The 56,157-nt window shown below is 72.5% G+C and carries 55 protein-coding genes and 2 pseudogenes (2 of these 57 only partly in view); 26 read left to right on the top strand and 31 right to left on the bottom strand.

The genetic code is table 11. The features are described 5' to 3' along the window. From rsmH to mraZ, 3 genes are all read right to left on the bottom strand, one after another. Window positions 1-508, bottom strand: the 5' portion of a protein-coding gene (gene rsmH / locus ACXJKB_RS03550; protein WP_300045351.1) for a 16S rRNA (cytosine(1402)-N(4))-methyltransferase RsmH. Its footprint begins 470 nt before the window's first position; only the first 508 of its 978 coding nucleotides appear in the window; the start codon lies at window positions 506-508; the stop codon falls past the left edge of the window. A 4-nt stretch (window positions 509-512) separates the two neighbouring features. Continuing rightward, a complete protein-coding gene (locus tag ACXJKB_RS03545; RefSeq protein ID WP_268112445.1) occupies window positions 513-674 on the bottom strand; it encodes a hypothetical protein in 162 nt (53 codons plus the stop codon). A gap of 248 nt (window positions 675-922) precedes the next feature. Continuing rightward, entirely contained in the window at window positions 923-1,351 is a 429-nt protein-coding gene (gene mraZ, locus ACXJKB_RS03540; RefSeq protein ID WP_457185622.1) for a division/cell wall cluster transcriptional repressor MraZ, read from the bottom strand. Window positions 1,352-1,737: 386 nt separating this feature from the next. Here mraZ and ACXJKB_RS03535 point away from each other — a divergent pair, with 386 nt between their 5' ends. Genes ACXJKB_RS03535 through ACXJKB_RS03525 form a run of 3 tightly spaced genes read left to right on the top strand, consistent with a single transcriptional unit; the run spans window position 1,738 to window position 6,372 of the window. After that, window positions 1,738-2,745, top strand: coding sequence for an AAA family ATPase (locus ACXJKB_RS03535; RefSeq protein WP_457185470.1), 1,008 nt, complete (start codon window positions 1,738-1,740; stop codon window positions 2,743-2,745). Further along, window positions 2,738-4,009, top strand: a complete 1,272-nt coding sequence (locus ACXJKB_RS03530; RefSeq protein WP_457185468.1) for a DUF58 domain-containing protein — start codon at window positions 2,738-2,740, stop codon at window positions 4,007-4,009. The genes ACXJKB_RS03535 and ACXJKB_RS03530 overlap by 8 nt, the downstream gene beginning before the upstream one ends. Then, entirely contained in the window at window positions 4,006-6,372 is a 2,367-nt protein-coding gene (locus ACXJKB_RS03525; protein WP_457185466.1) for a transglutaminase family protein, read from the top strand. The genes ACXJKB_RS03530 and ACXJKB_RS03525 overlap by 4 nt, the downstream gene beginning before the upstream one ends. A gap of 276 nt (window positions 6,373-6,648) precedes the next feature. Here the strand turns inward: ACXJKB_RS03525 and ACXJKB_RS03520 are convergent, their stop codons facing one another. From ACXJKB_RS03520 to ACXJKB_RS03490, 7 genes are all read right to left on the bottom strand, one after another. Then, window positions 6,649-7,086, bottom strand: a complete 438-nt coding sequence (locus tag ACXJKB_RS03520; RefSeq protein ID WP_300045362.1) for a DUF3040 domain-containing protein — start codon at window positions 7,084-7,086, stop codon at window positions 6,649-6,651. 93 nt (window positions 7,087-7,179) lie between these two features. Further along, entirely contained in the window at window positions 7,180-8,349 is a 1,170-nt protein-coding gene (gene dinB, locus ACXJKB_RS03515; RefSeq protein ID WP_457185464.1) for a DNA polymerase IV, read from the bottom strand. 24 nt (window positions 8,350-8,373) lie between these two features. Continuing rightward, on the bottom strand, window positions 8,374-9,153 hold the full coding sequence (locus tag ACXJKB_RS03510; RefSeq protein WP_457185462.1) for a methyltransferase domain-containing protein: 780 nt from the start codon (window positions 9,151-9,153) through the stop codon (window positions 8,374-8,376). An 85-nt stretch (window positions 9,154-9,238) separates the two neighbouring features. Next, window positions 9,239-13,150: a DNA polymerase III subunit alpha gene (locus tag ACXJKB_RS03505; protein WP_457185460.1), complete on the bottom strand. Its 3,912-nt coding sequence runs from the start codon at window positions 13,148-13,150 to the stop codon at window positions 9,239-9,241. 12 nt (window positions 13,151-13,162) lie between these two features. Beyond that, the gene (locus tag ACXJKB_RS03500; RefSeq protein ID WP_457185458.1) at window positions 13,163-13,594 is read right to left on the bottom strand and encodes an SAV_6107 family HEPN domain-containing protein; all 432 of its coding nucleotides are present in this window, start codon (window positions 13,592-13,594) and stop codon (window positions 13,163-13,165) included. Window positions 13,595-13,603: 9 nt separating this feature from the next. Then, on the bottom strand, window positions 13,604-13,966 hold the full coding sequence (locus ACXJKB_RS03495) for a DUF6504 family protein (RefSeq protein WP_457185456.1): 363 nt from the start codon (window positions 13,964-13,966) through the stop codon (window positions 13,604-13,606). 223 nt (window positions 13,967-14,189) lie between these two features. Further along, on the bottom strand, window positions 14,190-14,657 hold the full coding sequence (locus ACXJKB_RS03490) for a hypothetical protein (protein WP_457185454.1): 468 nt from the start codon (window positions 14,655-14,657) through the stop codon (window positions 14,190-14,192). A gap of 48 nt (window positions 14,658-14,705) precedes the next feature. On the opposite strand from ACXJKB_RS03490, the gene ACXJKB_RS03485 reads away from it, so the two are divergent. From ACXJKB_RS03485 to ACXJKB_RS03475, 3 genes are read left to right on the top strand one after another with little or no spacing between them, the layout of a single operon-like run. Further along, entirely contained in the window at window positions 14,706-15,179 is a 474-nt protein-coding gene (locus ACXJKB_RS03485; RefSeq protein ID WP_457185452.1) for a YbaK/EbsC family protein, read from the top strand. A gap of 13 nt (window positions 15,180-15,192) precedes the next feature. Further along, entirely contained in the window at window positions 15,193-15,783 is a 591-nt protein-coding gene (locus tag ACXJKB_RS03480) for a DUF4126 domain-containing protein (protein WP_457185450.1), read from the top strand. A 20-nt stretch (window positions 15,784-15,803) separates the two neighbouring features. After that, window positions 15,804-17,114 carry a phytoene desaturase family protein gene (locus tag ACXJKB_RS03475; protein ID WP_457185448.1) on the top strand — a complete coding sequence of 437 codons (1,311 nt, stop codon included), beginning with the start codon at window positions 15,804-15,806 and terminating at the stop codon, window positions 17,112-17,114. Here ACXJKB_RS03475 and ACXJKB_RS03470 read toward each other — a convergent pair. Next, complete coding sequence (locus tag ACXJKB_RS03470) at window positions 17,108-17,716, bottom strand: SIMPL domain-containing protein (protein WP_457185446.1); 609 nt, start codon at window positions 17,714-17,716, stop codon at window positions 17,108-17,110. The two genes, ACXJKB_RS03475 and ACXJKB_RS03470, sit on opposite strands and share 7 nt — an antisense overlap. A gap of 5 nt (window positions 17,717-17,721) precedes the next feature. After that, window positions 17,722-18,612 (bottom strand): methylenetetrahydrofolate reductase [NAD(P)H], encoded by an 891-nt coding sequence (gene metF, locus ACXJKB_RS03465; protein ID WP_457185444.1) that lies wholly within the window; start codon window positions 18,610-18,612, stop codon window positions 17,722-17,724. Window positions 18,613-18,675: 63 nt separating this feature from the next. Between metF and ACXJKB_RS03460 the strand changes: the two genes are divergently transcribed. Continuing rightward, a complete protein-coding gene (locus tag ACXJKB_RS03460; RefSeq protein ID WP_457185442.1) occupies window positions 18,676-19,740 on the top strand; it encodes a polyprenyl synthetase family protein in 1,065 nt (354 codons plus the stop codon). Window positions 19,741-19,749: 9 nt separating this feature from the next. On the opposite strand, the gene ACXJKB_RS03455 is transcribed toward ACXJKB_RS03460, so the two are convergent. From ACXJKB_RS03455 to ACXJKB_RS03445, 3 genes are all read right to left on the bottom strand, one after another. Further along, on the bottom strand, window positions 19,750-20,184 hold the full coding sequence (locus ACXJKB_RS03455; protein WP_457185440.1) for a barstar family protein: 435 nt from the start codon (window positions 20,182-20,184) through the stop codon (window positions 19,750-19,752). Between the two features lie 84 nt (window positions 20,185-20,268). Beyond that, window positions 20,269-20,754 (bottom strand): ribonuclease domain-containing protein, encoded by a 486-nt coding sequence (locus ACXJKB_RS03450; RefSeq protein WP_457185438.1) that lies wholly within the window; start codon window positions 20,752-20,754, stop codon window positions 20,269-20,271. Beyond that, on the bottom strand, window positions 20,754-21,125 hold the full coding sequence (locus ACXJKB_RS03445) for an Rv2175c family DNA-binding protein (RefSeq protein WP_457185436.1): 372 nt from the start codon (window positions 21,123-21,125) through the stop codon (window positions 20,754-20,756). The genes ACXJKB_RS03450 and ACXJKB_RS03445 overlap by 1 nt, the downstream gene beginning before the upstream one ends. A 92-nt stretch (window positions 21,126-21,217) precedes the next feature. On the opposite strand from ACXJKB_RS03445, the gene ACXJKB_RS03440 reads away from it, so the two are divergent. From ACXJKB_RS03440 to ACXJKB_RS03415, 6 genes and pseudogenes are all read left to right on the top strand, one after another. Then, window positions 21,218-22,018, top strand: a complete 801-nt coding sequence (locus ACXJKB_RS03440) for a glycoside hydrolase family 16 protein (RefSeq protein ID WP_457185434.1) — start codon at window positions 21,218-21,220, stop codon at window positions 22,016-22,018. A gap of 175 nt (window positions 22,019-22,193) precedes the next feature. After that, window positions 22,194-22,958, top strand: coding sequence for a transglycosylase SLT domain-containing protein (locus ACXJKB_RS03435; protein ID WP_457185431.1), 765 nt, complete (start codon window positions 22,194-22,196; stop codon window positions 22,956-22,958). Between the two features lie 149 nt (window positions 22,959-23,107). Continuing rightward, a pseudogene (locus ACXJKB_RS03430) lies at window positions 23,108-24,040 on the top strand (protein kinase domain-containing protein); the annotation flags it as partial. Between the two features lie 240 nt (window positions 24,041-24,280). Next, complete coding sequence (locus ACXJKB_RS03425; protein ID WP_457185620.1) at window positions 24,281-25,294, top strand: PASTA domain-containing protein; 1,014 nt, start codon at window positions 24,281-24,283, stop codon at window positions 25,292-25,294. 17 nt (window positions 25,295-25,311) lie between these two features. Beyond that, entirely contained in the window at window positions 25,312-26,211 is a 900-nt protein-coding gene (locus tag ACXJKB_RS03420) for a DMT family transporter (RefSeq protein ID WP_457185429.1), read from the top strand. Window positions 26,212-26,268: 57 nt separating this feature from the next. Further along, window positions 26,269-27,435, top strand: a complete 1,167-nt coding sequence (locus tag ACXJKB_RS03415; RefSeq protein ID WP_457185427.1) for an NADase-type glycan-binding domain-containing protein — start codon at window positions 26,269-26,271, stop codon at window positions 27,433-27,435. Here ACXJKB_RS03415 and ACXJKB_RS03410 read toward each other — a convergent pair. The 4 genes from ACXJKB_RS03410 to ACXJKB_RS03395 all read right to left on the bottom strand — a co-directional run bounded on the left by ACXJKB_RS03410 (window position 27,413) and on the right by ACXJKB_RS03395 (window position 32,767). Further along, on the bottom strand, window positions 27,413-28,414 hold the full coding sequence (locus ACXJKB_RS03410) for a threonine aldolase family protein (protein WP_457185425.1): 1,002 nt from the start codon (window positions 28,412-28,414) through the stop codon (window positions 27,413-27,415). The genes ACXJKB_RS03415 and ACXJKB_RS03410 overlap by 23 nt on opposite strands. 45 nt (window positions 28,415-28,459) lie before the next feature. Continuing rightward, window positions 28,460-29,797 carry a class II 3-deoxy-7-phosphoheptulonate synthase gene (locus ACXJKB_RS03405; protein WP_457185423.1) on the bottom strand — a complete coding sequence of 446 codons (1,338 nt, stop codon included), beginning with the start codon at window positions 29,795-29,797 and terminating at the stop codon, window positions 28,460-28,462. Between the two features lie 88 nt (window positions 29,798-29,885). Continuing rightward, window positions 29,886-31,256: a metallophosphoesterase gene (locus ACXJKB_RS03400; RefSeq protein WP_457185421.1), complete on the bottom strand. Its 1,371-nt coding sequence runs from the start codon at window positions 31,254-31,256 to the stop codon at window positions 29,886-29,888. A gap of 65 nt (window positions 31,257-31,321) precedes the next feature. Beyond that, the gene (locus tag ACXJKB_RS03395; RefSeq protein WP_457185419.1) at window positions 31,322-32,767 is read right to left on the bottom strand and encodes an APC family permease; all 1,446 of its coding nucleotides are present in this window, start codon (window positions 32,765-32,767) and stop codon (window positions 31,322-31,324) included. Window positions 32,768-32,964: 197 nt separating this feature from the next. On the opposite strand from ACXJKB_RS03395, the gene ACXJKB_RS03390 reads away from it, so the two are divergent. After that, on the top strand, window positions 32,965-34,173 hold the full coding sequence (locus tag ACXJKB_RS03390) for a pyrophosphate--fructose-6-phosphate 1-phosphotransferase (RefSeq protein ID WP_457185417.1): 1,209 nt from the start codon (window positions 32,965-32,967) through the stop codon (window positions 34,171-34,173). A 4-nt stretch (window positions 34,174-34,177) separates the two neighbouring features. On the opposite strand, the gene ACXJKB_RS03385 is transcribed toward ACXJKB_RS03390, so the two are convergent. Continuing rightward, window positions 34,178-35,425 carry an MFS transporter gene (locus ACXJKB_RS03385; RefSeq protein ID WP_457185415.1) on the bottom strand — a complete coding sequence of 416 codons (1,248 nt, stop codon included), beginning with the start codon at window positions 35,423-35,425 and terminating at the stop codon, window positions 34,178-34,180. Window positions 35,426-35,579: 154 nt separating this feature from the next. On the opposite strand from ACXJKB_RS03385, the gene ACXJKB_RS03380 reads away from it, so the two are divergent. Beyond that, the gene (locus ACXJKB_RS03380) at window positions 35,580-36,419 is read left to right on the top strand and encodes a DUF1028 domain-containing protein (RefSeq protein ID WP_457185413.1); all 840 of its coding nucleotides are present in this window, start codon (window positions 35,580-35,582) and stop codon (window positions 36,417-36,419) included. Then, window positions 36,416-37,885 (top strand): glycerol kinase GlpK, encoded by a 1,470-nt coding sequence (gene glpK / locus ACXJKB_RS03375; protein WP_457185411.1) that lies wholly within the window; start codon window positions 36,416-36,418, stop codon window positions 37,883-37,885. Before ACXJKB_RS03380 ends, glpK begins: the two co-directional genes overlap by 4 nt. 1 nt (window position 37,886) lies before the next feature. Here the strand turns inward: glpK and ACXJKB_RS03370 are convergent, their stop codons facing one another. Together ACXJKB_RS03370 and ACXJKB_RS03365 are read right to left on the bottom strand one after the other, a co-directional pair. After that, window positions 37,887-38,786, bottom strand: coding sequence for a hypothetical protein (locus ACXJKB_RS03370; RefSeq protein WP_457185409.1), 900 nt, complete (start codon window positions 38,784-38,786; stop codon window positions 37,887-37,889). A 9-nt stretch (window positions 38,787-38,795) separates the two neighbouring features. Continuing rightward, the gene (locus ACXJKB_RS03365; protein WP_457185407.1) at window positions 38,796-39,251 is read right to left on the bottom strand and encodes a GNAT family N-acetyltransferase; all 456 of its coding nucleotides are present in this window, start codon (window positions 39,249-39,251) and stop codon (window positions 38,796-38,798) included. A 137-nt stretch (window positions 39,252-39,388) separates the two neighbouring features. On the opposite strand from ACXJKB_RS03365, the gene ACXJKB_RS03360 reads away from it, so the two are divergent. From ACXJKB_RS03360 to ACXJKB_RS03350, 3 genes are all read left to right on the top strand, one after another. Next, the gene (locus tag ACXJKB_RS03360) at window positions 39,389-40,261 is read left to right on the top strand and encodes a DUF4397 domain-containing protein (RefSeq protein WP_457185405.1); all 873 of its coding nucleotides are present in this window, start codon (window positions 39,389-39,391) and stop codon (window positions 40,259-40,261) included. Beyond that, the gene (locus ACXJKB_RS03355; RefSeq protein WP_457185403.1) at window positions 40,258-40,914 is read left to right on the top strand and encodes a class F sortase; all 657 of its coding nucleotides are present in this window, start codon (window positions 40,258-40,260) and stop codon (window positions 40,912-40,914) included. The genes ACXJKB_RS03360 and ACXJKB_RS03355 overlap by 4 nt, the downstream gene beginning before the upstream one ends. 362 nt (window positions 40,915-41,276) lie before the next feature. Continuing rightward, on the top strand, window positions 41,277-41,900 hold the full coding sequence (locus ACXJKB_RS03350) for a hypothetical protein (RefSeq protein WP_457185401.1): 624 nt from the start codon (window positions 41,277-41,279) through the stop codon (window positions 41,898-41,900). A gap of 9 nt (window positions 41,901-41,909) precedes the next feature. Here the strand turns inward: ACXJKB_RS03350 and ACXJKB_RS03345 are convergent, their stop codons facing one another. Genes ACXJKB_RS03345 through ACXJKB_RS03325 form a run of 5 tightly spaced genes read right to left on the bottom strand, consistent with a single transcriptional unit; the run spans window position 41,910 to window position 45,842 of the window. Next, window positions 41,910-42,554, bottom strand: coding sequence for a response regulator (locus ACXJKB_RS03345; RefSeq protein ID WP_457185399.1), 645 nt, complete (start codon window positions 42,552-42,554; stop codon window positions 41,910-41,912). Window positions 42,555-42,590: 36 nt separating this feature from the next. Beyond that, a complete protein-coding gene (locus ACXJKB_RS03340; RefSeq protein ID WP_457185397.1) occupies window positions 42,591-43,097 on the bottom strand; it encodes a flavin reductase family protein in 507 nt (168 codons plus the stop codon). Window positions 43,098-43,101: 4 nt separating this feature from the next. Further along, complete coding sequence (gene macS / locus ACXJKB_RS03335) at window positions 43,102-44,256, bottom strand: MacS family sensor histidine kinase (protein ID WP_457185618.1); 1,155 nt, start codon at window positions 44,254-44,256, stop codon at window positions 43,102-43,104. Continuing rightward, on the bottom strand, window positions 44,253-45,020 hold the full coding sequence (locus tag ACXJKB_RS03330) for a lysophospholipid acyltransferase family protein (RefSeq protein ID WP_457185395.1): 768 nt from the start codon (window positions 45,018-45,020) through the stop codon (window positions 44,253-44,255). Before ACXJKB_RS03330 ends, macS begins: the two co-directional genes overlap by 4 nt. A 9-nt stretch (window positions 45,021-45,029) precedes the next feature. Further along, complete coding sequence (locus tag ACXJKB_RS03325; protein WP_457185393.1) at window positions 45,030-45,842, bottom strand: alpha/beta hydrolase; 813 nt, start codon at window positions 45,840-45,842, stop codon at window positions 45,030-45,032. A 113-nt stretch (window positions 45,843-45,955) separates the two neighbouring features. Here ACXJKB_RS03325 and ACXJKB_RS03320 point away from each other — a divergent pair, with 113 nt between their 5' ends. Continuing rightward, window positions 45,956-46,438, top strand: a complete 483-nt coding sequence (locus tag ACXJKB_RS03320; RefSeq protein ID WP_457185391.1) for a hypothetical protein — start codon at window positions 45,956-45,958, stop codon at window positions 46,436-46,438. Window positions 46,439-46,477: 39 nt separating this feature from the next. Then, window positions 46,478-47,701 carry an ornithine cyclodeaminase family domain gene (locus ACXJKB_RS03315; RefSeq protein ID WP_457185389.1) on the top strand — a complete coding sequence of 408 codons (1,224 nt, stop codon included), beginning with the start codon at window positions 46,478-46,480 and terminating at the stop codon, window positions 47,699-47,701. On the opposite strand, the pseudogene ACXJKB_RS03310 reads toward ACXJKB_RS03315, so the two are convergent. From ACXJKB_RS03310 to ACXJKB_RS03295, 4 genes and pseudogenes are all read right to left on the bottom strand, one after another. Then, a pseudogene (locus ACXJKB_RS03310) lies at window positions 47,601-48,658 on the bottom strand (ROK family protein). The gene ACXJKB_RS03315 and the pseudogene ACXJKB_RS03310 sit on opposite strands and share 101 nt — an antisense overlap. Beyond that, window positions 48,655-49,038, bottom strand: a complete 384-nt coding sequence (locus ACXJKB_RS03305; protein ID WP_457185387.1) for a hypothetical protein — start codon at window positions 49,036-49,038, stop codon at window positions 48,655-48,657. The pseudogene ACXJKB_RS03310 and the gene ACXJKB_RS03305 overlap by 4 nt, the downstream one beginning before the upstream one ends. Beyond that, the gene (locus ACXJKB_RS03300) at window positions 49,035-50,222 is read right to left on the bottom strand and encodes an ArsA family ATPase (RefSeq protein ID WP_457185385.1); all 1,188 of its coding nucleotides are present in this window, start codon (window positions 50,220-50,222) and stop codon (window positions 49,035-49,037) included. Before ACXJKB_RS03300 ends, ACXJKB_RS03305 begins: the two co-directional genes overlap by 4 nt. Before the next feature lie 14 nt (window positions 50,223-50,236). Next, window positions 50,237-50,674, bottom strand: coding sequence for an SRPBCC family protein (locus ACXJKB_RS03295; protein ID WP_457185383.1), 438 nt, complete (start codon window positions 50,672-50,674; stop codon window positions 50,237-50,239). Between the two features lie 117 nt (window positions 50,675-50,791). Between ACXJKB_RS03295 and ACXJKB_RS03290 the strand changes: the two genes are divergently transcribed. The 5 genes from ACXJKB_RS03290 to ACXJKB_RS03270 all read left to right on the top strand — a co-directional run. Further along, the gene (locus ACXJKB_RS03290; RefSeq protein WP_457185381.1) at window positions 50,792-52,588 is read left to right on the top strand and encodes an AMP-dependent synthetase/ligase; all 1,797 of its coding nucleotides are present in this window, start codon (window positions 50,792-50,794) and stop codon (window positions 52,586-52,588) included. A gap of 176 nt (window positions 52,589-52,764) precedes the next feature. After that, window positions 52,765-53,199, top strand: coding sequence for a TadE/TadG family type IV pilus assembly protein (locus ACXJKB_RS03285; protein ID WP_457185379.1), 435 nt, complete (start codon window positions 52,765-52,767; stop codon window positions 53,197-53,199). Then, window positions 53,196-54,884: a TadE/TadG family type IV pilus assembly protein gene (locus tag ACXJKB_RS03280; RefSeq protein WP_457185377.1), complete on the top strand. Its 1,689-nt coding sequence runs from the start codon at window positions 53,196-53,198 to the stop codon at window positions 54,882-54,884. Before ACXJKB_RS03285 ends, ACXJKB_RS03280 begins: the two co-directional genes overlap by 4 nt. A 68-nt stretch (window positions 54,885-54,952) precedes the next feature. Continuing rightward, entirely contained in the window at window positions 54,953-55,735 is a 783-nt protein-coding gene (gene cpaB / locus ACXJKB_RS03275) for a Flp pilus assembly protein CpaB (RefSeq protein ID WP_457185375.1), read from the top strand. Between the two features lie 77 nt (window positions 55,736-55,812). Beyond that, a protein-coding gene (locus ACXJKB_RS03270; RefSeq protein ID WP_457185373.1) for an AAA family ATPase crosses the window boundary here: on the top strand, window positions 55,813-56,157 show its start. 837 nt of this gene lie beyond the right edge of the window; 345 of the gene's 1,182 nt are visible here — the first part of the coding sequence; the start codon lies at window positions 55,813-55,815; its stop codon lies off the right edge, out of view.

Genomic DNA, 56,157 nt, shown 5'->3' with positions numbered 1-56,157 from the left:
CGCGGGCGATCCTGCTGGCGAACTTCTCCTCGCCGTACTCCCGCAGGATGCGGGTCAGCTCCTGGGCCGTGGCGGTGTTGAGCAGCTCGGCCGCGGTCCGTCCGGTCGTCGGGTCCATCCGCATGTCGAGCGGTGCGTCCTCGGAGTAGGCGAAGCCGCGCTCGCGGACGTCGAGCTGCATGGAGGAGACGCCGAGGTCGAAGAAGACGGCGTCGACGTGGTCGAGGCCGAGCGAGCCGACCACCTCGGGAAGCTCGTCGTACACCGCGTGCACGGCGGTGAAGCGGTCACCGTGCGCCGCGAGCCGCTCGCTCGACATCTGCAGGGCGGCCGGGTCGCGGTCGATGCCGATGACCCGGGCGTTCGGGAGGCGCTCGAGGACGGCCTCGCTGTGGCCACCGAGGCCGAGCGTGCAGTCGACGTAGACCGAGCCGGGGGCCTCGAGCGCAGGCGCCAGCAGGGCGACGACCCGGTCGAGGAGCACCGGGGCGTGGCGGGGAGTCGTCATCTGCTCAGCCCTGGGAGCCCAGGTGGGTCAGCAGGAGCAGGGCCAGCGCCAGGCCGCAGGCCGTGGCGGCCGAGAACGCGATCAGGGCGGCCGCCTCGCGCGCCTGGTCGCGCACCCGCAGCGGCGGTGCCGCTGCCGTGCGTCCCACGGGCTGGGTGGTGCTCATGGTCTCGACCCCACTGGTGTGCTGCGGATGTGCTGGCTGGTGCTGCTGGTTGGCGGTGCGGCTGACACTCCCCGTCGTGTGGCACGGGGCGAGCCGCCGCACCAGGTCCCTGCCCGCTCCTCTTCCCCTCTCGGGGTGGGTGCCCTCTGGTGCCGGGGAAGTGCCCCAGATGGCCACGCGAGGAGCGGGCTCGAGACCTGGTGATACGGGTCGCGATGTCAGCTGTGGAGTTGTCGGGCGGTGCTGGCTCAGATGCCGGGGAAGACCTCGTCGCTGAGCTCGGAGAACTTCTGCTCCTGCTCCTCGGAGTAGGTCGCCCACGAGGTCGGGTCCCAGATCTCGATCCGGTTCATCGACCCGATGACGACGCACTCCTTGCGGAGCGAGGCGTACTCCCGCAGCGGTGCCGGGATGTTGATGCGTCCCTGCTTGTCCGGCACCTCCTGGCTGGCGGCGGCGAACAGCATGCGGACGTAGTCACGGGTGTTCTTCTGCGTGACCGGCGCCTCGCGGAGCCGGTCGGTGAGCTTCTCGAAGTCGGCCAGGGACCAGACGGTGAGGCAGCGCTCCTGACCTCTGGTCACCACGAGTCCCTCCGTCAGCTCGTCCCTGAACTTCGCCGGGAGGAAGAGCCGGCCCTTCTCGTCGAGCTTGGGCGTGTAGGTGCCGAAGAACATCCGGTACCTCCCCTGCTCGGCGGGCAGATCGACCCTGTCCCCCACTTCGCACCACAGTACTCCACTTCGCTCCACCGTCAACCAGATCACGCGTGTTTCACGCACGAATTTCGGGCTTTCGTGGGCTTGCCGGCGCGGTCGGCGCGAACCGCTCCAGCACTCGATCAGGCGTGGAGGAGCGCCGATCCACGCTCAGGAGGGGTCGCCGGCGGGCCAGGTGGAGCGCCGGTGGGGAGATCGGGCCGCCAGTGGTGGGGCGAAGTGGGGGAACCTGGGTAGCCCGGGTGGGTGACGCCCGCGACGAGGAGCCGCGTGGGTGGGGCCGGACGGGTATGTTGCGCGCACCACATACCGTGGGGACGAGCACGTACGAGGGGACGGACAACGTGACGACTGGGTTTTCCGAGCAGGCGCCCGACCTGGACACCGTTCGGCGGGTCACCGGCGCCGTGCGCCAGAACATCGAGCGCGTCATCGCGGGCAAGCCCGACGTCGTCAACGCCGCCCTGGTCGTCCTCCTCGCCGAAGGTCACCTCCTCATCGAGGACGTGCCCGGCGTCGGCAAGACCCAGCTCAGCAAGGCGCTGGCCCGCAGCATCGACTGCTCGGTGGCGCGCATCCAGTTCACCCCGGACCTGCTGCCCTCCGACGTCACCGGCGTCTCGATCTTCAACCAGGACACCCGCCAGTTCGAGTTCCGGCCCGGCGGTGTGTTCGCCAACATCGTGGTCGGCGACGAGATCAACCGGGCCTCCCCCAAGACCCAGTCAGCCCTGCTCGAGGCCATGGAGGAGCGCCAGGTCACCGTCGACAACGCGACCTACATGCTCGAGAAGCCGTTCATGGTGATCGCAACGCAGAACCCCATCGAGATGGAGGGCACGTACGCCCTGCCGGAGGCGCAGCGCGACCGCTTCATGGCGCGCGTCTCGGTCGGCTACCCCGTGGAGGCCGCGGAGATCGCGATGCTCGAGGGGCACACCGCCCACAACCCGCTCGACGACCTCGAGCCGGTCACCGACGCCGGGGAGATCCGCAAGGTGATCGAGATCGTCGGCCGGGTCCACGTGTCCACCGCGGTGCACCGCTACGCCGTGGCCCTCACCACCGCGACCCGCGTCAGCAACGACCTGCACCTCGGCGCGTCACCGCGCGCGACGCTCCACCTGGTGCGGGCAGCCAAGGCAGTCGCCGCCACGCAGGGACGCGACTACGTCCTCCCCGACGACATCCACGGCATCACGTCCCCGGTCCTCGCCCACCGACTGCTCCCCAACGTCGAGGCGACGATGAGCGGCCGCACCACCGCCGCGATCCTGTCCGCGATCGTCGAGTCCGTGCCCGTCCCCTCGGCGTCCGACTCGACCTCGGTCCCACGCGGCAGCCGTGCGTGAGGCACTCGCTGCTCTGACCGTCCGCGGACGGGCGTTCCTCGCGGCTGGCATCACCACCGTCGTGGCCGCGATCGTGGTCGGACACTCCTCGGTCGTACGCATCGGCGTGCTGGTCGCGGTGCTGCCGCTGCTCACCGCCTGGTGGGTCGGCCGGTCTCGCTACCGCCTGTCGCTGGTCCGCACGGTCACGCCCCAGCTCGTCGTCGCCGGGCAGTCCGCGACCGTCGAGCTCACCGTCTCCAACGAGTCGCGCACGCCCACGGGCGTGCTGCTGCTGGAGGAACGACTGCCCTACGTCCTCGGCACCCGCCCGCGCTTCGTCCTCGAGGGTCTCGGGCACGGCTGGCGCCGGCACGCGACGTACCAGGTGCGCTCGGAGCTGCGCGGACAGTTCGAGATCGGTCCGATGTCGGTGCGGGTGACCGACCCGTTCGGCTTCGTCGAGCTCGGCCGGACGTTCCACGCCACGGCGCGGCTCACCGTCACACCGCGCACGACGCCCCTGCCCAGCATCCCGCTCGGTGGCGCCTGGACCGGGTCGGGCGACAACCGTCCCCGGGCCTTCGCCACCGGCAGCGCGGAGGACGTCACGGTCCGGGAGTACCGGCGCGGCGATGACCTGCGGCGCGTCCACTGGCGCAGCTCGGCCCGCGTGGGTGAGCTGATGGTGCGCCGCGAGGAGCAGCCGTGGCAGTCGCGCGCGACCGTGTTCCTCGACAACCGCGGCATCGCCCATCGCGGACAGGGAGCGGCCAGCTCGCTCGAGGGCGCCGTGTCCGCGGCCGCGTCGATCGCCATCCACCTCGCCCACCACGGCTACACCGTCCGCCTGGTCACCGCGTCGGGCGACAGCCGCGAGACCGAGTGGCACTCCCACAGCGCAGAGGCCAGCACCATCCCGCTCCTCGAGGCGCTCGCCGTCGTGCAGCTCGACCACTCCCCCGCGCCCGACACCCAGTGGCTGGCCGAGCCCGGGCACGGCGGTCTCACCATCGGGGTCTTCGGCGGACTGGGCGACCCCGACCTGCCGTTCCTCCGCCGCCTGCAGCACCACGCCTCGTCGAGCCTGGCGATCGCGCTCGACGTGGACGCGTGGGCTCCGCACCTGCCCGTCCAGCCCGGCCCCGCCGCGGCCGCCCACCTCACCTCGACCGGGTGGCGCTCGATCAGCCTCGGCCCGCGTGACCGCCTCGACACCGCCTGGCAGGAGCTCGGCCTGATGCAGAGCCGGGCCACGGCATCACCGTCAGGAGTCGGTCGATGAGGGCCTCGTGGAGCACGCTCCCCCACCAGCTGCGCATCGCCGGCATCGCACTCCTGGCCTCCTGGACGACCGTGCTCTCGTGGCGCGTCCTGACCGAGGACTTCGGCGAGGTCGCGATCCCGCTGCTCCTCATCGGGGTCGTCCTGGCCGGTGCGGGCGCCCTGGCTCGTTGGAGCCGGCTCCCGGGACTCGCGATCGTCGCCGGCCAGCTCGTGCTCGGCGGCCTCCTCGTGCTCGGCACCACCACCGGGTCACCCATCCCGACCCCGAGCAACGTCGACACCTTCATGGCCGCGCTGTCAGACGCGCTCGAGACGTCGCGCAGCTACGCCGCGCCCGTGCAGTCCGGCGTCCCGCCGGTGCACCCGTTGCTCCTCATCGGTGGCACGCTCGTCGTGCTGCTGGTCGACCTGATCGCCTGCACCATGCGGCGGGCCCCGGTCGCCGGCCTCGTGCTGCTCGCCGCCTACACCCTGCCGGTCGCGGTCACCGGAGACGCGGTGTCGTGGTGGCTCTTCGCCGTGATCGCCGGCCTGTTTCTCACCCTGGTCTTCATCCAGCACAGCGACCACGTCACCAGCTGGGGCCGCGCGCCCGACGGCGAGAAGGGCTCCTTCTCGGTCCGCACCGGCGCGATCGGCAACACGGCGCTGGCGCTCGGCGCGACCGCCATCGCGCTCGCGGTCGTCGTGCCCGTCGCCGTGCCGACGATGAGCATGAGCGTCTTCGAGGGCAACGGACCCGGCACCCGCGAGGTCGAGGTGCAGGACCCGATGGTCGACCTGCGCCGTGACCTGCGCCGCGGCGAGGACATCCCGCTGCTGTGGGTCACCACGCTCGGACCGAGGCCGACCTACCTCCGCATCTCGGTCCTCTCCCGGTTCAGCGGCTCGCAGTGGACTCCCGGGGATCGCGAGATCCCCGAGTCGCAGGCCGCGACCGGCGCGCTCCCCCCGCTCGACGGCGTGGCCCTCGACGTGCCGCGCCGCGAGTTCAAGTACGACGTACGCGTCGGGCCGGACTTCGCGTCGACGTGGCTGCCCACCGCGGCGCAGACGACGCGGATCGCGGCCGGCAACGACTGGCGCTACGACCTCGACACCCGCGACGTCATCGCCGCCCGCGAGGGCATCACGACGGCCGACAGCACCTACGACTACACGGGTGTCCAGCTCGAGTACGACGCCGACCGGATGAACTCCGCGGTGTCCGGTGCCGGATCGGTGGCCGGGATCTTCACCGAGGTGCCGAGCACGCTCAACAACGAGATCCGCCGGCTGGCGGCGAGCATCACTGCGGACGCACCCACCCGCTTCCAGAAGGCGCAGGTGCTGCAGCAGTGGTTCCGCGAGGACGGCGGCTTCCGCTACGACCTCAGCGAGGTCCCGTCAGCGGGCGACGGCAGCGCGGACCTCCTCGCGTTCCTCAACGACCGGGTCGGCTACTGCGAGCAGTTCGCGGCGTCGATGGCGATCATGGCGCGCATCATCGGCATCCCGAGCCGGGTGGCGGTCGGCTTCCTCGAGCCCGAGCGCGCCACCAACGGCTCGTGGGAGTTCTCCTCGCGCGACCTGCACGCCTGGCCCGAGCTCTACTTCCCGGGATCGGGCTGGGTGCGCTTCGAGCCCACCCCCCAGGCCCGCACCAGCCAGCCGCCGGACTACACCGAGGCGCAGTTCGCCGAGGTCACCGAGACGCCCACGCCGAGCGCCGCCCGCCCCAGTGAGGACCTGCCCGAGCGCGGCGCGGATGCCGCCGCCGACGCGGCCTCCGACGACAGCAGCGCCTCGTCGATCCCCTGGGTCCCGATCGTCGCCGGCCTGCTCGGCCTGGCGGTGGTGGGTCTCCTGCTGCTCACGCCCCGGCTGGTCCGTACGGCGCGGCGCCGCCGCCGCCTCGACGGGGACGTCGAGGACCTCTGGCTCGAGCTCCGAGACGTCGCCATCGACCTGGGCCATGCCTGGCCGGTGGGCCGGTCGCCCCGACGCGCCGGCGAGTGGCTCGGCCACCTGCTGGCAACGCCCGTCCACGACGGCTCGCGACCCGACCGCCCGCGACGCGGTCGCGACCAGGCCCCCGAGGCGGCTCAGGCCCTCGACCGGCTCGTCTCGGCTCTCGAGCGCAGCCGCTACGCCCGCGACCCCGAGACCTTCACCGCCGACCACCTCGCCGGCGACCTCGTCCTCGTCGAGGAGTCCCTCGTCGCCGGGGTGACGTCGCGTGAGGCGCGTCGCGCGGAGTGGTGGCCGACCTCCGTCGTGGGACGCCGCAGGTCGTGGCGCCCGCGCACCCGCGCGGGCCGGGCCTCGACCACGACCCCGGACCACGAGTCGACCCGGACGGTCGACGAGCTGGTCGGCTGAGCAGACCAGCGGCCTGCCGTCGTACGCGGCGAGTCCCCGACGACACGCCCGTGGGCGGTGCGCCACCCACATTCGGCTCGCCCGGAACGTGGCTCAACCACCGCCCGTGCGGCGATTCCTCGGCGACACGCCCGTGGGCGGTGCGCCACCCACATTCGGCTCGCTCGGAACGTGGCTCAGCCACCGCCCGTACGGCGATTCCCGGCGGTGCGCCGCCCACCTGCGGACGCACGAACGCCCGGTCCGAGGACCGGGCGATGGGGTGCGATCAGGTGGTCAGAGGCCGCGCTCGCGGCGACGGCGCCACCGCTCCTCCATGCGCTCCATGAAGTGGCCCCCGGAGCGCTGGCGGCTGGGGCGGTGCGGGCGACCGCCGTCGACGACGCCGAACCCGGTGCGGCCCGAGGCGCGAACCTTGGGCGTCGCGCGACCGGGACTGCGCGCGGAGGTGAGGGCCAGGATGGCGCCGGCGAGCATCACCACGAAGCCGAGGACGCCGGTGATCGTCTGGAGGACGGCGGTCAGGTCGAGCAGGACCGCGACGATGAGGAGGCCGATGCCGACGACGAGGATCGCCCCGCCGAGGATCATCCGGCGGCGTGCCGCTCGTTGGAAGGAGGTGCCGCGCAAGGTCGAGGCGAGCTTGGGGTCCTCTTCGACGAGGGCGCGCTCCATCTGCTCGAGCATTCGCAGTTCTTCTTCGGAGAGCTCCACGTTTCCTCCTCACCTCTGGGGCAAGTCTAGGCACCCGCCACCACCTACGGTAGGCGTCCCCGGAAAATTCACCCCCGGGGAAGGAGCAGGACGTCACACCAGGCTCGCCGGACGGACTGCCGCCGCCCCGAACCGCCGTGTCGCGCGGTCCACTGCACGGTCGGCCTCGGCCCATCCGTGCTCCGGCTCGCCTAGGACGAGCTGCCGGTGGACCGTCGCCCGCGGCACCAGTCCCTCCACCCGTACGCCGACCAGTCGCAGGCGCGCACGCTGGAGACCGAGCGCGTCGTAGAGACGGGTCACCGCGCGGTGCACCTCGACGGTGACGTCGGTGGCCTCCGGCATCGTGCGCGAACGGGTGATGGTGGTGAAGTCGGCGAACCGCACCTTGAGGGTGACGGTGCGGCCGGCCACTCCCGCCGCGCGCATGCGTCCGGCGACGCGGGCCGAGAGGCGCAGCAGCTCGCGGACGATCACGTCGCGGTCGTCGGTGTCGCGTGCGAAGGTCTCGTCGGCCCCCATGGACCGCTCGGGCTCGTGCGGACCCGCCGTCGGGGTGAGGTCGCTGCGGTCGGTGCCCCACGCCAGGTGGTGGAGCTGGCGACCGAGGTGGTCGCCGACCGCACGCTGGAGGGTTTGGAGCGGGGTGTGGGCGACGTCGCCGACCGTGACCAGGCCGAAGCGGTTCAGGAGTGCCTGCGTCTTCTCCCCCACGCCGTAGAGCTCGCCGACCTCGAGGGGATGCAGGAACGACGTGACCTCCGCCGGAGGCACCACCACCACGCCGTCGGGCTTCGCACGCCGGCTCGCCACCTTGGCCACCGACACCGACGCCGCCACCCCGACGGAGCAGGTGATGCCCTGCTCGTCGTGGATCGTCGCGCGCAGGTGCTCGGCGATCTCGGCGGGGGTGCCGAGGCGTCGCGTCGACCCCCTCACGTCGAGGAACGCCTCGTCGAGCGACATCGCCTCCACCACCGGGGTGACGTCGCGGAACGTCTCCATCACCGAGGCAGAGACGCTGGTGAAGGTGGAGTAGTCGGGCGGGAGCACCACGACGTGCGGGCAGAGGCGGCGGACACGGGTCATCGGCAGCGCCGACCGGATGCCGTAGCGGCGGGCGACGTAGTTGGCGGCCAGCACCACGCCTCGACCGCTGCCGCCCACCACGACCGGTTGGTCGACCAGGTCAGGGCGCTCGCGGAGCGCGACGGAGGCGTAGAACGCGTCCATGTCGACGTGGAGCAGCGGGGTCTCGGTCATCGCCCGCCCCCGTCGGGGCGACGGTCAGCGGCGCGCGACCACGTGGAGCTGGGCAGCGAGCGGGAGGTACTCGGGGCGGGTGGCCACGGCCTTCTCGAGCTCGACCAGCGCCGCCGTGGCGCCGGGCTCGAGGTCGAGGAGGCTGCCCGGCACCAGGTCGGCGAAGACCCGGACGGCGTGGACCCACTCGGGGTGCAGATCAGCGCCGGCCAGGAGGTCGACGACCTCGTCGTGGGTGAGCCGGCGCCCGCCGCGCCCGAACGAGCCGCCGGACGCGGGACCGGCCGAGCCGTCGGGCGCGTCCTCGAGGAGCTCGCGGGCGGCCTGGAAGTGGCCGGCCATGGYGCGCGCCACGACGGCGGCGTGCCGCTGGGCGACGAGCAGGCTGAGGTGGCCGCCGGGACGCAGCACGTCGGCGATCGAGGCGAGGGAGGCCGCGGGGTCGTCGACCATCTCGAGGACGCCGTGGCACAGGACCAGGTCGGCCTCGTCGGCGAGGTCAGGCAGGTCGGACAGGTCGCCCTGCTGACCCGTGACCCGGTCGGCGACGCCGGCCTCGCGAGCGCGCCGGTCGAGGGAGGCGAGGGCGTCGGGGCTGGGGTCGATGACCTGCACGGTGTGGCCCAGCTCGGCGAGCGGGACGGCGAACCCGCCGGTGCCTCCGCCGATGTCGACGATGCGGGCCTGCCGCCCGTCGGTCGCGTCGCCGGACTCGAGGAGGCGGCGTACGCCCTCCCAGACCACGCCGGTGCGGACGGACTGGCGGCGCTCGCTGGCAGAGGAGCTCGCGGTCGGCTGGGCCATGGACGCAACCCTAGTGGCTCGGCGTGCGGGGCCCCGCTGCGGCCGCACGCGCAGAACGGGCGGCGTGTCGTAGCGCCGGCGCCGTTCATCCGGGGCTCCCGGGACTGCGGTGCCAGAGGGTGCGGGACGGGGCCTGGTCTCCGACCCGGGGCTCGGCGCCGGGGGCCGCCCCGAGCTTGCGCCCGACGTCGCGGGCGGGGTCACCGGCCGGCGCGACGTCGGCGTAGGGCGAGAGCCGGAAGCCGCTGGAGTGGACGAGGGCCCGCCGCTCGGCGGGTTCGCCCGCGCCCTCCTCGATGGGGTCGGGTCGTCGGGACAGCTCGGCGCGCACCTGCTCGAGCGCCTCGTCTGTGGTGCGGGCACGTTGCCAGAGGGCGTGCAGCGCGGGGAGGTCCCAGGCACCGGTGGCACGCAGCGAGACGCCCCGGCGGCCGGTGCGCCGCAGCTCGCCGCGCACGAGCAGCAACCAGGAAGAGAACACGGTCGCGGCGTAGGGCCCCTGGGCGTCCTCGAAGAAGGTCGCGTCGACCGGGCCGGTGCCGTCGTCGAGGGTCAGGAACACCACGCGCCGCCCCGACCTGATCGGCGGCGTCTGGGTCGCGACCTTCACCCCCGCCACGAGCAGCTCGGACCGGCTGCGCCGGCGGAGCAGGTCGCGGCTGCGGGTCACCTCGAGCGCATCGAGGAGCGAGGCGTAGGGCGTGACCGCGTGCTGGCTGACGTCGAGGCCCAGGATCTCCAGCTCGGCGCGCATCCGCTCCCACGTGGTCATCTCCGGCAACCCGGTCGCCCGCTCCCCCGGCCGGCCCGGCTCGTCACCGAGCTCCAGCGTGAGCTGGACCGACGCGGCCTCGATCACCGGCCGCGTCGCCCGCGACTGCGCGGAGGCACGCGCCCAGACGCCGGCCTCGGCCAGCGCGTGCCGCTCCGTCGACCCTGAGCCGTCCCGCACCGCGGGGTCGGTGCTGTTGCGGGCAGCGGCGTCGGTCGCAGCAGTGGCAGCCGTCGACGGCGCGCTCCGCCTGGTCAGGCCCCGACCGCGCGCCCGCGAGGCCCGGTCGACCAGACGCGCWTGGAGGTCGAGCTCGGCGACCTGCAGCAGCAGGTCGCGCCGCGTGATCCGACCGCGCCGGTCGAGGGCCTGCTCGCCCGTCGCGATGCCGTAGACCCCGTCGAACCCGCCGGCCAGCACCAGCCGCTCGAGGGTCGGCCGGGAGACCCGGGCTCGGTGGAAGAAGTCCGACAGCGAGGCGTAGCGGCCGCCCCCGCGTGCCTCGACGATGCGGGCCACCTCGGCGGCGCTGATGCCCTTGACGTCGGTGAGGGAGAGCCGGATCGCATGGCTCCGGGGTCCGTCGGCGTCGTCGTCGGCGCGCTCCACGACGTAGGCCGATGCGCTGGCGTTGACGTCGAGCCCCCGTACGCCGACCCCGACCTGGCGGGCGTCGTCGAGGATCAGGCGCTTGGGGTACATGCCCGGGTCGTGGGTCAGCACCCCGGCGAGGAAGTGCGCCGGCCAGTGGGCCTTGAGCCACGCCGACTGGTAGGTCGGCAGGGCGAACGCGGCGGCGTGGGCCTTGCAGAAGCCGAACGACGCGAACGCCTCGAGGACCGTCCAGATGCGCTCGACCAGCGCGAGGTCGTAGCCCTGGCCCAGGGCGCGCGGGAGGAACCACGTCCTCGTGGCGGCCATCCCGTCGGTGCTCCCGAGTGCACGGCGCTTCTCGTCGGCCTCGGCGTAGGAGACACCGCCGAACGTCGCGATGATCTCGATCACCTGCTCGTGGAAGACCACCACTCCGCGGGTGCCCTCGAGGATCGGGCGCAGGTCGTCGTGGAGGTAGTGGACGTCCCGCCACCCGTGCTTGGCCTCGAGGTAGGGCGTGATCATGTCGCTCTTGACCGGGCCGGGGCGGAACAGCGAGATGTCGGTGATGATGTCGTCGAAGGTCTCGATGCCGGACTTGCCGACGAGCTCGCGCTGTCCGGGTGACTCGATCTGGAAGACGCCCAGGGTCTTGGCGCTGCTGATGAGGTCGTAGGTCGTGGCGTCGTCGAACGGCACCTGCGCCTCGTCGTCGAGGTCGACGTGCACCCCGTCGACGCGGCGCACCTCGGCGACCGCGTGGGCCATCGCCGACTGCATCCGGATGCCGATCACGTCGAGCTTGAGCAGGCCGAGCTCCTCGACGTCGTCCTTGTCGAACTGGCTCATCGGGAACCCGGCGTGGGACGCCTCGACGGGTGTGCGGTCGAGCAGCGTCACGTCAGAGAGCAGCACCCCGCAGGGATGCATCGCGATGTGGCGCGGCAGCCCGTCGAGCCGCTCGACCAGTCCGAAGAAGCGGTCGAGTGCGCCGTCACCGAGCCCGCTGGCCCGCAGCTCGGGCAGGTCGCGGAGCGCCGAGCGGGCGTCGCGGGCACGGACGTGGGGGAACGCCTTGGCGATCGCGTCCACCTCCCCCGGCGGCATGCCGAGGGCGGCGCCGACGTCACGGACCGCGTGGCGGACCCGGTAGGTGTCCATCATCGAGACGGTGACGCACCGCTCGCCGCCGAAGCGGTCGAGGATCGCGCGGTAGACCTCCTCGCGCCGGGCGGACTCCACATCGACGTCGATGTCGGGCAGCGAGGCACGCAGGGGCGACAGGAACCGCTCCATCAGCAGGCCGTGGCGGATCGGGTCGACCCCGGAGATGCCGAGCAGGTAATTGACGAGGCTGCCGGCGCCGGACCCGCGCGCGGCACGACGGACGCCCATCTCACCGATCAGGTCGGTGACGTCGGCGACGGTCAGGAAGTAGGACGCGTAGCCCAGGGTCCGGATGGTCTCGAGCTCGTCGTCGAGCCGCTTCCAGACCCGCATCCTCGGGCCGGTGCCGTAGCGCCAGCCGATCGCCGCCTCGCAGCGGGCGCGCAGCAGCGCGTCTGCCGTGCGGTGCGGGCCCGCGTCGGGGAGCTCGAGCTCCGGGAAGTGCACCTCGCCGATGCCGAGGTCGGTTCGCGGGTCGAGCGCGCACCGGTCGGCGACCGCCCGCGTGCGGGCGAGCAACCGCCTCGCCTCCTGCTCGCTGTCGCCCAGCCCGGCGAGGCGGCAGATCTCGTCGGCCACCTCGTGCATCTGCTTGCCGGACTTGAGGAACCCCTCGGCGTTGCCGCGAGCGCCGTCGGGACCGACGTCGCGCAGCCCGGCCGAGCCCAAGGGCACCAGTCGGCGGGCCGCGTCGAGCACGTCGACCGTCGGCGCGTCGAGCCGGTCGGTGTAGCGCACCGCGTTGGTCAGCACCGTCGTGAGGCCGGCGCGGCGGGCGAGACCGGCCATCCGCGCGGCGTGGGCCGACGTGCCCGGCCCCCAGGCGCCCCCGCGTCGGCCGAGCCGGTGGGACACCAGCTCGACGACCAGGTTGGGGCGGGGCACCACCTCGAGCCACGGCGCCAGCACCGTCGGGCCGAGGTCGTCGCGGCGCCGGGTGGCGACCGCGCCCAGCTCCGAGGACGGCCCGAGCAGCACGAGCACGTCACCGCCCGCGAGGTGGGGGGCCAGCAGGTCGAGCGTTGCGACGGGTCGCCCGCGCTCCCCGGACAGGTGGACCGAGGACACCATCCGGCACAGGGACGCCCAGCCTGCCCGGCCCATGGCCAGGAAGGTGACGCGGGCGCCGCCCCCCTGCTGCGGTGACCTGTCGCGGGACACGCCCCCGCGCGCCGGCGTACGACGTCGGGGCGGGCGCCCACCTCCCCCGGTCGACGCGCCCCCGGTCGCCATGTCGGTGGTCGGGGCGACCGCGAGGTCGACCCCGAGCACCGGCCGGATGCCGGCCCGGCGGGCGGCGCCCACGAACTTCACCGCGCCGTAGGTGCCGTCACGATCGGTGAGGGCAAGGGTGTCCATGCCGTGCTCGACCGCCCGCTGGACGAGCACGTGGGGGTGGGACGCGCCGTATCGCAGGGAGAACCCGGAGGCGACGTGGAGGTGGACGAACGGGTCTGACGACACCTCGCCCCGCCCTCAGGCGACGCTGGCGTGCGGGACCAGGCCGAGCGCCTGCTCGACCACGGCGAGGAACCGGTCGGCGTCGCGCAACAGGTCGTCGGCCTCCCGCTCGGTCACGGCCCGGGTGGACCCGGCCTCGGCGGCGGCGCGCTTGCCGGCACCGGCGGCGAAGAAGCTCGCCCACTCGGTCAGCTCGGGGGCCACCTCGGCGAGCAGGACCCACGCGTTCTTCTGCCGGCGGCCCCGCGGGGCCGGGCGGGCCCGGGCCGCGAGCAGGGCGGCCGCGGCGCAGAGCGCCGCGACGTGGGCGCAGGCGTAGCGGGTCGGCACGTCGCGCGCCGTGATGGAGTCGCGCAGCGACGTCGCGGACCGCTCGAGGTAGGAGTGCGAGGTGGCGGGGAGCATGTGGGGTCCGACGGAGGGCCCGGGGCTGGTCGTCGAGGTCATCGCCGGCCCTCAGTCCAGGCACCCGACGAGCTGCCAGCGCCCGTCGGTCCAGTCGAAGGAGAGGTCGAAGACGCCGTAGGACTGCTGGTCGCCCGACTGCTGCCGCCCGCCCTGGATCCCGCGGCCGGCCTCCACCCGCCACAGCTCGCGCTCGGCGACGAGGTCGGTGATCGTCCTCGACTCCGCGCCGTCGGACCCGCCGTCGGACCCGCCGTCGGACCCGCCGTCGGACGCGCCCTGCCACCAGGGACCGGTCTCCACCCAGTGCGCGACGACTGCGCGCACCTTCCACAACCTGCCCCGCCACAGGAACTGGTCGGGGTCCTCGGCCTCGCCTCGTCGCACCTCGACGGGGTCGTCGTACTGCCTCATCGCGCCTCCTCGCACATCCGTCGACCCCGGGGCCGACCCGGGGGACGGTGGGGGTCGAGGTCACCGCCACCCGGGTCGCATCGAACACATGTTCGAACAACGAGAACGGTACTACCCCCCACCGACAGCCCGTCAAGGGCTGACGCGACTCCCGAGGACGAAGCCGAGGACGGAGCCCGAGGACGACGGGAGTGGACCGCGCGGCGGACGCGCCGAGCGGACGTCAGACCCGACGCAGGTAGGCCGTCGTCTCGCGCTGCCAGAGGAAGAACGACAGCACCAGGCCCTCGACGATCACCAGGGCCGACAGCACCACGAAGATGACCGGGAGGTTGTTGTCGAGGCCGACCACGCCGACCAGCACGCCGACGCCGGCGGTGGCGGTGAGGACCGGGCGGGTCCAGCCGTAGCCGCCGACGAAGAAGGAGCCGAGCACGAGCACCAGCAGGGCGAAGCCGACGAACGCGACGACCGAGAGGGCGACGAACCCCGGCACGATGGGGCTGTCGCGCAGCAGCTCGATGCCGCCCTGGGAGAGGATCTCCTGCGCCGACGGGTTGCCCTTGGCCCAGCCGAGGATGACGTCGTCGCGCATCAGCCAGATCAGCAGCGTGATCACGCCGGACGTGGCCACGATCAGTCCGAGCACTCGCATGCTGTTGACCACGGATCCCGGCAGGTCGCGCGCCATCTTGAAGTCCCCCTGAGGATCGTCGTCGTTCGTCGCTAGGCTCGCATCATGTCGACCGAGCACGCATCGATCACCTCATTTCGAGGCGACCTCACCCGGCGCGGCGGCGCCGGTGACGTGGTCATCCTGCCCGACAGCGCCCACACTGCGGCACTCGCCGCGGCGGCGCTCGGGTGCGAGGTCGGCGCCATCGCCAACAGCCTGCTCTTCGACGGTGACGGCGAGCCCGTCCTCATCCTCACCTCCGGTGCCCACCGCGTCGACACGGCGTCGGTCGCCGACCGCATCGGCGTGACCCGGCTCAAGCGTGCCAACCCCGACTTCGTGCGCCGCCACACCGGTCAGGTGATCGGCGGCGTCTCCCCCATCGACCACCCGGCGCCGATCCGCACCTGGATCGACCCGTGGCTGCGTCGGCACGACGTCGTGTGGGCTGCGGCCGGCCACCCCGCCGCGGTGTTCTCGACGTCGTACGACGAGCTGGTGACCATGACCGGCGCGGTCGAGGTCGAGGTGGACTGATGGGGACCCGCTGATGGACGCCCTGGCCCTCACCTTCTCCAGCGGGTGGGCGAGCGGCATCAACGCCTACCTCGTCGTGCTGGTGCTGGGCATCGCCGACCGGGTCGGCTCCTACGCCGACATCCCAGACGCCCTCGGCCGGTGGGACGTGCTGGCCGCGGCCGGCTTCATGTTCGCGATGGAGTTCGTCGCCGACAAGATCCCCTACATCGACTCGACCTGGGACGCCATCTCCACCGCGATCCGGCCGACCGTCGGCGCGGTCATCGGCGTGCTGCTCGCCGGCGACGCCGCCTCGCTGGACCAGGCCGTGCTCGGCGTCGTCGGCGGGGGCACGGCACTCCTGAGCCACCTGGCGAAGGCGGGCGGCCGGCTGGCCATCAACTCCTCCCCCGAGCCGGTGACCAACATCGGGGCCAGCCTCACCGAGGACGCCGCCGTGCTCGGGGTGGTGTGGTTCTCGCTCGAGCACCCGCAGGCAGCCGCCGCGATCGCCGGTGTCCTGCTCCTCACCGGCCTGGGCCTGCTGCTGGTCCTCACCCGGCTGGTGCGCCGCGGCTGGCGACGCTGGAAGAACAAGGAACCCGTCGAGCGGGCGATTTAGCGGACGCCTAGGGTTCCCCCGTGGCTCGTGTGGTGGTGGTCGGAGGTGGCTTCAGCGGCATGGCGGCCGCTGCCCGGCTGGCCAAGCTGGGCCACGCGGTCACGATCCTCGAGCGCGCCGAGCACCTCGGGGGCGCGCTGACCACGGTCGAGCGCGACGGCTTCGCGTGGGACGCCGGGCCGACCACGACGCTCCTGCCGGCGGTCGTGCGCGACCTGTTCCGGAAGTCGGGCCGCCCGCTCGAGCGCGAGCTCGACCTCCAGCCGCTCGACCTGGTCCGCGAGCACCGCTTCGCCGACGGCTCGACGGTGCGGCTCCCCGGCGGCTCGCGAGCCGGCCAGCTCGCGGCCGTCGAGTCCCTCGGCGCGGGCCTCGGCCGGCAGTGGGTCGACCACGTGGCGTCGTACGGCGAGCTGTGGGAGCTGCTGCGCAAGGAGTGGTACGAGCGGCCCTACGACCCCGACGTCGCGCCACGCGAGCTCGTGGCGATGCTCGACCGGCGCGAGTCGCTGCACAAGCGGCTTCGTCGGTCGCTCGACGACGAGCGGCTGCGGCTGCTCGCCGGCCACCGGGTCGTGATGGACGGCCACGACCTGCGCCGGGCGCCCGTGCTCGCCGGCGTCGACGTCTACCTCGAGCAGCGCTTCGGGTCGTGGACCGTCCCCGGCGGGCTCGCCGCCCTCGGCGTGGCGATGGCCGACCGCCTCGCGCTGCGGGGCGTCACCGTGCTGACCGGCACTCCGGCGATCGACCTCGTCGTGCGCGACGGCCGGGTCGCGGCGGTCCGGACCGCGGTCGGCGAGGTCGACGCCGACCACGTGGTCGTCGCGATCGACCCGCGGCGGCTGCCCGCCCTCGCGTCGTACGTCCGGCGCACGATGCCTGCCTTCCCGCCGGTCGTGTGCCACGTGGGGCTCGAGGGCGAGGTGCCCGACCTGCCCCACGAGGTGGTGCTCCACGGAGACCCGCTGCTGGTGGTGCGCACGGGTGGCCGGGCGCCGGACGGTGCGGCGGCATGGACGGTGCTGGCACGCGGCCTCATCGCGGAGGACGTCCTGACGGCGCTGGCGCGCCACGGCCTCGACGTCCGCAGTCAGGTCGTCGCCCGCGTCGACCGCACGCCTGCCGACCTCGTCGAGGCGTGGGGCGGCTCGCCGCACGGCGTGCAGTGGCAGGGTCCCCGCACGGCCCGCGCGCGGCTTGGCCCGCGGACGCCGATCGCCGGCGTGCTGGCCGCCGGGGCGCACGCCACCACCGGGTCGGGCCTGCCGTTCACCGGACTCAGTGCCGCGCTGGTCGCCGAGATGGTCGGCCGGGCCCCACGTCAGTAGGCGAGCTCCCACACCACCGTGACGGTGGTGGCGACCGACGCCTCGCCCGGCTCGAGGTCACCTGCCGACGCGCGGGCCAGCGCCATCTTCGGCATCGGCGAGGGGCCTCGGTCGGCATCGCCCTCGACGATCGTCTGCACGGCGCCGAGTCCCGCACCGGCCATCCGGGCCAGCTCGGCCGCCCGCTCGCGCGCGTCGTGGAACGCGGCCTCGCGGGCCCGGGCACCGGCTCCGTGGTCCTCGGTGACCTCCAGGGCCACCCCGTCGATCGCGAGCGAGTCGCCGACCTCGCCCGTCAGGTCGCTCAGCAACGCCCCGGCGGTCGCCAGGTCCGGGCACGCGATCGCGTAGGAGTGCCGCGCCTCGTAGCCGGCCTCGCGCCCCTCGTGGTCGCGCGCCGGCCACACGGAGATGCCGGAGGAGGCGACCCGGCGCTCCTCGGTGCGGCGGTGCGCGACCTCCACGACGGTGGCGGCGGCCGCAGCCATCGCCGCGTAGGCCTCGGCGACACTGCTGCCCCGTGCCACGGCCGCGAGCCGCACCACCGCGCTGTCCGGCACGACGGCGACCACGCCGGTGCCGGTCACGGTGACGGTCTGCATGCGCGTCAGACGGTGATCTGCAGGTTGGCGAAGATCTCGCGCGTCGCCTTGGACCGGTTGAGCGTGTAGAAGTGGAGGCCCGGCGCCCCGGCGTCGAGCAGCGTCGCGCACAGCTCCGTCGCGATCGCGATGCCCTCGGCCCGCAGCCGGGCCGGGTCGTCGGCGTACGGCGTGAGGCGGGCCGTGGTCTCCTCGGGCAGCTGGCGGCGGGAGAACTCGACCATCCGCTCCATCGAGCGCAGGTTCAGGATCGGCATGATGCCCGGGATGATCGGGAAGTCGGCCCCGACGGCGGCGGCCCGCTCGACCAGCGCGACGTAGTCGGAGGCTCGCAGCACCATGTCGGTGACCGCGAACTCCGCACCGGCGTCGTGCTTGGCCTTGAGCACCTGCGCGTCCTGGTCGAGGTCCGCCGCGTCGACGTGGCCCTCGGGGAAGGCGGCGACGCCGATGCGCATGTCGGTGCGCTCCCTGATCAGTGCGACCAGCTCGTTCGCGTACGTGAGCCCACCCTCCGTGGGCGTCCACGGCGTGCCGGGACCTCCGGGCGGGTCGCCCCGCAGCGCCATCACGTGCTCGACGCCCGCGTTGCCGAGGTCGTCGAGGATCGCGGCGATCTCGTCGGTCGTGTGCCCGACACAGGTCAGGTGCGCGACCGGGAGCATGCTGGTCTCCCGGGCGATCCGCTCGGTGATAGCCACCGTGCGGTCGCGCGTCGTGCCGCCCGCGCCGTAGGTGACCGACACGAACGTCGGCCCGTAGGGCTCGAGATCGGTGATGGCCTGCCACAGCTGCTGCTCGCCGGCCTCGTCCTTGGGCGGGAAGAACTCGAAGGAGAACGACCGGTCTCCGCGCGCGAGCAGCTCGCGCATGCTCTGTCCCCGTCCGTGCGTCATGCGCAACAGCCTACGGAGGACCGCGCCGTCCTCGGCGCCGTGTCCAGTGTTTAGGCTGAATGGGTGACGACCTGGGACCCCGCCGACTTCCGCGACCGGGTCCAGCAGGTGCTGGATGCCTTCCTCGACGAGCGGGGGACCGAGCTCGCCCCGCTCGGTCCCGACGCCGGTCGCCTGATCGCCGAGGCACGTACGGCGGTCAGCGGGGGCAAGCGGTTCCGGGCGGCCTTCTGCCACTGGGGCCACCGGGCCATCCGGCCGTCGGTCGACGACGACGCGGCCCTGGCCCGGGCGTGCGCCTCCCTGGAGGTGCTGCACGCCAGCGCGCTCGTCCACGACGACTTCATGGACGCCTCCGACACCCGGCGCGGCCGGCCCGCGACCCACCGCGCGTTCGAGGCCGAGCACCGAGCCGCCGGGTGGCGCGGCGACCCCGAGCAGTACGGCGCCGCCGCCGCGATCCTGCTCGGCGACCTCCTGCTCGGCTGGGCCGAGGACATGCTGCGGCGCAGCGGCTTCCCCGCCGAGGAGGTCGCTCCCGGGCTGGCCATCTTCGAGCAGTGCCGCAACGAGGTCATCGCGGGCCAGTTCCTCGACGTCTCCGTGCAGGCGCGCGGCCGGGCGGACGTCGAGACGGCGATGACGGTGCTGCGCTACAAGTCCGCCAAGTACTCCATCGAGCGCCCGATCCACATCGGCGCCGCCCTCGCCGGGGCCACGCCCAGTCAGCTCGAGCAGCTCGGCCGCTTCGGCCTGCCCCTGGGCGAGGCGTTCCAGCTGCGCGACGACCTGCTCGGGGTGTTCGGTGACCCGGAGGAGACCGGCAAGCCGGCCGGCGACGACCTCGTCGAGGGCAAGCGCACGGTGCTCGTCGCCCTCGCGCTCGATGCCGCTCCCCGCGCCGCGGCCGAGCGCCTCGACGCCGCGCTGGGCACGTCGCTCACCGCCACCGACGTCGACGAGCTGCGCGGCATCATCGACGACTCCGGGGCGCGCGCGCAGGTCGAGGCGGTCATCGGCCAGCTGTCCGACCACGCGGTCGAGGCCCTCCGGGCAGCCGACATCGACGCGCACGCGCGCGACGTGCTCGTCGAGCTGGCGGCAGCGGCGACCCAGCGCTCGGTCTAGCTGCGACGTCTAGTCGAGGCTGGTGACACCGGGCACGACGGGACCCTCGCCCCGCAGCAGCACGGTGAACGGCACGCCTCGCTCGTCGTTGACCCGCGAGCCCAGCACGCTGAGGGCGATGCTGAAGGCCTTCTCGTCCGCGCGGGCGAGCGTCGACCAGCCGTCCCACAGCAGGACGACTCCGTCGCGACCGCTCCCGATGTCGTGGAGGCAGTCGGCGAGGGCATCGAAGTTCTGCCCGTAGTGGTCGGGGAAGTCGAGCGCCTCGCCCACCGCCGCGAGGAAGGCCGGCTTCGTGTCGGCGCCGGTCCAGCCGTCCACCCAGCCGAAGCCCCAGCCGGCGTGCTCGACGGAGTGGCGTACGTCAGCGACGTCGAACGCGCCGTGCCAGAGATGGATGCCCGCGGGTTCGTGCCCTGCCAGCACCGCTGCGAGTCCGCTCATGGACGTACTCGCTTCGCTCCGTGCGCCCATGAGGCTCGACCCGCGCTGCACTGGATGGTTCCCTCGCTTCGCTCGGTCACGTCCCTACCTCCTGATGAGTGCGAACGAGCCGTAGTGGTCGTCGGTCCAGTAGAGCTCCTCGCCGTCGTCGCCCGCCACGATGCGTCGAGCACCGCGGTCGTCGACACCGGGCGTGGGGACCGTGTACTCCCGGTAGTAGCCCATCGGCTGGTCGGGCAGCAGCTCCTCACGGTTGCCGAAGGTGCCGCCGTCGTGGTCGGGCTCGGGGAACGGCCCGCCGGCGTCGATCAGCTCGACGGTCCGTGCCGCCTCGGGCGGGAGGGCGGCAAGGCGTACGACGGGCAGGCCGCTCGCCGCGTCGGTCGCGCCGGTCGCGTCGGTCGTGTCGTCCGCGGACGAGGACGTCGACGAGGTCGACCCGCCGTCACCGGCGGGGTCGTCGTCGCCCTGACCGCCGCCGGAGACCAGCCAGGCGACGAGCATCGTCGCCGCCGCGAGGAGCAGCAGCCAGCGGTAGCGCTGCCTGCCCGTCGACGCGGCCGGGGCCATCAGTACTCCAGCACCTGGGCGCGGCGCTTGACCTCGCTGCCGCGGTTCTCGCGGAGGGCGTCGATCGGGCGGCCCGGGAGGTCGTCGTCGGTGAAGAGCCAGGCGATGCACTCACGGTCGTCGAAGCGGTGGTCGTGGAGGAGCACCAGCAGGCCGGGCAGCCCCTTGACCACCAGGCCGTCCTGGATAAAGTCGGCCGGCACCCCCGGGCCGGCACCCGGCACGGGCACCGCGGCGGCGAGCTCGTGGTCGCGGATCATCGTGCGCACCTTCCCCGGCGTCACGCCGAGCAGCTCGGCGACCTGGTTCCAGTCGAGCCACTCGGGGACGAGGGCGGCCAGGTCACGGTCGGCGAGGGGGACGTCAGTCATGGCTGCAGCCTATGAGAGCGCCCTCGCAGCAGCGAAGTCGTGCGAGGCCGCCGAAGTTGTCACCCCGGCGGGTGGTCCGTACCGTGCCGGGGATGCACCCCCTCCGATCCGCACTCGCAGCAGCCCTCGTGGGCCTGCTGGCGCTCACGCTCTCCCCGGTCGTGTCCCCCGCCTCGGCCGACCACTACGACGGCGCACCCGGCCCGATCCACGCCGGCAACACGTTCGGCTGGTACCAGCACGGCGTGTTCCGCCAGGAGTTCATCGGCCCCAAGCCGGGCTTCTGGAAGAAGAAGGGCCGCGGCGTCGTCCGCACCCAGAACGGGATGCTCACCCTGATGAGCACCAGGCGCGGCAGCGTGTCGGCCACCCTCGACCTCAAGGGCCACACCTACGGTCGCTGGGAGATCCGGATGCGCGCCCGCACCATGGCGAAGGTCAAGGGCGGCAAGCCGTTCAAGGTCGTCACCGAGCTGGTCCCCGGCGGCACCCGTGACCAGCACTGCGGCGGCCGCGACATCGGCATCCAGAACTTCACGCTCGGCACCAACACCGTGAAGTCCTACGTCCACACGCTCCCCAACAGCTCCTACCGCGGGTTCCTCGGCCGCCACCTGCGCAACGACCGCTGGCACACGTACGCCGTCGAGGTCGCCAAGGACCACATCTCCTGGTTCGTCGACGCCCACGTCATCCACACCGAGCGCCGCAACGAGGCCCTCGACCCGGTGCCGCGGCAGCTGAAGTTCGAGCTGCGCGCGAAGAAGGGCAAGACGATGGACCCGGCCCGGATGCAGATGGACTGGATGCGCTACTGGTCGATGCGCGCCCCCAACGAGAAGTCCATCAAGGCTCCCCAGTTCGAGCTCAGCACGTTCAACGGAGGCTGCTGACCGGCCCCGGACCGGAGCACCCACGCGCGGCGGCCGTGGCCGGGGCGACACGCCCGGCCCGGCCGCCGTTCGCGTCCTGCGGCCCGCAGTGGCTAGCGTCGACTGCTCGTTCGCGCGCTTCCCTCCCGCGGGCCTCGGACCCTCGGGCGCAGCGGACGTGACGAGGAGCAACCCCGTGCCCCCACACCCCCGACCGGCCCGACCAGCCCCACAGGCCCGCCCGTTCCGTCGGCTCGCGCGGTGCGCCGCCGGGCTCGTGCTCGCCGTGACCACGCTGTCGAGCCTGGCCACGCCCGCGCACGCCGACCACGAGCGGATCCCGTCGGGCCGCACGCTGGTGTCGTACGTCGTGGAGCCGGGCGACACCGTCTCGGGCCTCGCCGTGCAGTTCCACGCGTGGACGGCCGAGATCGTCTCCCACAACCACCTCGGCAGGGACGGCGCGCTCGAGGTCGGCCAGCGGATCGAGATCCCGGTCGTCGGCAAGACCCGCGGGAGCACCCCCACCGCCATGTGGCAGCACCCCGAGCGGGACCGCGAGAAGGTCCGCCGTGTGATCGCCGGCGCAGCCCGCAACCACGGCGTCGACCCGCAGCTCGCGCTGGCGGTGTCCTGGCAGGAGTCCGGGTGGCAGATGGGCCTCGTCTCGCACGCCGACGCCATCGGGGCCATGCAGGTGCTGCCCTCGACGGGACGCTGGATGGAGCACTACGCCGGGCGTCCGCTCGACCTGGACAGGCTCGGCGACAACGCCACGGCCGGCGTGCTGCTGCTCGACGTCCTCGCGCGCCACACCCATCGTCGTACGCACAAGATCGGCGCCTACTACCAGGGCCTCGGCGCGGTGCGGCGGCACGGGTTGTACGACGAGACCCGCGCGTACGTCGCCAACGTCGTGGCGATCAAGCAACGCCTCGAGGCCGGTCGGCCACCGTCCTGACGCCTGCGTGCCTGCCTCCGTGCGCACCGCGACCACGTCGGACGCCACGCCGGAACCGCGCCTGAGCGTGGGGGCAGGCGCTGCTTCCGTACGATGGGCGCGCCGGATCCTTCCCCGTCTCGCCCCAGGTCCGGCTTGGAGGTCGACCAGTGGAGCCACCCGAGCACGCCCGCGCAACCGCGCCCGGTGCGTCTGGCGACCCCCTGGTCGGACGGCTGCTGGACGGCCGCTACCGCATCCTCGCCCGGGTGGCTCGCGGTGGCATGGCCAGTGTCTACGAGGCCACCGACACCCGGCTCGACCGCACCGTGGCGGTCAAGGTGATGCATCCCGGACTCGGCGACGACCAGGAGTTCGCCCAGCGCTTCGTGCGTGAGGCGCGCGCCGCCGCCCGCCTCAACCACCCGCACGTCGTGGGTGTCTACGACCAGGGCGACGACACCTCCGACGGCACCGACACGATCTTCCTGGTGATGGAGTACGTCCCGGGCCACACCCTTCGCGACGTCCTGCGCAAGGAGTCCCCGATGCCGCCGGCGCGGGCCCTGGCGCTGCTCGAGCCGGTGATCTCCGCGCTCGCCGCCGCGCACCGGGCCGGGCTGGTCCACCGTGACGTGAAGCCGGAGAACGTCCTCATCGCCGACGAGGCGCACGGTGGCACCGTCAAGGTCGCCGACTTCGGCCTCGCGAAGGCGGTCAGCGCCGACACCCAGCACACCGCGACCGGGGGCGTGCTCATCGGCACCGTCTCCTACCTCGCGCCGGAGCTGGTGATCGACGGCCGCTCCGACGCCCGGGCCGACGTGTACGCCGCCGGAGTGGTGCTCTACGAGCTGCTGACCGGCAGGAAGCCCCACGAGGGCGAGTCACCGATCCAGGTGGCCTACCGTCACGTCCACCACGACGTGCCGATGCCGTCGCTGGTCGAGCCCGGCATCCCCGACTACGTCGACGCCCTGGTGGCGCGCGCGACCTCCCGCGACCGCGACCAGCGCCCGGCCGACGCCACCGTCCTGCTGCACCACCTCCACCGGGTCGAGCAGGCGCTGCGCGAGGGCCTGGCCTCCGACCCCGAGCTGGCTGGCGACCTGCTCCCCCGGCGCGCGGTCGAGACGGGGGACCAGGCCCCCTCCACCGACGACACCACCCCCGAGCCCTTCGACGCCGGCGCGCTCGCGCTGCTGACCGAGGTCGACCCGCGCGACTCGGGGCTCGTCGACGACGGCAGCCCCGACCGCACCACCGCCCTCGAGCGGCACCCCGCTCCCCCTGCCGCACCGGCCGGGACCGACGAGCCGGCCGGCGGCCCCGTCACCGAGCCGATGCGCACCGCGATCCCTCCCACGGGAGCCGTGACCACCACCCTCCCGGCCGCGCCGACCAGTGCGCGGCCGGCCCCGGGTCGTGCCCCGACCCGGGTGGCACCGGTCGAGACGACCGCGCGCCGCCGGTCCAGGAAGGGCCCGCTGCTCCTCCTGCTGTCGGTGCTGCTGGTCGGTGGCGTCGCGGCAGGCGCGTGGTGGTTCGGCTGGGAGCGCTACACCACCACCCCCGGCGTCCTGGGCCTCGACGAGGCCGCCGCCACCGTCGAGCTGGAGGACGCTGGTCTCAAGGCCGAGGCCGGCGAGCCGGCGTACAGCGAGAACGTCACCGCCGGGCTGGTCATCGCCACCGACCCGGGACCGGGCGGCAAGGTGCTGGACGGCGGCACCGTCACGCTCACCCTGTCGCTGGGCCCCGAGCGCTACGACGTGCCCGACCTCGCCGGGCAGACCGAGGACCAGGCCCAGGACGCGCTCGCCGCGACCAACCTCGCCTTCGGCGCGAGCAAGGCGCGCTGGAGCGAGACAGTCCCCGAGGGGCAGGTCATCCGCACGTCGCCGAAGGCCGGCACCACCCTCAAGCCCGGCGCCAACGTCGACCTCGTGCTCAGCCGTGGCCGCAAGCCGATCGAGGTGAAGGACTGGACGGGCAAGTCGTTCGACGACGCCTCGGCCGCGCTCGAGAAGCGCGGGCTGCAGGTCAGCGTCACCGGCGAGGAGTACAGCGACACCGTCGCCGAGGGCGACGTCATCTCGCAGGACCCGCCCACGGCCAGCCTCTTCCGGGGCGACACGGTGTCGTTCGTGGTCTCCCTCGGCCCCGAGCTGGTCGAGGTCCCGCGGGTGCAGGCGATGGGCGTCGAAGCCGCGACCGAGCTGCTCGAGGGCCTCGGCTTCGAGGTCGAGACCAAGGAGTCGGACACCTACCTCGGGCTCGGCTTCGTCGCCAGCTCCGACCCGGGGTCCGGCGAGGAGGTCCCGAAGGGCTCCACGATCACGCTGTTCCTCGTCTGACCACCTAGATTTCGTCCGTGCACGCCGAGCAGACCCGTCGTACGTCCCTGCTCGCGACGGCCGCCCTGCTGGCCCTGGCGGCGTGCTGGGGCTCGACGTTCTTCATGATCAAGGACCTCCTCGAGCGGGTCCCGACGCTCGACTTCCTGGCCCTGCGGTTCGCGATCGCCTCGCTCGCCCTGCTGGTGGTGGCGCCGAAGGCCCTCGGCCGGCTCTCCCCCGTCGTCCGCCGCCACGCGATGGTCCTCGGCCTCCTCTACGGCGTCGCGCAGATCCTCCAGACCGCCGGCCTGGCGCACACCCCCGCGAGCATCAGCGGCTTCGTCACCGGCCTGTACGTCGTGTGCACCCCGCTGCTGGCCGCCGCGATCCTCGGCACCCGGATCCCGCCGATCACCTGGGCGGCCGTCGCGCTCGCGACCGTCGGGCTCGGCGTGCTCGCCCTCAACGGGCTCAGCATCGGCTACGGCGAGCTGATCACCCTGGCGTCGGCGGTGCTCTACGCGCTGCACATCGTCGGGCTCGGCGCGTGGTCGACCGCCCAGGACGCCGTCGGCATGACGATCCTGCAGGTCATGGTGATCGCGGTGGTGTGCACGTTGGCGACCGCGCCCGACGGGATCGTCCTGCCCGACCGGGCCGCCGACTGGTGGTCGGTGCTCTACATGGCGGTGGTGGTCGGCGCGCTCGGCCTGCTCGGCCAGACGTGGGCGCAGGCGCACCTCCCGCCGACGCGCTGCGCGATCATCATGAGCATGGAGCCGGTGTTCGCCTCGTTCTTCGCGGTCTGGCTCGGCGGCGAGGACCTGACGACGCGGCTGCTGCTGGGCGGGTCGATGGTCCTGGTGGCGATGCTGACCGTCGAGCTCGCCCCGCGCCGGGTGGTCGAGGGCGAGGTCGCGCACATCGCCGTGTAGGACCCCCCGTCCCTCGGGTGGAACCCTGCATGGGTCCGTCCCCCTATCGTGGGGCCCGTGGACACGTGTGTGGCGTGCGGCGCCGAGCTGGGGGTGGGGCGGTTCTGCCTCAACTGTGGGCACCGCATCGGCGCGCCCGCGCCGGTCCCCGTCGAGCAACCACCCGCTCCGTCGTCGCCGACCGTGACCGCCACGGCTCCGGCCCGCGAGCGTCCGGCTCCGGCCGACGAGGCGCCGCCGCAGGCGTCCGACACCGCTGCCGTCCCGGCTGCCGACCCCCCTGCCGAGTCGCCCGACGATGACGACCCCGCGCCGGACGCGGACGTGGCCCCGGCCCCCGTCGTCCCGCCCGTCGTCCCACCCGTCCAGGCAGCCGACCCCACCCCGGTCCCGCCGACCAGCCCGCCCGACGTCGTACCCGACGAACCGGGCCCTCCTCCCTCGCGGCGTGCGACGTGGGACCCCCGCGAGGAGCTGCTGCCCTACGAGGAGGTCGACGACGTCGAGAGCGACCTGCCGGTGCACGGCCTGGCGTGGCTCGGGTGGGTCCTGGGCGCCGCGCTCCTGGTGGGCCTGGCCTTCCTGCTGCTGCGGGTCTTCGACACCGACGCCGACGAGGTCGCCACCGATCCCGCTGACGCCGCCACGGGCACCTCGCAGGCGCCGGACCCCGGCGCCGGGAAGACGGACGGCCCGGAGCCGACGGACGACGGCGGCGGCGGCGAGGCACCGGCCGGCGTGGGCAAGGCGCTCGACCTGGCCCGCGGCGCGACCTTCGAGGTCCCCAGCACGGCACCGCCGACCACCGACTTCGACGGCAACCTGGTGGCCTACGAGGCCAGCCAGATGGGTGACGGCAACCCGGCCACGGCGTGGCGTACGGCCGGTGACGCCACCGGCGGGACCATCACGGTGACGCTGACCGAGCCCGGCGTGGTCACCAGGGTGGGGCTCGTCAACGGCTACGCGAAGCAGGTCGCCGGGGTCGACTGGTACCCCAACAACCGCCGCATCCTGTCCGTCACCTGGGGCTTCGACAACGGCTCGTCGATCGAGCAGTCCTTCGCCGAGCGACCGGACATGCAGTGGCTCAAGATCCCGCCGGGCGAGACGAGCACCATCACCATCACGATCGACGCCGTGACACCGCCGGGCTCCGGCAGCCTCGGTCGCGACTACACCGCGATCAGCGAGGTGAGCGTCAGGGGGCGGCGAGCCGGCTGAGCACCGCGGCCGCACGCTCGGCGTCCGTGCGCGAGACATCGAGGTGGGTCACGAGGCGCACGGTGCGCGGTCCCACCGCAGCGATGCGCACACCGTCAGCGGCAGCCCGCTCCACGAACGAGGCGGCGTCCGGGCGCTCGACGACGACGATGTTGGTGTCGATGACCTCAGGGTCGAGCCCCAGCGCCTCGCCGAGCAGCCGCGCGTTGGCGTGGTCGTCGGCCAGCCGCTCGACGTGGTGGTCGAGGGCGTACGCACCGGCTGCCGCGAGCACGCCGACCTGGCGCATCCCGCCGCCCATCCGCTTGCGCCGCACCCGCGCCACGGCGATCGCGTCCGCCGAGCCGACCATCAACGACCCGATCGGCGCGCCGAGCCCCTTGGACAGGCACACCGCGAGCACGTCGGTGACGCGGCCGTAGTCCGCCAGCGGCGTCCCGGTGGCGACGTGGGCGTTCCACAGCCGCGCGCCGTCGAGGTGGACCTTGGTCTCGTTGGTCTCGGCCCACGTACGCAGCGCCCGCAGGTCCTCGATCGGCAGCACCGCCCCGCCGGCGAAGTTGTGGGTGTTCTCGACCGACACCGCGGCGGTGCGCACGAAGAACGGACCCATGTCAGGGGCGTGCATCGCCTCGATCGCCGGCAGGTCGACCTGGCCGCGCGCCTTCGTCCAGGTGCGCATCGTGAGACCGGTGATGGCGCCGTGGGCACCGAGCTCGGCGCGGGCGATGTGGGCCGAGGACTCGCACAGCACCTCCTCGCCGGGCGACACCACGCTCGCAACGGCGAGCACGTTGGCCATCGAGCCGGTCGGTGTGAACAACGCGGCCTCGTGGCCGAACATCCCCGCGACCCGCTCCTCCAGCGCCGCGACCGTCGGGTCCTCGCCGTAGACGTCGTCGCCCACCTCCGCGCGGGCCATCGCCTCACGCATCGCGTCGGTCGGGCGGGTCAGGGTGTCGGAGCGCAGGTCGATCACCCGGCGAACCTACAAGGGACCCGCGGACCGCCCGCGGGCGGGCGATCAGGCCTTGCGCAGCATCTCCGCCACGAGGAAGGCGAGCTCGAGCGACTGGACCCGGTTGAGACGCGGGTCGCAGACCGACTCGTAGCGGTGGGCCAGGCCCACCTCGTCGATCTCCTCGCCGCCGCCGACGCACTCGGTGACGTCGTCACCGGTGAGCTCGACGTGCACGCCGCCGGGCCAGGTGCCGAGGCTGCGGTGCACGTCGAAGAAGCCCTGGACCTCGTCGATGACGTCGTCGAAGCGGCGGGTCTTGTAGCCCGAGGACGCCTCGAAGGTGTTGCCGTGCATCGGGTCGCAGACCCACGCGACGTTGAGGCCCTCGGCGGTGACCTTCTCCACGAGAGCGGGCAGCCCGTCGCGGATCTTGCCGGCGCCGAAACGGGTGATGAACGTGATCCGGCCCGGCGTGTTCTCGGGGTTGAGCCGCGCGGCGTAGGCGAGCGCGTCGTCGGGCGTCGTCGTCGGGCCGAGCTTGATGCCGATCGGGTTCTTGATCTTCGACAGCAGCTCGATGTGGGCGCCGTCGAGCTGGCGCGTGCGCTCACCGATCCAGACGAAGTGCGCGGACACGTTGTAGGGCTGGTCGGTGCGCGAGTCGATGCGCGTCAGCGCCTGCTCGTACTCCAGCAGCAGCGCCTCGTGGCTCGAGTGGAAGTCGACGCGGTGGAACTCGTCGGGGTCGGCGCCGATCGCCTTCATGAAGGTGAGCGCGCGCTCGATCTCGTCGGCCATCGCCTCGTAGCGCTGCCCGAACGGCGACGTCTGCACGAAGTCGGTGTTCCAGGTGTGGACCTGGCGGAGGTCGGCGTAGCCGCCCGTGACGAAGGCACGGACCAGGTTGAGCGTGGCGGCCGAGGAGTTGTAGACGTCCACGAGCCGCTGCGGGTCCGGGATGCGGGCCTCGGGCGTGAAGTCGTAGCCGTTGACCGCGTCGCCGCGGTAAGCCGGAAGCGTCACGCCGTCGCGGGTCTCCTCGTCGGAGCTGCGCGGCTTGGCGTACTGGCCGGCGAGGCGGCCCAGCTTCACGACGGGGACCGAGGCGGCGTACGTCAGCACGACCGCCATCTGCAGCAGCACGCGCAGCTTGTTGCGGACGTTGTCGGCAGTCACGCCGGCAAAGGTCTCGGCGCAGTCGCCGCCCTGGAGCAGGAAGGCCTCGCCCCGCGTCACCGCGGCGATCTTGGCGGTCAGGTCGTCGCACTCACCCGCGAAGACCAGCGGCGGCACGGTCCTCAGTCGGGCCACGGCAGCGTCGACCGCCCCGGAGTCGGGATACGTCGGCTGCTGCTTCGGCCCGAGGGCGTGCAACTGCTCGAGGGTGGGGATCGCGGTCACCTGACAAGGGTACGGCGCGCGCCCCGCCCCACCCGAACCGTGACCGACCCCTGAACGCGTGACGCCGCGCACGCCCGGGGCGGGTGCTTCAGTCGAGGGGTGCGAGCACGCCCTCGGCGTCGTCCACGCGCAGTCCTCCCGAACGCGTGCGGCTGGCGACGAGGGTGCCGGTGACGACGGACGCGTCGGGGTAGCTGATGTGACCCGGCGCCCCCTGGCGCGACGTGGTCCAGAGCCGGTCCTCGAACCCGATCTCCCCGCGGAACTGGTGGTTCTCCAGCACCAGCCGGTCGGCAGTGGCCTGGCCGAGGACGTAGGACGCCTCACCGCGGTAGAGGAGCGACCCGTGCGACACCTGCAGGATGCCGTCGCGCTCGTGGACCGTCTGGTCGTGCACCTCACCGCTCAGGTAGACGTCGACGCCGCCGTCGACCATGGCCTTCCACAGGTCGGAGCGCACCCCCTTCTCGTAGACGAGGTTGCTGGAGTTGCGGACGCGCACCTTCGGGGTCATCGGGACGTGTCCCTGGACCATCACCCACGGCACGTCGTCCTTGCGGGCCTTCCGGAGGACACCCTCGAGCCAGCGCAGCTGCGCGGGGTCGACGGACATGTGCACGTCACCGCCGCGGCGCTCGAAGACGTCGAGCGTGACGAGCAGGACGTCGGCGTCGAGGCGTACGGCGTAGGCGGTGCGGCGGGCCTGCCCGGAGGGCCGGTCGGCGAACCGGGGCCGTCCGCCCTCGCCCGTCAGCATGTGGTCGGCGTAGATCCGCTTGAACTCGGGCACGTGGCGGCGCTTGAAGTCGATCCACGGATTGTTGCGGGCCCGCCACGGGTCGTCACCGATCTCGTGGTCGCCGAGGGCGGGGTAGGTCGTGAGGCCGCGGTCCTCGAACCGCTCACGCCAGGCGGGGAAGTAGACGTCCGCGGCGCGGCGCCAGGCCCGCAGGCGCTGGGACTGGGTCCGCACCGGCCCGAAGACGCCGGTGTGCGCGTCGTCGCGGCCCCAGCGTCCCTCGACGAGGTCGCCCGCGACGAGGACGTCGTCGGTGCCGTGCGACGCCATCTCGTCGATCACGTGGTCGAGCGCCGCGTCGTAGTCGGCGTTGGTGGAGTTCGCGACCTCTCCCGTGCGCTTGTCGACGAACTGCTTGCGCCCGTCGGCGGTGAGGTCGGCGACGTCCTGGTTGAGGAAGTCGGGGGCCGAGACGAACCGGTAGGCCCCGGCCAGCTCCGGTGCCGCCGGCACGGACGGCCGGTCGCGCGGCCCGCGCTCGGCGGCCGGTCCCACGGGCGTCGTCGAGCCGCCCCCCGGAGTGGCGTCCGAGATCGTGGGCGCCGGGTGGTCGGAGCTCGGCGTGGCGCTCGCGGTCGGCGCCGAAGGGGAGACCGTCGAGCAGCCCAGCGCGCCGGCCACCAGCAACGCCAGCACGGGCCCCACAGGTCGTTTGCTCACCCGCCCCACCGTAGACGGCAGTGCCCACGCACGCGTGCGGGACCCCGCCGTGTCGGCGGGGTGCCTCACTCGAGGTGGTCGATGTCGCGGAAGCCGGTCTTCTTGGCGCGCACGCCGCGGTTGGTCATCCAGGTCAGCGCCCAGAGGACCACACCGATGGCGAGCAGGCCGGCCGCGATCTTGTACTGCACCATGTCGGCCTCCAGGCGCGCCCACGGACCGAGGAGGTAGCCGCAGCAGATTGCACCGATGACCGGTAGCGCCGTCGGTGCGCGGAAGGCGCGCTCGGGCGTGGGGTCGCGGCGCAGGATCAGGCACGCGATGTTGACGATGGTGAACACGGCCAGCAGCAGGAGGGCCGTGGTGCCCGACAGCGCCCCCACGACCGAGGACTCCGAGTCGAGCGTGACGACGCTGATCAGGCCCAGCGCCAGGAGCGTGGTGAAGACGATGGCGGTCCACGGCGAGCGGCGGCCCGGGAGCACCTTGCCGAGGGACCGCGGCAGCACGTCCTGCTGGGCCATGCCGTAGATGAGCCGGCTCGCCATCAGCATGTTGATGAGGGCGGTGTTGGCGACCGCGAAGACCGTGAGGAACGGGAAGATCGTGTCGATCGGCAGGTCGGGTGCACCGATCTTGACGACGTCGAGCAGGATCCCGGCTTCCGCGTTGGTCGGCTCGGCGATCTGCCCGGCGGGGATGACCGCGACGACCGAGATCGCGACCAGCATGTAGATCAGCACGGCGATGCCCAGGCCGGTCAGCATCGCGCGCGGGAAGATGCGCAGCGGGTCCTGGGTCTCCTCGACCATGTTGACCGAGTCCTCGAAGCCCACCATGGAGAAGAAGGCGATGGCGGTGGCGATGGTGACCGCCATGAAGAGGCCCTTGTCGTCCGGGCTCTCGAAGACGGTGATCCGGGAGAGGTCGCCGTCACCGCGGGCGATCACCCAGACGCCGATGCCGATGACGATGGCGAGGGCCGTCATCTCGACGAGCGTCAGCAGCACGTTGAACTTCACGCTCTCGCCGACGCCGCGCAGGTTGATCGCGGCGAGCACCAGCATGAACAGCAGCGCCGTGATCAGGATGGCGCTCGGGCTGGGGTCGTCGTTGCCGAAGCCGATGAGCAGGTTGGCAGCGAGCAGGTTGGACGACGTCGAGGCGCTGGTGATGCCGGAGCAGACCACGGTGAACGCCACGAGGAAGGTGATGAAGTGGATGCCGAACGCCTTGTGCGTGTAGAGCGCGGCACCGGCGGCCTGCGGGTACTTGGTGACCAGCTCGAGATAGCTGAAGGCGGTGACGGTCGCGACGGCGAAGGCCACCAGGAACGGCAGCCAGGCGATGCCGCCGACCTGGCCGGCGATCTTCCCGGTGACGGCGTACACACCGGCACCGAGGATGTCGCCGACGATGAAGAGCAGCAGGAGCTTGGGGCCGAGCACCCGCTTGAGGTCGGTGGTCTCCGGTCCGTTGACGTCCTGCTGCTCGGCTTCCGTCGCGCTCATCGAACACTCCCCTCATCGGCCCGTGCAGCTCACGGCGCCTACCAGAATGGCCTTGCCGCGGGGGCGTGGCAACCACCGCAGCACCCGGACAACGTCGTGTCGGCGCCCGGGTCACGCCGGGAGGGCCGACGCGCGCCCGGAGGGGTGGAGTGGGACGCACCTTCCGGGCTTGTATCGATCCAACTACCCTGCTCTCCATGCCGAAGCGTGTTGCGATCCTGACCGCGGGCGGATACGCCCCGTGCCTCTCGTCGGCGGTGGGCGCCCTCATCGAGACCTACGACGCCACCGACCCCGACATCGAGCTGATCGCCTACCGGCACGGCTACCACGGCCTGCTCACCGGCAACAGCATCACCATCGGGCCTGAGGAGCGTGCCGGCGCCGCGCTGCTGCACCGCTTCGGCGGCAGCCCGATCGGCAACAGCCGCGTCAAGCTGACCAACGACGACGACTGCCGCCGGCGGGGCCTGATCGGCCGGAGCGACACGGCGCTCGAGGTCGCCGCGAAGGCGCTGCAGGCCGACCGGGTGGACATCCTGCACACCATCGGCGGCGACGACACCAACACGGCGGCGGCCGACCTGGCGGCCTACCTCGCGACCCAGGGCTCGGAGCTCACGGTCGTCGGCCTCCCCAAGACCATCGACAACGACATCGTGCCGATCCGGCAGAGCCTCGGCGCGCTGACCGCGGCCCAGCAGGCGTCCCGGTTCGCCCAGAACGTCCTCGCCGAGCACGGCTCCAACCCTCGGATGCTCATCGTCCACGAGGTGATGGGGCGGGCCAGCGGCTGGCTGACCGCCGCAGCCGCCCGCGACTACATGGCCTGGCACGCCGAGCAGGAGTGGCTCCCCGGCATCGGCCTCGACGGTCGGAAGTGGGCGATCCACGCGGTCTACGTGCCCGAGCTGGCGATCGACCTGGCCGCGGAGGCGGACCGCCTGCGTGAGGTCATGGACGAGATCGGCTGCGTCAACATCTTCCTCGCCGAGGGGGCCGGCGTCGACGACATCGTCGCCCACCTCGAGGCGTTGGGCGAGACCGTGCAACGCGACCCCTTCGGGCACGTCCAGATCGACACCATCAACCCGGGCCGCTACTTCGCCGACCGCTTCGCCGAGGCGATCGGCGCCGAGAAGAAGATGGTGCAGAAGTCGGGCTACTTCTCCCGCTCGGCACCCGCCAACGAGACCGACCTCGCCCTCATCCGCGAGATGGCCGAGCTCGCTGTCGCCTGCGCCCTCGACGGCACGGCGGGCGTGATCGGCCACGACGAGGACCACGGCGACGAGCTGCGCGCGATCGAGTTCGAGCGGATCGCCGGACACAAGCCCTTCGACGCCGGGCAGGCGTGGTTCACCGGCCTGCTCGCCGACATCGGTCAGGACGCCGGACGCCCCTGACGGCTCACGCCGCCTCCGGGGCCTCCTCCTCGACCCGGTTGGTCACGCGCTTGCCCGCCGCGGGCAGGACCTGCGGCAGCCGCTGGAGGTACGCCGCGCTGGCGAGCGCGACCAGCGCCAGGACCCACCACAGCGTCGTCTGGCCGTGGGCGAGGAGCCACGTGAACGCCACCGGCGTCACCGCTCCGCCGAGCCCCCAGCTGAGCTGGAACAGGCCGAGGTAGCGGCCGCGGAGGTGGTCGGGTGCGGCCTCGGCCGCGGTCGCGCTGAAGACCGGCCCGCCGGTGAGCTCACCGGCGGTGTAGATCGCGGCTCCGACGAGCATCACCACGATCGCCAGCCAGACCGGGAGCCAGCCGGCGACGACGAACAGGGCGTAGGCGGCGACGAAGGTCAGCTGCGCCAGGCCCATCATCCGTGCCCGCACGCGCCCGGTCATGCGGCGTACGACGAGACCCTGGCCGAGGCCGACCAGCGCCGTGTTGAGCGTGAAGATCGCCCCCACCACCCAGCCGGGCAGGTCGATCGTCTCGGCGACGTAGACCGGCAGGGCGAAGTTGAGCACCATCATCCCGGCCACGAAGCCGAGCTGCCCGAGCACGAGCCGCAGGTAGGCGGTGTCGCGCAGCACCACTCCCCAGCCCTCGACCGGGGCGTCGGCGGGATGCACCACGCGGTGGTCGGGCACGTCGAGCAGCAGGACGAAGGCGATCACGAAGGTGACCGCGTTGACGACCACCACCGACTGGTAGGCGACGTCGGTGCCGACCTGCAGCGCGAGTCCGGCGAGCACCCCGCCGATCGAGTAGCCGAGGTTGCGCACGGCCTGCAGGAAGCCGAACCACAGCTCCCGCTCCCCCGGCGCCGAGATCGCGGTGACGACGTTGCCGAAGGAGCCCCAGAAGGACTGGCGCCCGAGGTTGAGCAGAGCCGTCCACAGCGCGACGGCGAGCAGCGAGTCGGCCCACAGGTAGGCCGCCATGCCGACCGCCTGGACGAGGTTGCCGATGAGCATCATCTTCCTCGGGCCGAAACGGTCGACGAGGCTCCCGATGACGAAGGCGCCGGGCATCGTCAGCACCGCGGACAGCGACAGAGCGGACCCGACCTGCACGAGGGACAGGTCGGTCATCGCGAGGAAGTAGAGCAGCGTGATCGGCATGAACAGCCCGCTGCCGACGGTGTCTGCGACGATCGCCGCGACGAAGCGGCGGTGCTCCCCCACGCGAGGGAATCCGAGACGAGTCAGCACAGGATCACCCTAGATCGGGGGTCCGACGCCATGCCCCGGGATCCATGGGTCTCGATACGACCCGGTCACGGCCTCGCCGGCTCGGCCGTGCGGGTCACTCGACCTGCCTCCCACACAGCGGCAGCTCGTGCCTCACTGCCACTATGTTCGGCACATGACGTTCTCGATCGTGGCCCGGTCCGACGACGGCGAGTCGTGGGGCGTGGCCGTGGCCTCCAAGTTCCTGGCGGTCGGGTCCGCCGTGCCGGCAGCGGCGGCCGGGGTCGGCGCCATCGCCACGCAGGCGGACGCCAACCTCGCCTTCAAGTACCTCGGGCTGGCCCACCTCGACGACGGCGCTACCGCGCAGGTCGCCCTCGACCGGCTGGCCGAGGAGGACGAGGGCCGCGAGCACCGACAGGTGGGCGTCGTCGACTCCGACGGCAACGCCGCGACGTGGACCGGGTCCGAGTGCTTCGCCTGGGCAGGTGGGACGACCGGGCGCAGCGGCGAGCGCGGCGGCTACGCGATCCAGGGCAACATCCTCACCGGTCCCGAGGTGGTGGAGGCGATGGAGCGTGCGTGGATCGCGGCCGAGGCACAGCCCCTCGAGCGACGGCTGCTCGCGGCGCTGGCCGCCGGCGACGACGCGGGAGGTGACAGCCGCGGACGCCAGTCGGCGGCACTGCTCGTCGTACGCGACGGGGCCGGCTACGGCGGGCACGACGACGTCGCCGTCGACCTGCGCGTCGACGACCACGCCGACCCGGTCACGGAGCTGGCCCGGCTGGTCGACCTCAACGAGCTCTACCTGACGGCGTCGACCCCCGAGGAGCAGGTGCCGGTCGACGACGCGCTGATGATCGAGCTGGAGTCGCTGGCCAAGGCCGAGGGCAAGGACAGCTTCCACATGTGGGTCGGCTCGGAGAACTACGAGATGCGCGTCGACTCGGGCGCGCGGCCGGCGTGGATCGACCAGCGCATCCTCGCGATCATCCGGGGCGAGGAAGCATGAGTGTCCTCGCGATCGACGCCGGCACCACCGGCGTGACAGCCGTGGTGGTCACCCCCGACGGCCGCATCCAGGCCAAGGGCTACCAGGAGTTCCGCCAGCACTTCCCGCAGCCCGGCTGGGTCGAGCACTCCGCCGAGGAGATCTGGCAGGCGACCCTGGAGGCGACGCGCGAGGTCCTGACCAAGGTCGACCAGTCCGAGCTCACCGCGGTCGGCATCACCAACCAGCGCGAGACCGTCGTGCTGTGGGACCGCGAGACGCTCGGCTCGCCCCGCCGCGCCATCGTGTGGCAGGACCGTCGTACGGCCGACATCTGCGACCGGCTGCGCGCCGACGGCCACGAGGACCGCGTCACCGAGCTCACCGGCCTGCGCCTCGACCCCTACTTCTCCGGCACCAAGCTGATGTGGCTGGCCGAGAACGAGCCGCACACGTGGGCGCTGGTGGAGTCGGGACGGTACGCCGTGGGCACGGTCGACTCCTACCTCATCGCCCGGATGACGCGCGGCACCTGGCACGTCACCGACGTGTCCAACGCCTGCCGCACCCTGCTGCTCGACCTCGAGTCTGGCGACTGGTCCGACGAGCTGTGCGAGCTCTTCGGCGTGCCGCGTGACGCCCTCCCCGACCTGGTCCCCAACTGGGGCGAGATCGCGCCGACCGACCCGACGGTGTTCCTCGGGCTCTCGCTGCCGATCGCGGGCGTCGCCGGCGACCAGCAGTCCGCACTCTTCGGCCAGACGTGCTTCGAGGAGGGCGAGTCCAAGTGCACCTACGGCACGGGCTCGTTCATCCTCACCAACACCGGCACCCAGGTGGTGCGCAGCGACGCCGGCCTGCTGTCGACCGCGGCCTGGCGCTCCCCCGACGGCGAGCTCACCTACGCCCTCGAGGGCGCCATCTTCGTGACCGGGGCGGCGGTCCAGTGGCTGCGCGACGGGCTGCAGATCGTCGGCAACGCCGCGGAGACGGCGGCGATCGCCGCGACCGTCGACGACACCGACGGGGTGGTCTTCGTCCCCGCACTGACGGGGCTCGGCGCGCCCCACTGGGACCCGCACGCCCGCGGCACCATCCTTGGCATCACCCGCGGCACCACCCGCGCCCACCTCGTGCGGGCCACGCTCGAGGGGATCGCCTTCGAGGTCCGCGACGTGCTCGAGACGCTGCCCGAGCTCACCACGCTCCGCGTGGACGGCGGGGCGGCGGAGAACGACTTCCTCTGCCAGCTCCAGGCCGACCAGGTCGGTCGCGCGGTCGAGCGCCCCGAGATCGTCGAGACGACGGCACTCGGCGCCGCGTTCCTCGCCGGGCTCGGCACGGGGGTGTGGGGATCGACCGACGACCTGCGGGACACGTGGGCGCTCGACCGGCGCTTCGAGCCCGGTGGCGACCGTGCGGCGCTCGACGCGTCGTACGCCCGCTGGACCGATGCGGTGGAGCGGTCGAAGGGCTGGGCTGGCTGAGTCAGGTCCGCTCGCGCGCCTCGCGTGCGGCGTCGACCTCCGACCGCGCCTCGTCGACGGCCTCCTCGACCTCGGCCTGCGCGGCCTCTGCCTCGGCGAGCTCGTCGTCGACCTCCTCCAGCGTGTCCTCGAGGGCCGCGATCTGGCTGCGGAGCTCGTCGATCTCGGACTGGACCTGCAGGGTCCGCGCCTGCAGCTTCTCCACCGCCCGGCGCGCGGCGCGGTGCTCCTTCTCGTGCTCCTTGAGCACGGCGCGGGCGTCCGCGAGGCGCTCGTCGGCGGCCGCCCGGGCCTTCACGTCGGCGTCGGGATCGGGTACGACGTGGAGCTGGGGCCGCTGCGTCGGGTCGGGTGCCGGGGCCGGGCGGGACCTCGCGCTGAAGCCGAGCGCCTCGGGCAGCGCCACAGCACTGCTCAGGTCGAGGTCGCCGAGCCCGGTCGCGGACAACGACGTCACCAGCAGCCCGCTGCGCACGGCACGCGCGGCGTCCGGCTCCAGCATCGCGGCGGTGAGCGTCGCCTCCACCTGCTCGGCGACGGACTCGGTCGTCCGGACCCCCTCCTCGCGCGCCATCCGACGCGCGGACGTGGTCACTGTCGCGGTGAGCTGGCGGCGCTGCTTCGTGAACTCCCGCAGCTGGGTGGCGTCGAGGTTCTCCTGCGCCTCCCGCAGGGCCTCCCCCACGGCCAGCACCTGGTCCACCTGGTCGGGGTCGCGACGCACCAGCAGGTTGACGACCCACGCCGCGGCCGAGGCCTTGCGCAGCCCCTTGATCGAGGCGGCGAGCGCCTTGTCGGCCTTGTGCTCCTTGACGAGCGCATCGCGGGCAGGCGTGAAGTCCGCGAGTGGCAGGGCGTAGAGGTCGTCGGCGATCTCCAGCAGCGGGTCGGCGTCCGGCATGCCCCGATCCTAGGGAGCGGCGTACTCGACCTCGGTCGGGTACGGCGCCCAGGGGCACTCCTGGGTGACCCCGGTCGGGGTCCAGCCCAGCGACTCGTAGAGCCCGCGCGCCCGTCCGTTGGCCTCCAGCACCCACAGCCGTCTCGCTCCGGCGGCCTCGGCCCGGAGGAATCCCTCGCGGCCCAGACCGGCGCTCCAGTGGTCGGGGCGGACGGCCAGGTGCCGCAGCGTGGCACCGTCGTGGGCGGCGAGGACGACCATCCCCCGCTCGTCCTCGACCACCTCGACCGTCACCTCCGGGTCGTCGAGGAGCAGCGCCCAGCGCGCCAGCACGTCGTCGTCGGGGTAGGGCAGCTCGCCGAACACGTGCGCCAGCCCGGTCTGGCTCGCGATGCGCTCCAGGTCGCGCAGCGCGACGGCGTCCTCCGCCGTGGCCCGACGCCAGGTCCTCGTCCCGGTTTCCACGGCTCAACCCTAGGCGTGTCGGTGCGGACGGACGTACCCCATATCGGGGTTGAGGCGACTGACCCCGGGGTGTTCAGGTGAGGGTCGGCGTTCCGTCCGGGACGACGTCGTGGTGGGGCCATGGGGGTGTGGTCGGAATGCGTCGACTCTCAGCAGTACTGGCGGCCGCGTGCCTGCCACTCATCGCCGGGGCACCGGCCGGGGCTGACGTCCCGGCACCGTCACCGGCCCGTGTCAACGTCGTGCAGGCCGTGCCCGGGGCGACGGTCGACGTGACCGTCGACGGTCGCCCGGTCGCCGGCGGCGCCGGCGTCGGCGAGGTGCTCGGGCCGTTCGAGCTCGCGCCCGGCAGCCACGAGATCTCGTTCCGCGGCAAGGGCGTCAAGGTGGAGTCGACCCTCGACGTCGGGGCCGGCGACACCAGCGACGTCGTGCTGCACCTCCCTGCGGACGTCGGGGGCGACCCGGTGGTCCACTCCTACGTCGCCCCGGCCGGACCGATCGGTCCCGGCAAGGCCCGCGTCCTGCTCGCCCACACGGCGACCGTCGCGCCCGCCGACGTCGAGGTCGACGGCCAGACGGTGTTCACCAACATCGCCAACGGCGAGTTCGCCGACGCCGACGTGCCGGAGGGCACGATCAGGGTGGCGCTGCTGCCGTCGGGCGCGGCCGGCGCCGACCCCATCCTCGGTCCGCTCGACGTGGCCCTCAAGGCCCGCACCCTCTCGATGATCTACGCCTACGGCAACCCGCGCGACGGCTCGATGAACGTCATCGCCCACACCGTCGACCTGGCGGCCGACGGCAGCGTCCGGCCCTCGCGCATCGAGACCGGGTCGGCGGGGCTGGTCGGGGGCCGGGTGACCACCTTCAACGGCTCGACGGCCGCAGGCGACCGCGGCCTGCTCCCAGCGGTCGGAGCCCTCGGCGCGGCGCTCCTCGTGGCGCTGGGCGCCTCCGGCGTGGGACTGCGGTGGCGCCGCTCGCGCCTCGTGCCGCCCACCGGATGAGCGTCCGCACCCGCGCGCTCATGATCTCCGCCTGCCTCGTCGTGGCCACCGGCTGTGCCGGCAGCACCGACTCCACCCGTGCGGACACCCGGTCGCCCTCCTCGTCGTCCGAGTCCGCCCCGTCCTCCACTCCTTCCCCGTCCTCCGCCGAGCCCGTGACCCCCGCCCGGCGCGCCGAGTCGGTCGTGGCGCCGCGGCGGCCGGTCCGGGCGACGCTGCCCAGCGGGCGCGTCGTACCCGTGTCCGGGGCCGGCACCACGGGCACCGGGGTGCTGGACGTGCCCGACGACGTGGACGTCGCGGGGTGGTGGCGCGGCGGCTCGCGCATCGGCGACCCGTTCGGGTCGATCCTCGTCGCCGCCCACGTCGACTCCGACTCCGAGGGCCTGGGCCCGTTCGCGGAGCTGCTCACGGTCCGTGAGGGTGCGCGGATCCGCCTCGAGGCCCACGGCCTGCGCCAGGACTTCGAGGTGCGGTCGCGCCGGCTGGTGCCGCAGGGCAGCCTCGTCGACGACGCCTGGATCTACGACGCTGCGGGCGACCTGCGGCTGACCCTCGTCACCTGCGCGCCGCCGTACGACGCCTCCCGCGGCGGCTACCAGAACCTGGCCGTGGTCACGGCCGTGCCCCTCGGCCCGCCGGAGGCGACGTGAGCCCGAAGAAGCCGTACCAGAAGCGGCTCCCGAGCGTCCTTCCCCCGGCCCCGCGCCGTGCCCCGGCGCAGGAGGCGATCCGGCCGCGCCCCGCTCCCCCGCGCGCACGCCGTTCCCCGCCGGCGGGCCTGTCCGCGGCCCCGCCGGTCAGCCCGCCCGTTGTCCAGCCGCCCACCCCCGCACCTGTCGAGGCCGCTGCCCCGACCACGACGGCTCCGGACGCCGCGCGATCCCCGGTTGAGCAGGACGCCGTCGCCGCACCGACAGCCGCGCCGCCCACCGAGCCGGCAGCCATGCCAGTCCCTCCTCCGACGGGACCCGCCCCGCGTTCCGGACGCCAGTCCCGCAGGACGCTCGCGCTCGTGGCAGCTGCCCTGGTGGGCGTGGTCGCGGGCGGGGTCGTGGCGTGGCAGGTCGTCGGACCCGGTCAGCAGTCACGCACTCCGACCGCGTCGTTGCCGATCGACGGCTGGCCGATCGCCGCGGAGTCGCGCGCCGTGACCGAGGTGCTGCCCGGCGGTGACCTGGAGGTCACCCACTGGATCCACGCGGAGGACCCGATCGGCGAGCTGAGCCTCACCCTGCCGGAGCTCGACGGCGCGGAGATCTCGGCGACCGGCGTGGAGGTCACCGCCGACGGACGTGCGGCGTCCGGTCCCGCGACCGTCGCGCCGAGCGGCGCGACGTACGCCTTCGCGGACGCGACCCGCATCCAGGTGCGCTACCGGATGTCAGGTGCGGTGGAGCTCAGCTCGTCCGCGGACGGCCGCGGACTCGCCACCACGACGTCGCTCGACGTCTCCGCGACGCAGGCGCGCGACGTCCGGGTGGTGCGGTCGCAGGAGGTGCTGTCGCTCGCGTGCGCCGCGCCGGAGGAGCAGCCCCTCCCGTGCGGGACGTCGGAGGGCGACGACCAGTGGCGGGTGGAGCTCACCGGCACCGACGCCGGGAGCCGGGTGCTCGCCGTCGTGACCGTCCCGTCCTGAACGAGCGGTTCAGGCGTTGCCGTCGAGGCCGTTCTCGATGGCCCAGCGGGTCAGCTGCACGCGGTTGTTCATCTGCAGCTTCCGCAGGGTGTTCTGGACGTGGTTCTGCACGGTGCGGTGCGACAGGACCAGGCGCGCGGCGATCTGCTTGTAGCTCATGCCGGTCGCGACCATCTTGAGGATCTCGGTCTCCCGCTCGGTGAGCTGGTCGCGCGGGTCGTCGGCCGGGCCGTCCGCGATGCGCCGGAACTCCCCCAGCACGAGACCGGCGAGGCCGGGGGTGAAGACGGTGTCGCCGTCGGCGACCCGCGTCACGGCGTCGATGAGCTCGGCGCTCGAGGCCGACTTCACCAGGTAGCCCGTCGCGCCGGCCTTGATCGCCTCCAGCACGTCGTCCTGCTCTCCGCTGGCCGAGAGGATCAGCACCCGGGCCGTCGGGTCGTGCTCCAGCATCATGCTGGTGACCTGCACCCCGCTGTGGTCGGGCAGCTGGAGGTCCAGCACGACCACCTGCGGCGCCGCCGCCGGGAACCGCGCCATCGCCTCACGCCCGTTGGCCGCCACCGCCACGACCTCGTGGCCGGCCGCCTGCAGGTCGCGCTCGACCGCGTCGCGCCACATCGGATGGTCGTCGACCACCATCACCCTCACCATGGATCCCCCTCCCGGTTGGACCGCAGCGTAGACCGCTCAGTCGCCCGGCGGGACGTAACGACCACGCCGGTGGACGAGCGGTTCGGGATCGTCGCCGACCACGACCTCGTCCAGCGTGCAGGTCACCAGCCGCGACCAGCCCACCTCGACCTCGGTCTCGACGCTCACCAGCGCCCAGGCGGCAGCGGTGGCGAGCCGCGGACCGTGCGTGCTCTGGTCCCATGCGGCCATCCGCCACGGGCCGCCCGGCGCCGGGGCGACGCCCGCAAAGGCGTCCGCCAGGTCGCGGTCCGACCACGACAGCAGCTGTACGACGCCCCTGCCGGTCCCGAGCAGCAGCTCGGTGAGGTCGGCGTCGGGGTCGAGCAGCGCGAGCACCCGTCCCGGCTCGCCGCCGGCCACCAGCCACGACGTGACCGTCAGGCCCGCCCGTCCGGCGTCGTCCCCCGCCGTCCAGAGGGAGACCGCCCCACCGAGGCGCCCGCGCAGGCGTCGTACGGGGTCGTCGGGGGTCGGGAACGGGTGGCCGGCGTGGATGGTCACGCGGTCACGCTAGCGGGACCGTCAGCTCCCACTCGGTGCCCCACTCGCCGCTCTGGACGGTGGCAGTGCCGCCGAGGCCCTCGATGCGGCCGCGGATCGAGGAGGCGACGCCGAGTCGACCCTCGGCCGCGGCCTCGACCACCCGGCCCGGGGGCATGCCGGGACCGTCGTCGCGCACGGAGACCGTGATCGCGTCGGGTGCGGCCTCGGCCAGGATCCACGCTCCAGCGTCGGGTCCGACGTGGGCCAGCACGTTGTCGAGGCACGCCTTGGCAGCAGCGACGGTCTCGGCGCCGATGTGCTCGTCGACCAGGACGGCGCCACCCGGCGTCGCCACCTCGACCCGCACCGGGTGCGCGGTGGCCATCGCCTCGAGAGCGCCGGCGAGGTCGACCCTGCCGCCGGACCGGGCAGGCACCGTGTCCTGCTGCCGGATCAGGGAACGCAGCCCGCGCTCCTGCTCGCCTGCCAGCCGGCCGAGCTCGGCCCACTGCCCGCCGGAGGCGGCACCCTGGCGCTGCACCATCGCGAGCACCTGCAGCACGCCGTCGTGCACGGCGCGCGCGAGTCGGGTCCGTTCCTCCGCCGCCGCGGCGGCATGCTCGGCCGCGTCCCGCTCCCGCGCCATCCGCTGCAGCGACTCGCACATGTAGCCGACGATCGGCCCGCCGATGAGCACCAGGAAGACGTTGCCGTAGTTGCCCTGGTCGACCGCCTCACGCGGCAGGAGGTCCGCCAGCGACAGGGCGACCGCGGCCACGAGACCGCCCTTCCAGTGCCAGTGGATCGCCCACGCCAGCAGCGCGCCCATCACCCAGAAGCCGGGCAGCGTCGCGTTGAAGCTCTCCGACTTCAGCCACGGGGTGACGCCGATCGCCGCCACGGCGATCAGCAGGTCGGCGACGAGCAGCGCGGGCGTACGCGTGGAGCGCCGGCCGTAGAGCCAGATCGCGACGCCGGTCCACACCACCAGGGCCAGGACCACCGCCAGGGCGAGGGTCGGACGGGAGAAGCTGTCGCGCCGGTAGGCGTTGAGGGCGACCATGTTGATCGTGACCACGACCCGCACGATGGCGAGCGCGGAGTAGAGCCGGTCCTCGACAGCGAGGGCGGAGTCGGCCCGCGGCTGCTGCTGCCGCGGGTGCGGGTCGGCGTTCAGGACGCCTTCTGCTCAGGCCCGTCCTCGGCCTGCTCGCGCGCCGCCTTCTCCCGCTCGGCCTTCTCGCGCTCGGCCTGCCTGGCCTTCTCCTTGTCGAGCTCCTTCGCCTTGCTGGCGTAGAGGTCGACGTACTCCTGCTCGGAGAGCCGCATGATCTCGTACATGATCTCGTCGGTGATCGAGCGCAGGATGTAGCGGTCGTTCTCCATGCCGGCGTAGCGGGAGAAGTCGAGGGGCTTGCCGAAGCGCACGACCGGGCGCGTCCACGTGCCGTAGACCTTGCCGGTCGGGGCCACGACGTCGGTGCCGACCACTGCGCACGGGATGACCGGGGCGCCGCTCTCGAGCGCGAGCCGGGCCACGCCGGTCTTGCCGCGGTAGAGCTTGCCGTCGTGGGACCGGGTGCCCTCCGGGTAGATCCCGAACAGGTCGCCCTCGGCGAGGATCTTCATCGCCGACTTCATGGCGCCCTCCGCGGCGTTGGCGCCCGACCGGTCGATCGGCACCTGCCCTGCCCCGGTGAAGAACTTCTTCTGGAACCAGCCCTTGATGCCGGGGGTGGTGAAGTACTCGGCCTTGGCCACGAAGGTGACCCGCCGGGTGAGCGTGAGCGGCATGAACAGCCAGTCGGCGTACGACAGGTGGTTGCTGGCGAGGATCGCGGGACCCTCCTCCGGCACGTGGTCGATGCCGTAGGCCTTGGGCCGGAACACGAGTCGCAGGACCGGCCCGAGGGCGATCCACTTCAGGAACCAGTACAGCACGGTCCGAGACTATCCCTGCTGCTCGCTGGTGACCCGCTCGATGAACGCGGCGGACTCCGCGAAGATCCGCGGGGCGTCGTTGTCGAGGGTGGCCACGTGGTAGCTGTCCTCCAGCAACCGTTCCTCGAAGTCCTTGGACGACAAGCTGGCGTGGAGGGCCTTCGACGTCGAGATGTCCGCGACGTGGTCGTCCTTGGAGCGGAACGACAGCACCGGGATGGTGACCTTCGGCAGGTCACGTCGCAGCTGCGACCACCCGGTGGACATCTCGTACGCCGCCTTCAGCGGCATGACGGGGTAGGCGACCTCGTCCATGCCGGGCTTCTTGATGTCGTTCCGGATCCCGGGGAAGGCAGGCACCACCCGCTTGAGGACGGGCAGCAGCACCGCGTCCTTGCGCAACGTGTCGACGGCCGCGTTGACCAGCACGAGGCCGGTGAGCTCCTCGCCGCGGTCTGCGGCGAGGCGCAGGCACAGCGACGCGCCCATCGACAGGCCGACAGCGAAGACTGCGTCGTTCTCGGCTGCGAGCGTGTCGAACGCCCCCTCGACGGTCTCGACCCAGTCGGACCAGGTGACCTTGTTGCAGTCCTGCCACCGGGTGCCGTGGCCGGGCAGCAGCGGCATCTCGACGGCGTACCCGCGCGCTGACAGCTCCTCCGCCCACGGCCGCATCGAGGCGGGGCTACCGGTGAAGCCGTGCACGACGAGCACACCGACGCGCCGACCACCGGTCAGGGCCGGGTTGGCGGGGGTGGACATCGGCGCGACCAGGGTGGGGTCGAGGGGTGCGGCCTGCGCGCCGCGGAAGGGGATCCTCACGGGCACAGTGTGCACCAGCCGGGCACCTGTGAGGCCCCGAACGTCGTGTCGCCGGGTGGTCGAGGTACGAGCGCAGGGAGCGTGGAGACCACGCCCCCGCTACCGTAGATCCCGTGAGTCGCCCGGAGGACGAGAGCCGCACCGAGCTCGCGTGGCGCGAGATCGTCGAGAACTACGGCGAGCGCGCTGTCCTGGACGACCCGTCGGCCCCGTCGGACGAGGTGGCACCCGCCCCCGAGGGTCCCTCCTCCGACGCTCCCGCGAGCCCCGGGAGCCAGCCGTCAGACGACCTGCCGGAGCACCTGCAGGACGACGACGAGGTGGAGCGACGCGAGCAGGCCATCGCGAAGGCCGAGCGCTTCCGGCCACCGCCGGCGCCCCCGTTCCCCGTCCCCCGCACGTGGCAGCGTGGGCTGGCCTGGGCCGGGATCTTCGTGGCTCCCCTGATCGCCCTCGTGATCGGTCTGTTCTCGATCTACGTCAACCCGCTGGTCGGCTGGGTGCTGGTCGGGTGGTTCGTCGGAGGGTTCGGCTACCTCGTCCTGGAGATGCCCAAGTCTCCCCGCGACCCCTGGGACGACGGCTCACGCATCTGAGCCGCGCCCCCGACCTCGCTCCGGCGTAGGGTCTGCCGGGTGGGGGCGCGGGAGACGGTCGAGGTCACAGGACACCTGATGGACAGCGGCATCCTGTCGCGCGTCCTCGACGACATCCGTGAGTACGGCGGCGACTTCGTCATCGAGGAGTTCGACGTCGGCCACGAGGCGCACGACCCGAGCAGCGCCCGCATCACGGTCGAGGCCCCGGACGACGACTCGCTCCAGCGCCTCCTCATGCGCCTGCAGACACGTGGCGTCAACCAGCTCGCCCACGGCGACGCCGCGGTCGCGACCTCCGAGCAGGACGGCGTGCTGCCCGACGGGTTCTACGCCACCACCAACCTCGCGACGCAGGTCCGCCTGGGAGGCCGCTGGTACGACGTGGACCGCCCCGAGATGGACTGCGGCCTGGTCGTCGAGGCGTCGGCCGCAGGCGAGCCGCGGGTGCGGACGGTGCCCATGTCCGACGTCACTCGGGGCATGCGCATCGTGGTCGGCGCGGCCGGCATCCAGGTGAGCGTGCCCAGCTCCACCCCCTCGGTCGAGGCGATCCGCCCGTTCGACTCGGACCACGGTCCGGAGCGCCCGCAGACGGTGCTGGTGCGCCAGGTGGCCGACGGGATGCGGGAGGCACGGGCCGCGGGCACCCGGTTGCTGTGGGTGGCCGGCCCCGGCGTCGTCCACGCAGGCGGCGTACCGGCCATGGCAGCCCTCGTGCGGGCCGGCTGGGTCGACGTCCTCTTCGCCGGCAACGCGGTGGCCGCGCTCGACATCGAGACCGCGCTCTACGGTGCCGGCCACGACAGCACGTCCCCGCCCGGTCACGAGCACGGTCACGAGCACCGGGTCCGGGCGGTCAACGCGATCCGCAAGGCCGGCTCGATCGAGCGCGCGGTGCGCGACGGCGTGCTCGCGAGCGGCATGATGCACGCGCTCGTCACAGAGGGGAAGCGCTTCGTCCTCGTCGGGTCCGTCCGCGACGACGGCCCGCTCCCCGAGGTCCACACCGACATCGTCGAGGGCCAGCGAGCCATGCGCGACGAGATCTACGACCTCGGCTACTGCCTGATGATGGCGACCCAGCTCTACGCCGTCGCCACGGCCGGCATCCTTCCCGCGTCCGTGCCGCTCGTCTGCGTCGACATCAACCCGGCCACCGTCACACGGCTCGCCGACCGCGGCACCGGCCAGGGACGCGGCATCGTGACCGACGTCGGCCTGTTCCTCGAGCAGCTCGCCCTCGAGCTGGTGGCCGATTGATCTCGGTCACGAGACCAGCAGGGCGCCCCCGATCATGCCGGCCAGCGGGCCCAGCTCGGCCGCGAGCAGGTCGGGGACCCGGCGATGTGCGGCGCCCACGAGGGTACGACGAAGCGCGTCGCGCGCGGGGTCGAGCAGCCGGTCACCGGCGGCCGACACGCCACCACCGATGACCACCACCTCGGGGTCGAGGGCAGCGACCAGGTTCGCCACACCGATGCCGAGCCAGTCGCCGACGGACGCGAAGGCCCGGCGCGCGACGAGGTCGCCCTGCTCGGCCGCGCTGGTGACCATGGGCCCGGTGACCCGGTCCGGGTTGCCGTCCGTCATGTCCCCGAGGACCGACGGCTGCTCGACCATCAGGGCGCGGGCGTTGCGGACGAGCGCGTTGCCCGAGGAGTACTGCTCCCAGCAGCCCCGCCGGCCGCACTCACAGGGTTGCCCGTCGGGCACGACCTGCATGTGACCGAACTCCCCCGCCATCCCGTTCGCGCCCCGCACCACCCGTCCCTCGAGCAGCACGGCACCCCCGATGCCGGTGCCCATGGTGACCATCAGCGCCGAGGCGGCGCCCTTGGCCGCGCCGTAGCGGGCCTCGGCGCGCGCCGCGCAGTTGGCGTCGTTGTCGAGGCCGACCGGGCAGCCGAGGCGCTCCTCGAGCAGGTCCTTGAGCGGCTCGCCCTGCCAGGGCAGGTGGGGTGCGAACATGACGCGATCACCCGCCGAGTCGACGAAGCCGGCCGCGGCGACCCCGACCCCCGTGAGGGGCGCGCTGCCCGCGGCCTCGAGGATCGCCTCGACCAGCGCGTCCTCGACCCGAGCGGTCACCACGCGACGCCCGGGCGTCGTCCGCAGCGCCGTGCGCACGACCCGCCCCGCGTCGTCGAGCACTCCCGCCAGCACCTTGGTACCGCCGATGTCGACCCCGACCACCACGCCGGGCGGTGACTCGCTCATGCGTCCTCAGGCCAGTCGTCCGTGAGCTCCACGTGCTCGACGTCGTGCGTGGCGCCGGGTGTGCGCGGGGCAGTCGCGAGGAACGCCGCTGCTGCCTGCGCGAGCGAGGTGGCCGCAGCGGACAGGTGTGACGTCACCTCCGGGCTGACCTGGCGGACCGCACTGATCGTGCGGCACAGGGGGCAGACCGTGCACTCAGCGCCGCCCGTGGCGAGGTGGTCGTTGAGCTCGTGCGCGGACGCGGCGGCCTGCGACGCCAGTCCTGACAGGCCGTCACCGGCCTCGACCCCGTGCTCGCGCGCCCAGCCGGACAGCGCGCCGAGGAGCTTGGCCGCCTCCTCGCCGAGCGAGCCGACCTCGTCGCGCCCGGCGTCGGTCACGAGAACTCCTCCGGCAGCTCGGCCGGCGCTGTGAACCGGACCTGGAGCTGACCGTCGCGCACACGCGCACCGGCCACGCGGTGCCGCGCGAATCCCGTCGGCAGCGTCACGAGACGACGGTACGACGCGACCGAGACGATCAGCTCGTCGCCCTTGCGCACGAGGCCGACGTCGTCCTGGGCGGCCAGGGGCAGGGGAAGCGACAGCACGAGCCCGGCCGACGTGGTGCTGACCGACATCGCTGGCACGGACGCGCCGGGCGCGATCGGGTCCACGTCGTCGTAGACCGATGCCGCGAGGTCGAGCAGCTCGTTGCGCCCCACCGGCTCGGCCGCCCGGTAGACCGACGTGCGCAGCTCTAGCCCGGCGAACGAGTCGGCGGCCTCGTCGAGGTGGCGCGCCTGCGCGGCGACCCAACTGCGCCGCCACTCGTCGGCACCTCCGTCGGGGAAGACGCGGTTCACGATCGCCGTGTCGACGCGGTAGCCGAAGAGCGTCAGGAACGTGTAGGCGCGACGGGCCTCGGCCAGCACCACCGACTCAGGCGTCAGCACCAGGCGGACCGACGTCTCCGGACCGGTCAGCACGGCGCGTACGTCGTCGAGGTCGGCGTGGAGCCGCTCGATCGCGTCGAACACCGAGTCCTCGGGCATCGGCACGCCCGCCGCCCGGGTCAGGACGGGCTTGAGCGCCTTGACGACGCGTCGCTCGACGGGGAGGACGCGGGTCATGTACCACCCGAGGGCCTCCGGGAGGGCGAGGAGCCGCAACGTCTCGGCGGTCGGCGCGCAATCGACGACCAGCACGTCCCACTCCCCCGACCGCGCCTGGGCGCGCACCTCGAGCAGGGCGAGCACCTCCTCTGCGCCGGGGATGACCGTCAGCTCCTCGGCGGCGACGGGGTCGACCCCCGCCACGTCGAGCACGCTCAGGAGGTAGCCCTGGATGTCGGCCCACGACCGCTCGAACCGTTGCTGTGCGTCGACGTGCTGCACCCACAGGTCCGGGGCGGCCTCGGTCGGCTCCGAGGTGGCAGGCACGTCCAGCGCGTCGGCCAGCGAGTGGGCGGCGTCGGTCGACAGCACGAGCGTCCGGTGGCCGGCCACCGCGCTGGCGCACGCCGTGGCGGCGGCCAGGGTCGACTTCCCCACGCCGCCCTTGCCGGTGAACAGCAGGATCCGCATGCCCGGACCGCGGGTCAGAGCGACTCGACGCGCTTCTTGAGGCCCTTCAGCGCGGCGTCGATGAGGATCTTCTCGCCCTTGCGCTTGAGCATGCCGATCAACGGGATGCTGACGTCGAGCGCGAGCCGGTAGGTGACCTCGGTGCTGCCGTCGCCACGGTCGACCAGGGTGTAGGCGCCGTCGAGCGCCCGGAGCATGTTGCCCTCGACGAGGGTCCAGGTGACCTCGCGGTCGCCGTCCCAGTCGTAGGCGAGGGTGTACTCGTCCTTGATCGGCGAGACGTCGAGCGCGAAGTAGACCTGGTCGGCCCGGTCGCCGGTCCCCGGGTCGACGACCTCCGCCTTCTGCACGCCCTTGGCCCACTCGGGGTAGGACTCGAAGTCGGCGATGACGGCCATCACGTCGGCCGGAGGAGCGTCGACGACGATCGACGAGGAGGTCTGTTCGGCCATGGCCGGAGCCTAGCCCACGGGTCCGGCCGGCCTGGGCCGGTGGCACCGGGCGTTCTCGGGGCGGCTGATCGGGCGATAGCCTGCGGACCGCAGTCCCCACCCTTCAGGAGGTTCATCGTGCGGGAGTACGCGTCGCCGCTCAGCATCACCATCCCGTCCACCGGGAACCTCACCGACGACGTGGTCACCAACGGCCGCGACTTCGCTGACACCGTGGTGTTCAGCCGACGCTCAGGCGACGTGTGGTCCGACGTCACCGCCGCCGAGTTCCTCGACGAGGTTCAGGCCGTCGCCAAGGGGCTGGTCGCCGCCGGCGTCGAGGCCGGCGACCGCATCGCGATCCTCTCCAAGACCCGCTACGAGTGGACGCTCCTCGACTACGCCATCTGGTTCGCCGGCGCCGTCACCGTGCCGATCTACGAGACGTCCTCCGCCGAGCAGATCGGCTGGATCCTCGAGGACTCCGGTGCCCGCGCCATCGTGGCCGAGGGCCCGGACCACCTCGCCCGGGTCCGCGAGGCCCGCCGGTCCGGCGACCTCGCCGAGCTGCAGCACGTGTGGTCGCTCCAGGACAACGCTGTCGACGTCCTCGGCCGCCTCGGCTCCGACATCTCCGACGACGTGCTCGAGCAGCGTCGTACGACGGCAACCCCGCAGGACGTCGCCACGCTGATCTACACCAGCGGCACGACCGGCAAGCCGAAGGGATGCATGCTCACCCACGGCAACTTCATGTTCGAGCTCGGCGTCGCGGTCGACGAGCTGGCCGACCTCTTCGACACCGACGACGCCTCGACCCTGCTGTTCCTGCCGCTCGCCCACGTCTTCGCGCGCATCATCCAGGTGGGTTGCGTCAAGAGCCGGGCCAGGATGGGCCACAGCGCCGACATCAAGAACCTGGTGACCGACCTCGGCGAGTTCAGGCCGACCTTCATCCTGGCCGTGCCGCGCGTGTTCGAGAAGGTCTTCAACAGCGCCTCCCAGCGGGCCACCGCCGACGGGCGGGGCAAGATCTTCGACCGCGCAGCAGACGTCGCGATCGCCTGGTCGCGGGCGTCCGACGGCAAGCGGGTGCCGGTGCGCTTGCGGGCGCAGCACGCGCTCTTCGACCGCCTGGTCTACGGCAAGCTGCGCCAGGCGCTCGGCGGGAGCTGCGCGTACGCCATCTCCGGCGGCGCGCCGCTCGGCGACCGGCTCGGCCACTTCTACCGCGGCATCGGCCTCACCGTGCTCGAGGGCTACGGCCTGACCGAGACGACGGCCGCCCTGTCCGCCAACCTCCCCGACGCGACGAAGATCGGGACGGTCGGTCGCCCGCTGCCCGGCACGAGCGTGCGCGTGGCCGACGACGGTGAGCTGCTCTTCCGCGGCGGCCAGGTCTTCGCCGGCTACTGGCGCAACGACGAGGCGACGACCGAGGCGGTCGGCCGCGACGGCTGGTTCCACACCGGGGACGTCGGCGAGGTCGACGACGAGGGCTTCGTCCGCATCACCGGCCGCAAGAAGGAGATCCTCGTGACAGCCGGCGGCAAGAACGTCGCGCCCGCCGTCCTGGAGGACCGGCTCCGGGCCCACGCGCTCGTCGACCAGTGCCTCGTCGTCGGTGACGGACAACCGTTCATCGGCGCGCTCGTCACCATCGACCGCGAGACGTTCCCAGCCTGGGCCGAGCAACACGGCAAGTCCGCGGACCTCGACGCCCTCATCGACGACCCCGACCTGGTCGTTGCGGTCCAGCAGGCAGTCGACGAGGCCAACAAGGCGGTCTCGAAGGCCGAGTCGATCCGGAAGTTCACCATCCTGCGCGGTGAGTGGACCGAGGAGGGCGGGCAGCTCACGCCCAGCCTGAAGCTGAAGCGACGCGTCGTGATGCGCGAGTCGCGCGAGGAGATCGAGGCGCTCTACCTCGGGTGACCATGGCGACGGGCTAGACCATGACTAGGTGGGACTAGTCCCTTCGGGCTACCCGAACGCCATGATCGGGTGGTTTGCTCGGTTTAGCCCCCGAGCTGGACGACGACGGCACTACGTTCATGCCGCTGCAAGGAATCGGGCCCTCGCAGACGTCATCCGGCGAAAGGGTACGAGTGATGCGTCGACGCAAGAACCACGAGCGGGGAGCCGCTGCGGTCGAGTTCGCGCTCGTCTCGCTCATCCTGGTGACCCTCGTCGGAGTGGTGTTCCAGTTCGCGGTCTACCTCTGGGCCTTCCAGGCTGCCTCGAACGGCGCCCGCGAAGGGGCCCGGGCCTGGGCCGTCAACCCGTGCGCGACTGTGGCCAACCAGGCCAAGGTCACCACGGCTGTGACGCCCGCCGCGCGCACGAGCTCGGTCTCCTCGAACGCGGCCCTCACCAAGGCGTCCGGCAACACGGCAAGCAACTGGGAACCCGGCGACACCGTCACCGTCACCGTGAAGATGAAGCCGAAGGCGCTCGGGTTCAACCTCGTGCCCGGTTGGGACTTCAACGCGGACATCACCAAGACCGCCACCGCGCGCGTCGAAGACGTACAGGGGTGCCCGTGAGGTATCTGCGCAGCTTCCGGAAGCCGATCGCCGACCGCCGTCACGACGAGGCGGGAGCCATCGCGGTCATGGTTGCCCTGATGGCGATGGTCATCCTGGGCATGGCCGCCGTGGCGATCGACATGGGACAGGTCTATGCCAAGCGGGCATCGCTCCAGAGCGCGGCCGACCAGGCCGTCCTCGCCGCTGCGGCCGAGCTCGATGGCACCACGGTCTGCACGGCCGGCGCGATCAACGCTGCGAAGAACTACCTCATCAGCAACTGGATCGACCAGGGCGGCGACCCCAAGGCGGTTGGCGACATCAACCTCGACGGGTCGCCTACTGACGGCAACGGCTACATGAACTGCAACAAGTGGCGGGTGGAGCTGTGGACCCCCACCGCGAAGGTGAACCTCGGGCTGGCCAAGGCAGTGACGTCCAGGGACAGGATCGATGTCCCGGCGTCCGCGGCCGCCGAGGTGCGCTCGCCGCGCCTCGCGACGATGCCGTTCTACGCGACTCCGGCCTGCAGCACTGGCATGCAGGTGCTGTCGACCAACAGCAGTGGCCTGTCGACGCCGCCAGTCATCCCGCTCGTGCCGAGCTCGGCCAGCCTCGCTTCGGCGAACCTGTCCGGTCTATCGCAGTCGAGCACTCCGATCGGCACTGGCGTGGCGAGCCTCGTCATCACGGGCTCGAACTTCACCTCGTCAGGCGGCGTCACGGCAGTCGGCTTCACGAATGCCTCCGGCGACCACTTCCAAGTGGCGGTGGGCAGCGGCGCGGTCGTCAACAGCAGTTCCAAGATCACGGTCGCTCCAGTTCCAACGGGGGTGACCAACGTCGAGGACACCTGGTACGTCCGGGTCCTCCAGGACGGCAAGTGGTCAGCCAACGACGGCAACGCCACGAGCGGTGTCACGAAGTTCACTGTCGGGGACGAAAAGCTCTACTGCATGGACAGCGTCAGCGGAAACTTCGGGTCGCTGGGCATCGAGCGAACTCCGGCGGCGAGCAACCCCAACACGTTGATCTCGCTCAACGTCGCACTGGGCATCGACCACGAGCTCGGGACCATGCCAGGCGCACCGTCGGCACCCAACCTCTGCAACGGCGTATCGGGGGCGATGACGAACCCGGTCGACGGCCAGAACTGCGTGCCGACCGACACCGGGCTGCCGGCCAATGCCCTCGAGGAGGGCATGATCACGGGGATCAACGGGAACCCGGGCCGGCTCAACAAGCCCGCCACGTCCCCGTGCGCCCGCTCCAACATCAATGTGTCGGGCTACAGCTTGAACGACGACGTCCTGAGTTGTTTCTTCACGGACCCGTCGATCCGGGTCGGCGACGTCACCAAGTCGACCTACACGGGCGAGCCGGTCATCAGTCCAGCGATCTTCGACTCCCCGCGCTTCGTCTGGGTGCCGCTCATCACCGACCCGCCCAACGGGAAGAAGGACGTCTCGATCCAGGGTTTCAAGCCCGGTTTCATCACGGACCAGCCGGCATCTGGCACCAAAGGCAGCCCCGGAGCCACCACCCCGGGTGTCCCCAACGGCTTGACGCTGAGCGGCACCAAGGTGCGTGAGATGAGGGTCTGGTTCATCAACAACGACGCACTTCCCGCCGGGACGACCGCTGAGGGCCACGAAGTGGCCTACCGCGGGACTGGCGCGAAGGTGATCGTCCTCGTCGACTGACCGACCACGCTCGGTCCCTTTCCCACCTCGCTACTCCCGACCCTGTCCCTCGAATGAAGGAACTCTTCATGGCTCGCCGTTCCATGCTGCTCATCGTCGCCATCCTGATCGCATCGCTCGGCACTGCGATGATCGTGCTCTACGTGCGAGGCATCGACGATCGCGCCACCCAAGGCCAGGAGCTGGTCGAGGTGCTCACCGCGACCGATGTGATCGAGGCCGGCGAGACCGTCAGTGCCGCACAGGAGGCCGGGAAGTTCGAGGCGAGGGAGGTACGTCGCGACGACATGGTCGCCGGTGCCCTCGACAGCACGGCATCGATCACCGACCTGGTCGCCCTCGGCACCGTCTACCCCGGCGAGCAGGTCATCTCTGACCGATTCGGCACGCTCGGTGACATCGAGAATCTGGTCATCCCAGACGACAAGATGGCGATCTCGATCGAGCTCACCGACTTCGAGCGGGTCGCCGGCTTCGTCAACCCGGGCTCGGAGGTGGCGATCTTCGGAACGGCTGCTTCCCCTGTCCGACGGCTGCCGGACGGCACGGAGCAGACCCTCTCCTCCGTCACCCGCATCATCCTGTCCCGCGTACCGGTGATCGGTGTGGGGACGACGTCCGTGTCGTCCACCACAACCACCACCGACGAGGGCGAGCAAGTCACCGAAGCGGTGCCGCGTACGATCCTCACGGTGGCCGTGACGCAGAAGGAGGGCGAACGGCTAGTCCTTGCAGACCGCACCACGGATCTCACCTTCGCCCTGCTCGGCGGCGAGACGAAGTCGCAGGACGAGGCTGGCGTCAACCCGGTGGACATCCTGCCAGAGACGTTCCGGGGGACCGCTGGATGACGGCAATCGTGGAGACGGAACGGTCCCGGTTGAGCGTCCTTCAGGCGATGCTCCACGGGTCTGTTCCGCTCGAGTCCATGGAGGCGCTGAGCGAGCACATCTCGGCGACGCCGCATGAGTTCGCGGTGGTCATCGGGCCTTCCGTGCCAGTGGACGACGCTGCCGTGTTCGCCCAGTGGGCCCGCGTCCACAAGCCTGACCTGGGAGTCATCCTGCTTCGAGAGACTGTGGACGCCCACGCCCTCTCGACCGCACTGCGCAGCGGCATGCGCGAGGTTGTCGAGTCCCGCGACCTGGCCGGCCTCACGACAGCGGTCAGCCGAGCACGTGCGGTGTCCACCGCCATCTCGCAGACGATGGAGGACGAGAACCAGGCAGCCGCGCAAGCGGCAGCGAGTGCTGCCCTCTCCGAGGCCCACGCC

This window comes from Nocardioides sp. P5_E3, from assembly GCF_054049275.1.
The sequence above is the reverse complement of the archived record's forward strand: the minus strand, read 5'-3'. Positions and strand labels throughout refer to the sequence as shown.

Coding starts and splice junctions, on each gene's coding strand:
- ACXJKB_RS03390 (WP_457185417.1), top strand. CDS start 32,965: ATGCCGAAGCGTGTTGCGATCCTGACCGCGGGCGGATACGCCCCGTGC.
- ACXJKB_RS03285 (WP_457185379.1), top strand. CDS start 52,765: ATGCGTCGACGCAAGAACCACGAGCGGGGAGCCGCTGCGGTCGAGTTC.
- ACXJKB_RS03440 (WP_457185434.1), top strand. CDS start 21,218: ATGCACCCCCTCCGATCCGCACTCGCAGCAGCCCTCGTGGGCCTGCTG.
- ACXJKB_RS03500 (WP_457185458.1), bottom strand. CDS start 13,594: ATGACCTCGACGACCAGCCCCGGGCCCTCCGTCGGACCCCACATGCTC.
- ACXJKB_RS03300 (WP_457185385.1), bottom strand. CDS start 50,222: ATGCGGATCCTGCTGTTCACCGGCAAGGGCGGCGTGGGGAAGTCGACC.
- ACXJKB_RS03445 (WP_457185436.1), bottom strand. CDS start 21,125: ATGACTGACGTCCCCCTCGCCGACCGTGACCTGGCCGCCCTCGTCCCC.
- ACXJKB_RS03425 (WP_457185620.1), top strand. CDS start 24,281: ATGCGCACCGCGATCCCTCCCACGGGAGCCGTGACCACCACCCTCCCG.
- ACXJKB_RS03485 (WP_457185452.1), top strand. CDS start 14,706: ATGTCGACCGAGCACGCATCGATCACCTCATTTCGAGGCGACCTCACC.
- ACXJKB_RS03395 (WP_457185419.1), bottom strand. CDS start 32,767: ATGAGCGCGACGGAAGCCGAGCAGCAGGACGTCAACGGACCGGAGACC.
- ACXJKB_RS03450 (WP_457185438.1), bottom strand. CDS start 20,754: ATGGCCCCGGCCGCGTCGACGGGCAGGCAGCGCTACCGCTGGCTGCTG.
- ACXJKB_RS03380 (WP_457185413.1), top strand. CDS start 35,580: ATGACGTTCTCGATCGTGGCCCGGTCCGACGACGGCGAGTCGTGGGGC.
- cpaB (WP_457185375.1), top strand. CDS start 54,953: ATGGCTCGCCGTTCCATGCTGCTCATCGTCGCCATCCTGATCGCATCG.
- ACXJKB_RS03455 (WP_457185440.1), bottom strand. CDS start 20,184: ATGAGCGGACTCGCAGCGGTGCTGGCAGGGCACGAACCCGCGGGCATC.
- ACXJKB_RS03490 (WP_457185454.1), bottom strand. CDS start 14,657: ATGGCGCGCGACCTGCCGGGATCCGTGGTCAACAGCATGCGAGTGCTC.
- ACXJKB_RS03370 (WP_457185409.1), bottom strand. CDS start 38,786: ATGCCGGACGCCGACCCGCTGCTGGAGATCGCCGACGACCTCTACGCC.
- ACXJKB_RS03360 (WP_457185405.1), top strand. CDS start 39,389: ATGCGTCGACTCTCAGCAGTACTGGCGGCCGCGTGCCTGCCACTCATC.
- mraZ (WP_457185622.1), bottom strand. CDS start 1,351: ATGTTCTTCGGCACCTACACGCCCAAGCTCGACGAGAAGGGCCGGCTC.
- ACXJKB_RS03495 (WP_457185456.1), bottom strand. CDS start 13,966: ATGAGGCAGTACGACGACCCCGTCGAGGTGCGACGAGGCGAGGCCGAG.
- glpK (WP_457185411.1), top strand. CDS start 36,416: ATGAGTGTCCTCGCGATCGACGCCGGCACCACCGGCGTGACAGCCGTG.
- ACXJKB_RS03345 (WP_457185399.1), bottom strand. CDS start 42,554: ATGGTGAGGGTGATGGTGGTCGACGACCATCCGATGTGGCGCGACGCG.
- ACXJKB_RS03295 (WP_457185383.1), bottom strand. CDS start 50,674: ATGGCCGAACAGACCTCCTCGTCGATCGTCGTCGACGCTCCTCCGGCC.
- ACXJKB_RS03545 (WP_268112445.1), bottom strand. CDS start 674: ATGAGCACCACCCAGCCCGTGGGACGCACGGCAGCGGCACCGCCGCTG.
- ACXJKB_RS03355 (WP_457185403.1), top strand. CDS start 40,258: ATGAGCGTCCGCACCCGCGCGCTCATGATCTCCGCCTGCCTCGTCGTG.
- ACXJKB_RS03470 (WP_457185446.1), bottom strand. CDS start 17,716: ATGCAGACCGTCACCGTGACCGGCACCGGCGTGGTCGCCGTCGTGCCG.
- metF (WP_457185444.1), bottom strand. CDS start 18,612: ATGACGCACGGACGGGGACAGAGCATGCGCGAGCTGCTCGCGCGCGGA.
- dinB (WP_457185464.1), bottom strand. CDS start 8,349: ATGACCGAGACCCCGCTGCTCCACGTCGACATGGACGCGTTCTACGCC.
- ACXJKB_RS03480 (WP_457185450.1), top strand. CDS start 15,193: ATGGACGCCCTGGCCCTCACCTTCTCCAGCGGGTGGGCGAGCGGCATC.
- ACXJKB_RS03525 (WP_457185466.1), top strand. CDS start 4,006: ATGAGGGCCTCGTGGAGCACGCTCCCCCACCAGCTGCGCATCGCCGGC.